General features: G+C 61.7%; 59 protein-coding genes and 1 pseudogene (2 of these 60 only partly in view). 25 read left to right on the forward strand and 35 right to left on the reverse strand.

What is annotated here, in order from left to right; all coding sequences use genetic code 11:
- On the reverse strand, positions 1-534 hold the 5' portion of the coding sequence (locus FA04_RS19270; RefSeq protein WP_234798718.1) for a glutathione S-transferase family protein. 138 nt of this gene lie to the left of the window's left edge; 534 of the gene's 672 nt are visible here — the first part of the coding sequence; the start codon lies at positions 532-534; its stop codon lies off the left edge, out of view.
- 84 nt (positions 535-618) lie between these two features.
- Here FA04_RS19270 and FA04_RS19275 point away from each other — a divergent pair, with 84 nt between their 5' ends.
- Entirely contained in the window at positions 619-1,074 is a 456-nt protein-coding gene (locus tag FA04_RS19275; RefSeq protein ID WP_234798719.1) for a MarR family winged helix-turn-helix transcriptional regulator, read from the forward strand.
- 281 nt (positions 1,075-1,355) lie between these two features.
- Here FA04_RS19275 and FA04_RS19280 read toward each other — a convergent pair whose 3' ends face one another.
- From FA04_RS19280 to tatA, 5 genes are all read right to left on the reverse strand, one after another.
- A complete protein-coding gene (locus FA04_RS19280; protein ID WP_051659676.1) occupies positions 1,356-1,943 on the reverse strand; it encodes a dual specificity protein phosphatase family protein in 588 nt (195 codons plus the stop codon).
- A 109-nt stretch (positions 1,944-2,052) separates the two neighbouring features.
- Positions 2,053-2,526, reverse strand: a complete 474-nt coding sequence (ybaK, locus tag FA04_RS19285; protein WP_034804568.1) for a Cys-tRNA(Pro) deacylase — start codon at positions 2,524-2,526, stop codon at positions 2,053-2,055.
- Between the two features lie 21 nt (positions 2,527-2,547).
- Positions 2,548-2,901, reverse strand: a complete 354-nt coding sequence (locus tag FA04_RS19290; RefSeq protein ID WP_034804565.1) for an ArsC family reductase — start codon at positions 2,899-2,901, stop codon at positions 2,548-2,550.
- A 121-nt stretch (positions 2,902-3,022) separates the two neighbouring features.
- Positions 3,023-3,658 (reverse strand): YitT family protein, encoded by a 636-nt coding sequence (locus FA04_RS19295; RefSeq protein ID WP_051659675.1) that lies wholly within the window; start codon positions 3,656-3,658, stop codon positions 3,023-3,025.
- A gap of 5 nt (positions 3,659-3,663) precedes the next feature.
- Entirely contained in the window at positions 3,664-4,833 is a 1,170-nt protein-coding gene (tatA, locus tag FA04_RS19300) for a tyrosine aminotransferase (RefSeq protein ID WP_034804559.1), read from the reverse strand.
- Positions 4,834-5,071: 238 nt separating this feature from the next.
- On the opposite strand from tatA, the gene FA04_RS19305 reads away from it, so the two are divergent.
- A complete protein-coding gene (locus FA04_RS19305; protein ID WP_034804555.1) occupies positions 5,072-5,548 on the forward strand; it encodes an Lrp/AsnC family transcriptional regulator in 477 nt (158 codons plus the stop codon).
- 28 nt (positions 5,549-5,576) lie between these two features.
- Here FA04_RS19305 and FA04_RS19310 read toward each other — a convergent pair whose 3' ends face one another.
- Positions 5,577-6,635, reverse strand: a complete 1,059-nt coding sequence (locus FA04_RS19310) for a M14 family metallopeptidase (RefSeq protein WP_034804552.1) — start codon at positions 6,633-6,635, stop codon at positions 5,577-5,579.
- Between the two features lie 171 nt (positions 6,636-6,806).
- On the opposite strand from FA04_RS19310, the gene FA04_RS19315 reads away from it, so the two are divergent.
- On the forward strand, positions 6,807-7,433 hold the full coding sequence (locus FA04_RS19315) for a glutathione S-transferase family protein (protein ID WP_034804548.1): 627 nt from the start codon (positions 6,807-6,809) through the stop codon (positions 7,431-7,433).
- A gap of 66 nt (positions 7,434-7,499) precedes the next feature.
- Here FA04_RS19315 and FA04_RS19320 read toward each other — a convergent pair whose 3' ends face one another.
- The 6 genes from FA04_RS19320 to FA04_RS19345 form a co-directional block, all read right to left on the reverse strand.
- A complete protein-coding gene (locus FA04_RS19320) occupies positions 7,500-8,072 on the reverse strand; it encodes a 2'-5' RNA ligase family protein (protein WP_034804545.1) in 573 nt (190 codons plus the stop codon).
- Between the two features lie 132 nt (positions 8,073-8,204).
- Positions 8,205-8,618, reverse strand: coding sequence for a GFA family protein (locus FA04_RS19325; protein ID WP_034804542.1), 414 nt, complete (start codon positions 8,616-8,618; stop codon positions 8,205-8,207).
- Between the two features lie 117 nt (positions 8,619-8,735).
- Positions 8,736-9,203, reverse strand: a complete 468-nt coding sequence (locus FA04_RS19330; protein ID WP_034804539.1) for an SRPBCC family protein — start codon at positions 9,201-9,203, stop codon at positions 8,736-8,738.
- A complete protein-coding gene (locus FA04_RS19335; RefSeq protein WP_034805182.1) occupies positions 9,200-9,529 on the reverse strand; it encodes an ArsR/SmtB family transcription factor in 330 nt (109 codons plus the stop codon). Before FA04_RS19335 ends, FA04_RS19330 begins: the two co-directional genes overlap by 4 nt.
- A 124-nt stretch (positions 9,530-9,653) precedes the next feature.
- The gene (locus tag FA04_RS19340) at positions 9,654-10,388 is read right to left on the reverse strand and encodes an SDR family oxidoreductase (RefSeq protein ID WP_034804536.1); all 735 of its coding nucleotides are present in this window, start codon (positions 10,386-10,388) and stop codon (positions 9,654-9,656) included.
- 265 nt (positions 10,389-10,653) lie between these two features.
- The gene (locus FA04_RS19345) at positions 10,654-11,412 is read right to left on the reverse strand and encodes an alpha/beta hydrolase (protein WP_034804533.1); all 759 of its coding nucleotides are present in this window, start codon (positions 11,410-11,412) and stop codon (positions 10,654-10,656) included.
- 148 nt (positions 11,413-11,560) lie between these two features.
- Here FA04_RS19345 and FA04_RS19350 point away from each other — a divergent pair, with 148 nt between their 5' ends.
- Positions 11,561-12,007, forward strand: a complete 447-nt coding sequence (locus FA04_RS19350) for a MarR family winged helix-turn-helix transcriptional regulator (protein WP_034804530.1) — start codon at positions 11,561-11,563, stop codon at positions 12,005-12,007.
- A 101-nt stretch (positions 12,008-12,108) separates the two neighbouring features.
- Here the strand turns inward: FA04_RS19350 and guaA are convergent, their stop codons facing one another.
- From guaA to FA04_RS19370, 4 genes are all read right to left on the reverse strand, one after another.
- A complete protein-coding gene (guaA, locus tag FA04_RS19355; RefSeq protein WP_034804526.1) occupies positions 12,109-13,671 on the reverse strand; it encodes a glutamine-hydrolyzing GMP synthase in 1,563 nt (520 codons plus the stop codon).
- Between the two features lie 207 nt (positions 13,672-13,878).
- Positions 13,879-14,517: a 5'-methylthioadenosine/S-adenosylhomocysteine nucleosidase gene (locus tag FA04_RS19360; RefSeq protein ID WP_034804523.1), complete on the reverse strand. Its 639-nt coding sequence runs from the start codon at positions 14,515-14,517 to the stop codon at positions 13,879-13,881.
- Complete coding sequence (locus tag FA04_RS19365) at positions 14,514-14,966, reverse strand: PaaI family thioesterase (protein ID WP_034805179.1); 453 nt, start codon at positions 14,964-14,966, stop codon at positions 14,514-14,516. Before FA04_RS19365 ends, FA04_RS19360 begins: the two co-directional genes overlap by 4 nt.
- 76 nt (positions 14,967-15,042) lie before the next feature.
- Positions 15,043-15,495, reverse strand: a complete 453-nt coding sequence (locus FA04_RS19370) for a TspO/MBR family protein (protein ID WP_034804520.1) — start codon at positions 15,493-15,495, stop codon at positions 15,043-15,045.
- 84 nt (positions 15,496-15,579) lie between these two features.
- On the opposite strand from FA04_RS19370, the gene FA04_RS19375 reads away from it, so the two are divergent.
- Positions 15,580-16,134, forward strand: coding sequence for a GNAT family N-acetyltransferase (locus tag FA04_RS19375; protein ID WP_034804517.1), 555 nt, complete (start codon positions 15,580-15,582; stop codon positions 16,132-16,134).
- 13 nt (positions 16,135-16,147) lie between these two features.
- Here the strand turns inward: FA04_RS19375 and FA04_RS19380 are convergent, their stop codons facing one another.
- From FA04_RS19380 to FA04_RS19425, 10 genes are all read right to left on the reverse strand, one after another.
- Positions 16,148-17,233 carry a DUF1513 domain-containing protein gene (locus FA04_RS19380; RefSeq protein WP_034805176.1) on the reverse strand — a complete coding sequence of 362 codons (1,086 nt, stop codon included), beginning with the start codon at positions 17,231-17,233 and terminating at the stop codon, positions 16,148-16,150.
- Between the two features lie 79 nt (positions 17,234-17,312).
- Positions 17,313-18,302 (reverse strand): magnesium transporter CorA family protein, encoded by a 990-nt coding sequence (locus tag FA04_RS19385; RefSeq protein WP_034805161.1) that lies wholly within the window; start codon positions 18,300-18,302, stop codon positions 17,313-17,315.
- Positions 18,303-18,543: 241 nt separating this feature from the next.
- On the reverse strand, positions 18,544-19,659 hold the full coding sequence (locus FA04_RS19390; protein ID WP_034804513.1) for an imelysin family protein: 1,116 nt from the start codon (positions 19,657-19,659) through the stop codon (positions 18,544-18,546).
- Positions 19,659-21,188 carry a di-heme oxidoreductase family protein gene (locus FA04_RS19395; RefSeq protein ID WP_034804510.1) on the reverse strand — a complete coding sequence of 510 codons (1,530 nt, stop codon included), beginning with the start codon at positions 21,186-21,188 and terminating at the stop codon, positions 19,659-19,661. The genes FA04_RS19390 and FA04_RS19395 overlap by 1 nt, the downstream gene beginning before the upstream one ends.
- 49 nt (positions 21,189-21,237) lie before the next feature.
- A complete protein-coding gene (locus tag FA04_RS19400; RefSeq protein WP_029742958.1) occupies positions 21,238-22,518 on the reverse strand; it encodes an imelysin family protein in 1,281 nt (426 codons plus the stop codon).
- A gap of 189 nt (positions 22,519-22,707) precedes the next feature.
- Positions 22,708-23,994: an RsmB/NOP family class I SAM-dependent RNA methyltransferase gene (locus FA04_RS19405; RefSeq protein ID WP_034804507.1), complete on the reverse strand. Its 1,287-nt coding sequence runs from the start codon at positions 23,992-23,994 to the stop codon at positions 22,708-22,710.
- A gap of 136 nt (positions 23,995-24,130) precedes the next feature.
- Positions 24,131-24,505, reverse strand: coding sequence for a septal ring lytic transglycosylase RlpA family protein (locus tag FA04_RS19410; protein ID WP_034805152.1), 375 nt, complete (start codon positions 24,503-24,505; stop codon positions 24,131-24,133).
- Between the two features lie 460 nt (positions 24,506-24,965).
- Entirely contained in the window at positions 24,966-25,841 is an 876-nt protein-coding gene (locus FA04_RS19415; RefSeq protein WP_034804505.1) for an SDR family oxidoreductase, read from the reverse strand.
- Complete coding sequence (queG, locus tag FA04_RS19420; protein WP_051659674.1) at positions 25,829-27,031, reverse strand: tRNA epoxyqueuosine(34) reductase QueG; 1,203 nt, start codon at positions 27,029-27,031, stop codon at positions 25,829-25,831. Before queG ends, FA04_RS19415 begins: the two co-directional genes overlap by 13 nt.
- Positions 27,012-27,704, reverse strand: coding sequence for a glutathione S-transferase family protein (locus tag FA04_RS19425; protein ID WP_034804500.1), 693 nt, complete (start codon positions 27,702-27,704; stop codon positions 27,012-27,014). The genes queG and FA04_RS19425 overlap by 20 nt, the downstream gene beginning before the upstream one ends.
- A 161-nt stretch (positions 27,705-27,865) precedes the next feature.
- Between FA04_RS19425 and FA04_RS19430 the strand changes: the two genes are divergently transcribed.
- Complete coding sequence (locus FA04_RS19430) at positions 27,866-28,672, forward strand: undecaprenyl-diphosphate phosphatase (RefSeq protein WP_034804497.1); 807 nt, start codon at positions 27,866-27,868, stop codon at positions 28,670-28,672.
- Positions 28,673-28,837: 165 nt separating this feature from the next.
- Here FA04_RS19430 and FA04_RS35250 read toward each other — a convergent pair whose 3' ends face one another.
- The 7 genes from FA04_RS35250 to dnaN all read right to left on the reverse strand — a co-directional run bounded on the left by FA04_RS35250 (position 28,838) and on the right by dnaN (position 34,003).
- Positions 28,838-28,999, reverse strand: coding sequence for a hypothetical protein (locus FA04_RS35250; protein ID WP_034804494.1), 162 nt, complete (start codon positions 28,997-28,999; stop codon positions 28,838-28,840).
- 240 nt (positions 29,000-29,239) lie between these two features.
- The gene (locus tag FA04_RS19435) at positions 29,240-30,220 is read right to left on the reverse strand and encodes a complex I NDUFA9 subunit family protein (protein WP_034804481.1); all 981 of its coding nucleotides are present in this window, start codon (positions 30,218-30,220) and stop codon (positions 29,240-29,242) included.
- 120 nt (positions 30,221-30,340) lie between these two features.
- A complete protein-coding gene (locus FA04_RS19440; RefSeq protein ID WP_034804478.1) occupies positions 30,341-30,628 on the reverse strand; it encodes a DUF1330 domain-containing protein in 288 nt (95 codons plus the stop codon).
- A gap of 115 nt (positions 30,629-30,743) precedes the next feature.
- Positions 30,744-31,448 (reverse strand): orotidine-5'-phosphate decarboxylase, encoded by a 705-nt coding sequence (gene pyrF / locus FA04_RS19445; RefSeq protein ID WP_034804475.1) that lies wholly within the window; start codon positions 31,446-31,448, stop codon positions 30,744-30,746.
- 3 nt (positions 31,449-31,451) lie between these two features.
- Positions 31,452-32,039 (reverse strand): histidine phosphatase family protein, encoded by a 588-nt coding sequence (locus tag FA04_RS19450; RefSeq protein ID WP_034804471.1) that lies wholly within the window; start codon positions 32,037-32,039, stop codon positions 31,452-31,454.
- A gap of 4 nt (positions 32,040-32,043) precedes the next feature.
- Entirely contained in the window at positions 32,044-32,646 is a 603-nt protein-coding gene (gene pmtA / locus FA04_RS19455; protein ID WP_082572892.1) for a phospholipid N-methyltransferase PmtA, read from the reverse strand.
- A 238-nt stretch (positions 32,647-32,884) separates the two neighbouring features.
- The gene (gene dnaN / locus FA04_RS19460; RefSeq protein ID WP_034804468.1) at positions 32,885-34,003 is read right to left on the reverse strand and encodes a DNA polymerase III subunit beta; all 1,119 of its coding nucleotides are present in this window, start codon (positions 34,001-34,003) and stop codon (positions 32,885-32,887) included.
- A 252-nt stretch (positions 34,004-34,255) separates the two neighbouring features.
- Between dnaN and rsmI the strand changes: the two genes are divergently transcribed.
- The 10 genes and pseudogenes from rsmI (at position 34,256) to FA04_RS19510 (ending at position 44,006) form a co-directional block, all read left to right on the forward strand.
- Positions 34,256-35,185, forward strand: a complete 930-nt coding sequence (gene rsmI / locus FA04_RS19465) for a 16S rRNA (cytidine(1402)-2'-O)-methyltransferase (RefSeq protein ID WP_034804465.1) — start codon at positions 34,256-34,258, stop codon at positions 35,183-35,185.
- Positions 35,175-35,543 carry a YraN family protein gene (locus FA04_RS19470; protein ID WP_034804462.1) on the forward strand — a complete coding sequence of 123 codons (369 nt, stop codon included), beginning with the start codon at positions 35,175-35,177 and terminating at the stop codon, positions 35,541-35,543. Before rsmI ends, FA04_RS19470 begins: the two co-directional genes overlap by 11 nt.
- A gap of 160 nt (positions 35,544-35,703) precedes the next feature.
- Positions 35,704-37,002 (forward strand): extracellular solute-binding protein, encoded by a 1,299-nt coding sequence (locus FA04_RS19475; RefSeq protein ID WP_029742937.1) that lies wholly within the window; start codon positions 35,704-35,706, stop codon positions 37,000-37,002.
- 5 nt (positions 37,003-37,007) lie between these two features.
- On the forward strand, positions 37,008-38,012 hold the full coding sequence (locus FA04_RS19480; RefSeq protein ID WP_234798720.1) for an ABC transporter permease subunit: 1,005 nt from the start codon (positions 37,008-37,010) through the stop codon (positions 38,010-38,012).
- Between the two features lie 10 nt (positions 38,013-38,022).
- The gene (ugpE, locus tag FA04_RS19485) at positions 38,023-38,865 is read left to right on the forward strand and encodes a sn-glycerol-3-phosphate ABC transporter permease UgpE (protein ID WP_034804459.1); all 843 of its coding nucleotides are present in this window, start codon (positions 38,023-38,025) and stop codon (positions 38,863-38,865) included.
- A gap of 66 nt (positions 38,866-38,931) precedes the next feature.
- Entirely contained in the window at positions 38,932-40,044 is a 1,113-nt protein-coding gene (locus FA04_RS19490; RefSeq protein ID WP_034804456.1) for a sn-glycerol-3-phosphate import ATP-binding protein UgpC, read from the forward strand.
- Positions 40,041-41,030 carry an exonuclease/endonuclease/phosphatase family protein gene (locus FA04_RS19495; protein ID WP_034804453.1) on the forward strand — a complete coding sequence of 330 codons (990 nt, stop codon included), beginning with the start codon at positions 40,041-40,043 and terminating at the stop codon, positions 41,028-41,030. Before FA04_RS19490 ends, FA04_RS19495 begins: the two co-directional genes overlap by 4 nt.
- A 147-nt stretch (positions 41,031-41,177) precedes the next feature.
- Entirely contained in the window at positions 41,178-42,125 is a 948-nt protein-coding gene (gene gshB / locus FA04_RS19500; RefSeq protein ID WP_034804450.1) for a glutathione synthase, read from the forward strand.
- 215 nt (positions 42,126-42,340) lie between these two features.
- A pseudogene (locus FA04_RS19505) lies at positions 42,341-42,571 on the forward strand (magnesium chelatase domain-containing protein); the annotation flags it as partial.
- Between the two features lie 802 nt (positions 42,572-43,373).
- A complete protein-coding gene (locus tag FA04_RS19510; protein ID WP_034804446.1) occupies positions 43,374-44,006 on the forward strand; it encodes a hypothetical protein in 633 nt (210 codons plus the stop codon).
- On the opposite strand, the gene FA04_RS19515 is transcribed toward FA04_RS19510, so the two are convergent.
- Positions 43,987-45,200 (reverse strand): IS3 family transposase gene (locus FA04_RS19515; RefSeq protein ID WP_156553014.1). Its coding sequence is split into 2 segments (ribosomal slippage): positions 43,987-44,864 and positions 44,864-45,200, totalling 1,215 coding nucleotides; the frame shifts between segments, so codons are not numbered across the junction. The two genes, FA04_RS19510 and FA04_RS19515, sit on opposite strands and share 20 nt — an antisense overlap.
- An 88-nt stretch (positions 45,201-45,288) precedes the next feature.
- Between FA04_RS19515 and FA04_RS19525 the strand changes: the two genes are divergently transcribed.
- The 9 genes from FA04_RS19525 to istB (FA04_RS19560) all read left to right on the forward strand — a co-directional run.
- On the forward strand, positions 45,289-46,698 hold the full coding sequence (locus tag FA04_RS19525) for a hypothetical protein (RefSeq protein WP_034805380.1): 1,410 nt from the start codon (positions 45,289-45,291) through the stop codon (positions 46,696-46,698).
- A gap of 134 nt (positions 46,699-46,832) precedes the next feature.
- Entirely contained in the window at positions 46,833-47,234 is a 402-nt protein-coding gene (locus tag FA04_RS35255) for a hypothetical protein (RefSeq protein ID WP_156553016.1), read from the forward strand.
- A 9-nt stretch (positions 47,235-47,243) separates the two neighbouring features.
- Entirely contained in the window at positions 47,244-48,542 is a 1,299-nt protein-coding gene (gene istA, locus FA04_RS19530) for an IS21 family transposase (protein ID WP_034804431.1), read from the forward strand.
- Entirely contained in the window at positions 48,539-49,330 is a 792-nt protein-coding gene (istB, locus tag FA04_RS19535; protein WP_089046329.1) for an IS21-like element helper ATPase IstB, read from the forward strand. The genes istA (FA04_RS19530) and istB (FA04_RS19535) overlap by 4 nt, the downstream gene beginning before the upstream one ends.
- Before the next feature lie 48 nt (positions 49,331-49,378).
- Positions 49,379-50,272 (forward strand): hypothetical protein, encoded by an 894-nt coding sequence (locus FA04_RS19540; protein ID WP_156553018.1) that lies wholly within the window; start codon positions 49,379-49,381, stop codon positions 50,270-50,272.
- A 56-nt stretch (positions 50,273-50,328) separates the two neighbouring features.
- Positions 50,329-51,861, forward strand: coding sequence for an IS21 family transposase (gene istA / locus FA04_RS19545; RefSeq protein WP_034804397.1), 1,533 nt, complete (start codon positions 50,329-50,331; stop codon positions 51,859-51,861).
- Positions 51,851-52,645 carry an IS21-like element helper ATPase IstB gene (istB, locus tag FA04_RS19550; protein ID WP_034804394.1) on the forward strand — a complete coding sequence of 265 codons (795 nt, stop codon included), beginning with the start codon at positions 51,851-51,853 and terminating at the stop codon, positions 52,643-52,645. The genes istA (FA04_RS19545) and istB (FA04_RS19550) overlap by 11 nt, the downstream gene beginning before the upstream one ends.
- Positions 52,646-53,200: 555 nt before the next feature.
- Complete coding sequence (gene istA / locus FA04_RS19555; protein WP_034803536.1) at positions 53,201-54,715, forward strand: IS21 family transposase; 1,515 nt, start codon at positions 53,201-53,203, stop codon at positions 54,713-54,715.
- A protein-coding gene (gene istB, locus FA04_RS19560) for an IS21-like element helper ATPase IstB (protein ID WP_064816995.1) crosses the window boundary here: on the forward strand, positions 54,712-55,301 show its 5' portion. It continues 307 nt past the right edge of the window; only the first 590 of its 897 coding nucleotides appear in the window; its start codon is at positions 54,712-54,714; its stop codon lies beyond the right edge, outside the window. Before istA (FA04_RS19555) ends, istB (FA04_RS19560) begins: the two co-directional genes overlap by 4 nt.

The following is a 55,301-nucleotide window of genomic DNA, read 5'->3' on the forward strand; positions in this document are numbered from 1 at the left end:
GAGTCCGTCGAAAATGCCGTGATCTGCAAGCGTGTCGAAGAGATCGAAGTAACGGAAGATCGGTGCGAAGACCGCATCGACGAGCGAAAATTGTGTACCGGCAAAGTAGGGACCTTCGCCAAGTGCCGCTTCCATGGTCACAAGTTTGCCGGCCACCGCCTGGCGTTTCTGTTCGTAGGTTTCCCGGTCCTGAGCAGTCTCGAAGCCCCAGAGATCCGAAAGGATCGACGAGCCGAATTCCATCCAGCCGCGATGACGGGCGCGCTCCAGCGCATCTTCGGGGTGAAGCTTCGGGCCGGCTTGGCTTTCCTCGACATATTCGGCGATGACGGAGCTTTCAAACAGTACCTTTTCGCCGCTCTGCTGCGGCACCTGCAACAGCGGCACCTTGCCGAGCGGCGAGATTTTCAGGAACCAGTAGGGCTTGGCCTTGAGGTCGATATAGGTCCGCTCGAAGCGAACGCCTTTTTCGTCGAGCGCGATCGAGGCACGCTGCACATAGGGGCAGAGATGGTGGCTGACGAGGGTAAGCATGGCAATCTCCCGGTTGAGGTAAAGTAGATGCATATGCATGTATGTGGGCTTGCTTCGACTTTCAAGATGGATGTAATTGCATCTATGAGCAAAGAGACGAAAATCGACGAGAAGGGCCCTGGCCCCGAAACGACCGCGGCCTGGATCGGCCTGATGCGCGCACGGGAATGCGTGCTTGCTCGGATCGAGGCCGATTTCAAGGGGGCCAGCCTGCCACCGCTTGGCTGGTACGACGTGTTGTGGGAACTGGTTCAGGCCGAAGACGGCCGGCTGCGGCCCTTCGAGATCGAGGCGCGCACCTTGCTCGCGCAGTATAACTTGTCGCGCCTGATCGATCGCCTGGTCAAAGAGGGGTTGGTCCGTCGCGAAGCCTTCGACGCCGACGGTCGCGGCCAATGGGTTGTCGTCACCGAGGCCGGAAGGGCGCTGCGCGTGCGCATGTGGCAGACTTATGGGCCTTCGATAGAGGCCCATGTCGGCGCCCGGCTGACAGAAGCGGAGGCGCGGCAGCTCGCGGGGCTGCTGGCGAAGCTCAGGTAGAGCACGTCAGTTCTCAAACAGGGTACCGGCGAACGATCGGGTAGCGCCTTCCAGGCAAGTTACCCCTCACCTTAGCGCTCTTCCTGCAGGGGGGAGAGGGGGCGTGCTGGCGTGCTGTTCGTAGCGCCGCCGACCGGAGCCGTCACAGGAGAGGGAGGTCGTCGTTGCTGAGACGAACGGGACCATGCGTCTCCTTCGCCCCGCTCGCGGGGAGAAGGTGGCCGGCAGGCCGGATGAGGGACCCCGACGGAACGAGCGTCAATCTAGGACGCCGTCGTCGCCTAGCTGCTCAGCCCGAACGACTTCTCCAGCGCTTCCCAGGTCTCGTCCATGGCGAAGGTGCCGGAGAGATAGGGAATGGCCACGTGTCCATAGAGCGGCGAAAGCTGCCACTCGGCCGTTTCCTCGTCGACCCCTGCGATCTGCTGCAGGTAGATCGTCGAGACGAGGCCGGTGCGGTCGGCGCCGGCCTTGCAGTGGATCAGAAGCGGCTTTGGCGCGTCCCTGAGGATCGCCATCAGCGCGTCGGTTTCCTTGCGGTCGATCTCGGCCGAAGCGGACATGGGGAAGTTGATGAGCCGGATACCGTTGCGCTCGGCGGCGGCAACCTCATCGCGATACCAGCGCTCGTCCGGCTTTTCGCCGCGCAGGTTGAGAATGGTGCGGATGCCGTAGGCCTTGGAATAGGCGGCGATCGCCTCCGGCGTCGGCTGTGCCGAACGGTAGACCTCACCGGCCACGAGCGTATGGAAATTGCCGGTCCACTGAAGACCGACGAGGTAGATGACCAGGGCCGCGACGAGCGCAGCCGTGCCGACGGCGAGGCGCTTCAAAAGACGCTTCGCGCTGGGAAATCTTGCAAATGCCATGTGAGAGACCCGACGCCGTTCGAAGGCGGGCGTGCATGCAAAAATTGCACATTTCGTCCCCGCATCAGCGGCTCGTATAAGGCATCTGTGATATTTTGATGGCAGCGCCTCAGGCGATGAGCGGTGCGGCGATCGCCTTTAGCGTGGCCTGGGCGTCGCGGGGTGCAAGCCGCACCTGCAGACCGCGCTGTCCGCCATTGATGTAGACCTGCACTTCGGCAAGTGCGGCCTCCTCGATTGCCGTCGGCACGTGTTTTTTCTGGCCGAACGGGCTGATGCCGCCGACATGGTAACCGGTCAGCCGCTCGGCATCCGCCGGCTTCATCATCGCCGCCGACTTGCCGCCGAAGGCGGCGGCGAGCTTCTTCATGCTGACCTCACGATCCGAGGGAACGACGCAGCAGACCGGCTTGCCGTCGACTTCAGCCATCAGCGTCTTCAGCACCCGGCTCGGATCCTCGCCGAGCGCCTCGGCCGCCTGCAGGCCGACGCGCTCCGCATTGGGATCATAGTCATAGGCATGCACGCTGAAGGTGACACCGGCCTTCGAAAGCATCTGCGTGGCGCGCGTGGTCTTCGACATCGTCGTCGCTCCAAATGGGGGTCAGGCTTTGGCGAGTACGGCCTCGTAGAGGTCCGGCTTGAAGCCGATCAGCAGATTGCCGTCCGCTTCGAGCACCGGACGCTTGATCATCGAGGGCTGGGCGAGCATCAGCGCAATCGCCTTCTGTTCGTCGAGGCCCTGCCTGTCGGCCTCGTCGAGCTTGCGGAAAGTCGTGCCGGCGCGGTTCAGCACCGTTTCCCATCCGGCCTCCTTGCACCAGCGCTCGAGATGCGGGCGGTCGATGGCCTCGGCCTTATAGTCGTGGAAGCGATAGGCGATGCCCCGGCCGTCGAGCCAGGTGCGGGCCTTCTTCATCGTGTCGCAGTTCTTGATGCCGTAAATCGTAACCGTCATTCCCATGCTCCAGCCGCAGCGAGCAATTCCGAACGGCCGCGCCGCTGGGAATCGCGCAATTTCAAAGCGTGGCAGGAGTGATAGCCGCCCGATGCGCGGGAGGGAAGACCGAGACCTTGCGTCAGGTCACGCCGGCGTAGCGTCCCGGCTTGTGATTGATCGCCAGCGTCATGTTGACGACAGCGGCCCCGATCACCGAGAGCACCAGGTTCGATGGCGGCAACACGAAGAAGGCGGCAGCCAGAATGGTGAGATCGACCGCCAGCTGGAAATAGCCGGCACGGACGCCGAACCTTTCCTGGAGATAGATCGCGACGATGTTGATGCCGCCAAGCCCGGTGCGATGGCGAAAGAGGATCAACAGGCCCATGCCCATCAGCCCGCCGCCGACAACCGCCGCATAGATCGGGTCAAGCCGGGCGATCTCCACCCAGCCGGCCGTCAGCCGAGAAAACAGCGAGACGAGGCTGACGGCGATGAAGGTGCGCAGTGCAAACATCCAGCCGAGCCGTTTGACCGCCAGGACGTAGAAGGGCAGGTTGACGAGCGAAAAGACCAGCCAGAACTCGGCGCCGGTCGCATATTGCAGAAGCAGTGCCAGGCCCGACGTGCTGCCCGTGAGCAGCATCGCCTTGCTGTAGATGATGATGCCGAGCGACATGATCAGCGTGCCCGTCAGGATCGCCAGCGCATCCTCGTAGAGGCGATGGCGTTCAGTCGGGGTTTCTGTCGCGTCGATGCTGTGCTCGGCCATCATGGTCCTCAGAGGTTCTTGAAGTTGGCGATGACGCCGTCGACTTCCGCCGTCTTCAGGCCGGCAATGTTGATGCGGCCGGAACCGGGCATGTAGATGCCGTGCTCGTTCCGAAGCCGCATGACGTCGGCCTCGGCAAGCGGAAGCAGCGAGAACATGCCTTCCTGGCTGGCGACGGCGCCGAGCGCCTGCCAGCGATCGCGCAAGCCTTCGGCGAGCGCGCGGCGGATGTTGGTGATGCGCAGCCGCATGGTTTCGAGTTCTGCTTGCCAGTCACGCTTGAGCTCGGCGTCGGAAAGGATCATCCGCACGATTGCAGCACCGTGATCCGGCGGCATCGAGTAGCTGGTGCGGGCAAGGCCGGCGAGGTTGGAGCGGACCGTATCGGCCGAAGACGAGGAGGCCGTCACCGCGAAGATCGCGCCGGCGCGCTCGCGATAGAGCCCGAAGGACTTGGAGCAGGAAACGGCAACCAGCGCTTCCGGAACGACGCCGATCAGGTGGCGGAGACCGGCGACATCCTCGTCGAGACCGCGGCCGAAGCCCTGGTAGGCAAGGTCGACGAGCGGCAGCAGGCCGCGCTCGGCGATGACGGCGGCAAGCTCCATCCACTGCGCTTGCGTGATGACGCCGCCCGTCGGGTTGTGGCAGCTCGCATGCAGCAGCACGGCGTCGCCGGCGGCAGCGCTCTGGAGCGCCGTTATCATGGTGTCGAAGAGCACGGTTTGCGTCGGCACGTCGAAGAACGGGTAACCGGCGGGCTCAAGGCCAGCGGTCTTGAAGATGCTGGCATGGTTTGGCCAGCTCGGCAGCCCGATCCAGATGCGCTTGCCGCCCATCTGGTGGATAAGGTCGGCCGCGAGCCGGAGAGCGCCGGAACCGCCCGGCGTCTGCACGCCGGCGATATGGCTGCGATCGATGGTATCGCCACCGACCAGCGTCCAGAGATGATCGATAAAGACGAGATCGCCCTCGGGGCCGACATAGGACTTGCTGTCCTGCGTTTCGAGCAGGCGCTTCTCCGCTGCCTTGACGGCGCGAAAGATCGGGGTGTGGCCGGTTTCGTCGCGGTAGACGCCGACGCCGAGATCGACCTTTCCGGGGCGCTCGTCCTTGCGGTAAAGCCCGATCAGGGCCAGCAACGGATCATCGGGTTGGCGGGTCAGAGCGTCGAACATGCCGGAAATTCCCCCTTGAGTGGCAGCGATGCGTTATCGGTCGAGAAAGCCTGCCGGCCGCCGTTCCTCCGGCTGCCCTGCGGCTTTCTTCTTAAGTCAGCGCAAGCGCAAAATCGATGCGATATTTGCCACAGAGACAATATCGACAGCGTGCTATTTGCGCAAAATTCTGCAATTCATTTGCTGATTTGCGTGCTGCGGCATATTTCCTGAAGCCGAAATCGAAGCGTTGGGGGCGATGATGGTCGAGAAGATGGCGGTGGAACTGGATCAGATCGACCGGCGGATCATCCGCCTTCTGGTGGAGGATGCATCGCTCAGCAACAACGCGCTGGCGGCGAGAGTCGGGCTCTCGCCGGCGCCGTTGTCGCGCCGCCTTGCCCGGCTCTATGCGGCCGGCGTCATCCGCCAGACGGTGGTCGTCGATCCGAAGGCAGCCGGCATCGGCTTCCAGGCCTTCGTCGAGGTGACGCTGGAGCGCACCGCAAGCAAGGTCGGCCAGCGCTTCATCGAGCTGGTGTCGCGCATGCCGGAGGTGGTGGAATGCCACACGGTCGCCGGCGATTTCGATTTTCTTCTGAAGATCGCGGTGCGCGACGTCGCGGATTACAAACGCCTGCTCTGGAGCGAATTCGAGCAGATCGCCGAGATCAAGACGTTGCGCTCGACCATTCTGCTCGACAGCCCAAAGATGACGGCCGCCACGGGGGCGTGACGGCCGCTTGAACATTCAATCCCAAGTCCTAGGCTTCGAGCGACCCGGGTTTGCGCCCGGCGCTCGACGGCGCAGCGCAGGCGATCTTCATCAAGTCCGAGCGCCGGCGTGCAAGGCGGGTCGAGACGCGGGTGACAATCAGCCCGTCCTGCGGCGCGCGCACCTCGAGGGCGCCGTCCGCCTGGCCGGGGCGCGTAAGGATCGTTGCGAGCAGATCGCCCGCCTTCACGCTCTCGCCGATATCCCGGTGGAACAGGATGGCGCCGGCCTCAGGGGCCCGGATCATCTCGATGTTGTCGAGCGGTGCGATGATGCCAGCGAAGGGTGCAATTGTTTCTTCGTCACCGGTAATGACGCCGCGGGCGACGAGGAAGCGGAAGACCCCTACGGCATCCTTGCGAGCAAGCTCCGGATAGACGTCGCGCGTGCCGCGAAGCTCGACCGTCACCGAGAGGCGTCCCGGCAGGCGTGTCTTCTTCTGCCCGGTTTCGTATTTCCAGGCATAGGCGACAGCCTCCTCGAAGGCGGAGCTTTCGCCGTCCGAAAGGAAGACCGCCTCCATATCGAGCGCCGAGGCGAGGTCGCCCGCTTCCGGCCAGAAGGCGTCGTCGATATAGGCGTATTGCAGCGCCTCGTCGTCGCAATGAAGATCGAGCATCAGGTCGGCGCCGAGCGCCATATGCAGCAGCTGCCGTTTCAGCCGATCCGTCGCCGAGTAGCGGTCGAGATCGTCGATCAGCCGGTCACGGTCGCCAAGCGTGATCAGCGGAAAATCACGGTTGAAGTTCGTGCGTGAGCCGAGGTCGAAGCGGCCCTGCAACTCGCCGAAATGCGACTGCGCGGTGCCGATCGGATTTGCCTGGGGCACGACGGTGATGTCGCCGAGGATGGCGCCGTCTTTCTCCGCCTGCTGCAGCCGCTGCAGCAGGAAATGGGCAAGTGCGGTGCCCGGCAGTTCGTTGGCGTGCAGCGCCGCCTGGATGTAGGTCTTCGGTGCAGCGGCCGTTCTGCCCTTGAAACGGAAAACCGGCAGGCGCCATTCGATACCGGGCGTATCGCCGGCGATGATGATTTCGGAAACGTCCATGGGCTCCTCCCGTATCGTTCGTTGGTCGCGCTTATCGGCATTCCCAAGGCGCTCCGCAAGTCGCTAAGAACTAGGGTGCGGTTTCGGGTTGCGCCGACGTCGCTCTGGCTTTGACATGATCGGCAGGCCTATTGTTCCGTGAAGCATCCAGCACAGGTGGGAGACAGCAAGATGATCCTGATCGGCCAATATGACTCCCCCTTCGTGCGACGCGTGGGCATCGCGCTCAGCCTTTACGACATCCCGTTCGAACACCGTCCCTGGTCGTCCTTCGGCAATGCCGACGAGCTTCGGGCCTACAATCCGCTGACGCGCGTGCCGACGCTGGTGCTGGACGATGGGACGGTGCTTACCGACAGCCATATCATTCTCGATTATCTCGACAGTCTCGTTTCCGACGACCGGGTCCTGTTCCCGCGAACGGAACCGGCGCGCCACCGGGTGCTGAGAATCGCGACGCTTGCCACGGGCCTCGGCGACAAGGCCGTCAGCCTGTTCTACGAGAAGCGGTTGCACGGGGCGGTCTCGGCACTCTGGGTCGACCGCTGCCGCCGCCAGATCGAAGAGACGCTTCAAGTGCTCGAAACGAGCCGCGCGCAAAGCACGGGCGCCTATTGGTTCGGCGAGCGCATCGGCCATGTGGATATCGCCGTTGCGGCCGTGTTGCGCTTCCTCAAGGAGGTGCATCCCGATCTGGTCGCGATGGGGCGCTATCCGCGTCTGCAGGCGCATGCGGACATGCTTGAAGCGCTTCCGGTGTTCCAGACGATCAGCCAGCCCTTCATTCCGCCCGCGTAAGGGGGGCTCCCCGTCGGAGCCGGGCTGGCACATCACCAAGGTGTACGGCTACCTTCCGCCTGGACTTCAGCGCGACGGCAATAGCGGCCAGCGGGCGAGGATCTTCGTAGAGCCCGCCCCCTGGCGGGCATGGATCAGAACGAGTTCGCGCGCCACCCAGGAGACCGGTTCGGAAACGCGGAGATCCGGCGCGACCCGATCGTTCCGGTAGAGCGTCATATGGGGGATTGCCATGAGCGGGCGTTTGAGCGCCTCGATCTGCCGGACCAGCGCGCTGAAGCCCGGCGCGGCGTCGCGCGTCGTCAGGGCGCGCGGCCGGTCGCGGCCATTGCCGTTGCTGACCAACCTGTCGAGGCGGATCTCGACCGCTGGCACGTCGACGCGGTCACCCTGCCGCAGCGCATCCGCAACCGCGAAGTCGGGCAAGCCGCGGCCCTGCCAACGCTTGTCGACAGAGACGTGCAGGCGATCGGGCCGATAGATGAAGCCATCCGCCATCTGGTCGGCGAAATCCCTTTCGGCAATCGCCAGTGCCTTCGTGGCAGCCGGCTCGTCCGGAAGCAGCGCGAAGTAGAGGATGTCGATTGCCGGCGCTGGCTGGGGACAGCCGAGATCGAATGCGAATTGGTTCGACGACATGGTACCCTCCGCCGCCCGGGTCGCGCGCCACGACATGTGGTCTCGACCGGAGATGGGGATGCCGGCTGACAATGCCAAGGACATCCGGCGGGGAATGGAAGACTTCACCCGTTGGCTGACGCTGTTGTTTCGCTACTCCGTCGGCATCCGGCCAAATTTCTGCAAATTCGGATCGAGGCGGTCCCAGGCAAGGCCGCGCACGGCGTAGGTCACCGCTTGCGGTCTGTAACGGCTGGGATCGTCGAGGCTTGCAGCGCGAACGCTGAAGAACTCCGGCATGGCTGAGAAGGTCATGTAGACCGGAGAGCCGCAGCTGGGGCAGAAGCCGCGCGTCTTCACATGGCCGCTGTCGGCGACCATGTCCCAATGCGAGGCCTGACCTTCGAGCTTCACGCCCTCGCGGCGGAACGTCATATGCGATCCGTGCCCGGTCCCGCTTTCGTGCTGGCAATCACGGCACTGGCAGTCGTTGGAGAAGACCGGTTCTCCTGAGATCTCGTAGCGGATCGCGCCGCAGGCGCATCCGCCGATATAGGACTTGCTCATACATTCGCTCCAGTCTCGGGCACGGCAAAGCCTTTCGCGTGGCTGCGAGGGCGACGCCGACCAATCACTTTGCCTGTTTCGGGGGGGCCGGATCGCTATGGCGACCCGGCCTGGGCTTCAATGCTGTTCGTCGGTAATGGTGCCGAGCCGCGACAGGACCTTCGGCCAGCCATTGCTCATGTTGGCATAGGCGCTGTCGTTCTTCGGCGTGACGAAGCCGGAATGAACGAGCCGGAGGCGGGTGCCGTTGTCGACCTTCGTCAGCGTCCAGGTGACGACCGTATCGAGACGCGAGCCATAGCCGCTGTTGCCTTCGTCGCCACCTTTCCAGGAGTAGACGAAACGCTCATGCGGGCGCACCTCCAGCACCTGGCAACGGATGGTCCCGTCCCATGCGCCGGCGGGCGTCGTCCGGAAGGTGAAATGGGTGCCTTCCACCGGTTGGAAACCGGTCGGCGGCATGATCCATCGGCCCATCAATTCGCCGTTGGTCAGTGTCCTCCAGATCGTCTCGGGCGTATGCGGAAAGACCTCGTCGACGACGATATCCTGGGTCTCGAGTTTCAAGGCTGCTGCGTCGGTCATGGATCGATCTCCTTGAGAAGGGTGCGCAGATTGGCGAAGCGGTCACGCCAGAAGGTGCCGTAGTGGCTCATCCAGTCGACGAGCGGCGCCAGGCCCTCGGGCTCGGCGCGGTAATAGACGTTGCGGCCCTCCGGACGCTCGGCGACGAGACCCGCCTGTTTCAGCGACTTGAGGTGCTGCGAAACCGCGCCCTGCGTCACGCCGCTGCCGCGCGTCAGTTCAACGACGGTGATCTCGTCGGCATTGGCGATGCGCTCGAACACGGCGCGCCTGGTCGGATCGGCAAGGGCGCGCATGACGGCGGTGATGGGAGCGGTTTCGATCATCATGGATAAATAAATAGCGGATACTAATTGATTAGTCAACGCTATTGATTTGAATGCTGCTGCAGAACGAAAAGGCACGCTCGAGGCGTGCCTTCAGTCGCTTTGATCCCCGGAGCACATTGCCTCAATGCGGGCTCGCCGTCGGGCGCACGATGATCTCGCTGACGTCGACATCGTCGGGCTGTCCGATGGCGTAGGCGATCGACGACGCGATGGCGTCAGGACTGATGCAGACGGCCCGCCATTCCTTCATGGTTTCTCGTGCGGTCAAATCGCTGATCGTATAGGCGAGTTCGGAGGTCGTCGTTCCGGGCGAGATGACGGTAACGCGGATGCGGTCGGTCTCCTGCCTCAGGCCGTCCGAGATCGCCCGGACGGCGAACTTGGTGGCGCAATAGACGGCGGCCGTCGGCGACACGGAATGGCCGCCGATCGAGGAGATGTTGATGATCTGCCCGTCCCCTTGCGCGCTCATGATCGGCAGGGCCGCGGCGATACCGTAGAGCACACCCTTGATGTTCACGTCGACCATGCGGTCCCACTCGTCGACCTTGAGCGCTGCCAGCGGCGACAGCGGCATCACGCCGGCATTGTTGACGATGACATCGAGGCGGCCGAATTCGGCCTGGGCAAAGCGGGCGAAGGCGGCGACGTCGCCGCGGTCGGTAACGTCGAGCACGCGAAAGCGGACCTCGCCGCCGGCGCCGGCGATTTCGCCGGCGATGCGTTCCAGCCGGTCGGACCGGCGTGCGCCAATCACGACCTTGGCTCCGGCAGCCGCCAGCAGCTTCGCAGCGGCTTCGCCGATGCCGCTGCTTGCGCCGGTCACGGCCACGACTTTTCCGTGAACATTTTCCATGGATATGCCCTTTCGAAAGGTGCGTTTCTGTTTGAGTCCGGCTCGGGCGTTGGGCCTGAGCGCCGGTGAGACAGAAGATAGAAAGGGCGACCCGTTCGATCGAGGTGCCGATCGAGCATGGGGCGGTCAGAAATTCTAACCAAAGATCTGGCGGCAACAGGGCCGGCAATGGCGTCCACCAGGATCTTCCGGATTGTCTTCGGGACAAGCAAAAGGGCGACGCGTCGCGCTTCGCCCTTTTGCCTTCGTTGCCGGTTGATATCGCTTATTCGCTCGCCTGCGCTGCCTGCTCGATCAGCTTGGCGACCGCTTCCGGCTTCGAGACGTAGATGGCGTGGCTGCCGGATGTTTCGACCACGGTGGAGCCCGCGCGTTTTGCCATCTGGCGCTGGGCGGCCGGCGGGATCATGTGGTCGTCGGTCGCGACCAGATAGAAGCTCGGCTTCTCCTTCCAGGCCGGAGCGGTGACGGCGCCGGCTGCCGCTTCGACGCCCCACGGGACCTGGGAGTCGGCCATGAAGGCGGCAATCTCAGGATCGACATCGGCCGCGAAGGCGGCGGCGAACTTTTCCTTGTCGAGCGAGAGGAAACCATCGACCGGCGGCAGGATCGGCGGAACGGGCGCGCCGGCCGGCGGGTTGGCGATGAGCGAGGAAACGGACTCGCCCTTATCCGGCGCGAAGGCGGCGATGTAGACGACAGACTTCACCTTCTCATCGGTGCCGGCTTCCGAAACGACCACGCCGCCATAGGAGTGGCCGACGAGCACGATCGGGCCGTCCTGAGCGGCGATCGCACGCTTGGTGGCCGCGACGTCGCCGGCAAGCGTCAGGGTCGGGTTCTGTACGATGGTGACGTTGTAGCCGTCCTTCTTCAGGATGTTGTAGACGCCCTGCCAGCCGGAGCCGTCGGCAAAGGCGCCGTGAACGAGCACGACATTCTTGGTGGCGGGGGCGGCCTGGGCCGGCGTCAGCGCGCTTGCGGAGAGGGCGAAAGCGGCGGCGGTGATGAGGGACTTGAGCATTTCGGGTCTCCTTCGTTGAGTTGTTTTGCGCGATATTCATTATCGCGATAACAATCATATACGGCGACTCCGATTTCTTGTAAAGATATTAATTATCGCGATATCTATTTTCGCGGCAGAAGCCGCAAAGCGCCACAAGGAGGTTGGAATGCCTGACGAACCGACAACGCTGCCGCTCGACAGCCAGCTCTGTTTTTCGATCTACTCGGCGTCGATCGCCATCAACCGCGTCTACAAGCCGATGCTCGATGCGCTCGGTGTGACCTACACGCAGTATCTCGTCCTGAGCACGCTTTGGGAGAGGGATGGGTTGACGATCTCGGCGATTGCCGATCGGCTGGGTCTGGAATCGAGCACGATCACGCCGGCTGTGAAGCGGCTCGAAGCTGCCGGCTTCCTGGGGCGGCATCGCAGCGTCACCGACGAGCGGCAGGTCGAGGTCCACCTCACCGCGAAAGGGCGCGGCCTCCACGTGAAGACCGGCTGCCTGACCGATGCGCTTCTGGAAAACTCCGGCTTCACGGTGCCGGAAATGATCGATTTGAACGAGCGGGTGCGGAAACTCCGCGATGGCATGCGCGACGCGGTGAAGTAGCGCTGCACCCGGGCCGCGACTGTGCCGGGAAGCAAAAAGGGCGCGCCGAAGCACGCCCTTTAACATTTTTTATCACCGACGCAGCAGATGCGTCCGCGCGTTTATTCCCACTCGATCGTGCCCGGCGGCTTCGAGGTGACGTCGTAGACGACGCGGTTGATGCCGCGGACCTCGTTGATGATACGCGTCGCCGCGCGGCCGAGGAATTCCATGTCGTAGTGGTAGAAGTCCGCCGTCATGCCGTCGACCGAGGTGACGGCGCGAAGTGCACAGACGAACTCGTAGGTGCGGCCATCGCCCATGACGCCGACGGTCTGCACCGGCAGAAGCACAGCGAAAGCCTGCCAGATGGCGTCATAGAGGCCGGCCTTGCGGATTTCGTCGAGATAGATCGCATCCGCTTCGCGCAGGATCTCGAGCTTCTCGCGGGTGATGCCGCCCGGGCAACGGATGGCAAGGCCCGGACCCGGGAAGGGGTGGCGGCCGATGAAGCTGTCGGGCAAGCCGAGTTCGCGGCCGAGCACGCGCACTTCGTCCTTGAAGAGTTCGCGCAGCGGCTCGACGAGCTGCATGTTCATGCGCTCCGGCAGGCCGCCGACATTGTGGTGCGACTTGATGGTCACCGACGGGCCGCCGGTAAACGAGACGCTTTCGATCACGTCGGGATAGAGCGTCCCTTGGGCGAGGAAGTCCGCACCGCCGAGCTTCTTTGCCTCTTCCTCGAACACCTCGATGAACAGGCGGCCGATGATCTTGCGCTTGGTTTCCGGATCGCTCTGGCCTTCCAACTCGCCGATGAACCGGTCGGAAGCGTCGACGTGCAGGAGGTGGAGGTTGTAGTGCTCCTCGAACATCGCAACGACGTTCTTCGCCTCGTCCTTGCGCATCAGGCCGTGGTCGACGAGGATGCAGGTGAGCTGGTCGCCAACGGCTTCATGGATCAGCAGTGCCGCAACCGAGCTGTCGACGCCGCCCGAGAGCGCGCAGATCACCTTCTTGTCACCGACTTGACGGCGGATCGCCTCGACCGCCTTGGCACGATAGGCCGACATCGACCAGTCGCCCTTGATGCCGGCGATCTTGTGCACGAAGTTGGAAATCAGCTTGGCGCCATCGGGCGTGTGCACGACTTCCGGATGGAACTGCACGGCGTAGTACTTGCGCTTCTCGTCGGCGATGAAGGCGAAGGGGGCGTTGGCGGAGGTCGCGACGACCTCGAAGCCTTCGGGGATCGCGGTGACGCGGTCGCCATGCGACATCCAGACCTGGTGGCGCGAGCCGAGGGACCAGAGACCGTCGAACAGCGCGCATTCCTTTTCGACTTCCAGGAAGGCGCGGCCGAATTCACGGTGATGGCCGCTCTCGACCTTGCCGCCGAGCTGGGCGCAGATGGTTTGCTGGCCATAGCAGATGCCGAACACCGGCAGGCCGGAATCGAAGATCACCGAGGGCGCACGCGGCGAGCCGATATCGAGCGTCGAGGCCGGGCTGCCGGAAAGGATGACGGCCTTCGGCTTCAGCCGCTGAAAACCTTCTTCGGCCGACTGGAACGGCACGATTTCGCAATAGACACCGGATTCGCGCACGCGCCGGGCGATGAGCTGCGTCACCTGGCTTCCGAAGTCGACGATGAGAACGGTGTCGGGATGGGCTGTCTGGGTCATTGGGTGCCTTCAAACAAGCTTGATCATGGCGAGCCTTTAATGAAAGCCCGCCATCGACGCAACGATTCAATTGCACCCGGACAATTCCGGGGTTTTGGAGCGGGATGAGGAAAAGTGCGTGCGGTTTTCCGCCCGCATCCCGCTCTGACTTGTGAGCATCGATCACGTTTATGGCTTTGGGTCGACCAGACCCGAAGCCATCGGGGTCTAGAGCGGGATCACGCCGCTCGAAACCGCATTCTCCAACCGGTCGATCACGCTTGCAAGCTTCTCGTCGATGACGTGAAGATACTCCGTCCAGTCGTTGACGTGCTTCAGTTCGGCCTTGCCGTCGGAAATGCCGCGAAGCGCAATCAAAGGAATGCCGAAGGACTGGCAGGCGCGCAGCACCGCGAAGGTCTCCATCTCGACCATGTCGGCGTCGATCGTCTCATAGGCAGCGCCCGAGACGATGTTGGCGCCGGTCGAAAGCCGCGCTTCCGGAACGCCGGGGATGCGTAGCGGCAGCGGCACCACGGCCGGAAGGTCGAGAAACGGCGTTGCGCCCTTCTCGAAGCCGAGCGGCGAGGCATCCATGTCGCGGTAGCCGACGGAAACCGCCTGGTAAACTTCGGTCTGTTCGAGCGTGGCGGCACCCGCCGAGCCGAGCGAAACGACGAGATCGGGCAGGGCCCGCTCGGCGGTGAGTTCGGCAAGCGTGCGCGTCAACACGACGGCCGCCTCGACCGGCCCGACGCCGGTCATCAGCGGCTTGATCCGGCCTTTCAGGTGCGGACCGTACTCGGCATCCACGGCCATGACGTAGAGCACCTTGTGTCCGGCAACGTCCTTGACGGCAAAACTCATCCTTCGATCCCTTCGCGTCCGCGCACAACCATCATCGTTCCGGTCATCGAGGCGATCAGCTTTGCCGGTCCGTCGGAGCGGATCGCATAGCCGCGACCGTCGGAAACGATGATCGTCGATCCGGGCTTTGTCACCTCGCCGCGGAAGAGGAAGCGTTCGCCGCGCCCGGGCGAAAGCAGGTTGACCTTGAACTCGATCGTCAGGATCGAGGCATCCGGGTCGATCACCGAATAGGCCGCATAGGTGCCGGCTGAATCGAGCGCCGCGGAGATCACGCCGGCATGCAGGAAGCCGTGCTGCTGCGTCAGCTTGTCGTCGAAGGGCAGCTCGATTTCGACCGTGCCTTGCTCGACAAGTGTCAGTTCGGCTCCGATCGTGCGCATTGCCGCCTGCCGCGCGAAGCTCTCGCGAATGCGCTTCCGGAAATCGGGGGGATCACGGTCGTCCATCAGTCCATGGGCCTTTGTGTCGGGCGGCATCATTATGACCGCGGGACAGTGGCACGGTCGTGAAGGTCGGACAAGTTCAATTCATGAGCAAAATCGCGCTGTTGAGCGCCGTCGCAAACGCAACCCAGGCGAGATAGGGAAGGAACAGCAGGGCTGAAATGCGATCCCGTTGCCAACTTGCGACGACGAAGCCGGCAACCGCGATCACGAGCGCGATGATCACGATCAGCGCCGACGCTATATCCTGCATGCCAAAGAACAGTGGCGACCAGAGGAAGTTGAGGATCATCTGCGCCAGCCACAGGCGCATGGCGGCGCTGCGCCGATGATCGAGAAACATGCGGGCGCCGACAACGCCGATCATCACGTAGAGGATCGACCAGACCGGCGCGAAGATCCAGTCCGGTGGATTGAAGGCTGGCTTTGCCAGCGACCGGTACCATTCGCCGGGGATGTTGTTGGTGCCGATGAGAAGGCCGAGGCCGAGAACGGCGGCGATGAAGACTACGTATAAGATGGTTCTGTTCATGATCTCGCCAGATAGAACAGACTTTCCGTCTTTCCAGCGGGGCCGCCGTTTTGAAGCCATCATGCACCACCTATATGAGCTGCCATGAAGACCTTCCGACGTATCGACATCCGGCCGGCCGGCCCGGATGACATCATGATGATCGCCTCCGTTATCGTCGAAACCTGGCGATCGACCTTCCGCGGGCTGATTTCCGATGCCTTTCTCGACGCCATGAGCATCGAGGAACAGGCGTTGCGCCACGCAAGACGCATGCGCATCGCCGACGTCTTCCATCTGGTTGCGGTTGACGTGAGCACGAACAAGGTGATCGGCTTTGCCAATTACGGCAAGGCGCGCTCGATGCCGCCGCGGTTCGACCGCGAGCTCTATGCGCTTTACATCCTGAAAGAGTTCCAGGGCGCGGGCATCGGCTCGGCACTGGTGCGCAGCGTCGCCGGTCACTGCCGGGAGCTTGGCGGCAAGTCGCTCTTTGCCTGGGTGCTTTCCAGCAACCCGAATCGGGGCTTCTACGAGCATCTCGGCGCCATTGCCGTTGGCCAGGGCCAGGTGAGCCTCGGCGGCGAAAACCACGACCAGACCGCCTATCGTTGGAACGATCTGGCAAAACTCTCCGGCGACGGCCGTTTTTCGGCCTGAGATCGTCTTAGGCCTAAGCCAACCGCACGATGTGCTGGTCCCAGGCCACTCGGCTCTTGTTAGCCTTGAAGTGGCCGTCATAGGAGGAAACGGCAAAGCCGTGGTCGGCACTGGCGACCCCCGCCGCATCGGCGACGCGCTCTTCCTTCAGCACGGTACCGGTTCGTGCATCGAGCATCACCGCCACGCCGCCCTTCGGCGAAGTCAGTCCGATCAGCCCCTCGTTCCGGTTGACGGCGATGGCGCCGACATAGTTCGCCAGCGCTTCCGTCGTGCGCTCGGGCAGAGACAGGAACTTCAGGTCTTCGCCCTGGGAAAACGAGCCGACGAGCGGCGGCAGGTCGCTGCGCGCACCCTCATACTGGCAGGCAAACCAGATCTCGCCCTTCGGACCGATATCGACATGCCGGGTCGACAGGCGGCTCAGATCATCCGGCAGACCGTGCTTCTGTACGAGCGCGCCGGTTCGCGTATCGACCAGCGTCAGGCTCGGCTCCATATGGTCGAGATTGAGCTTGGTGCGGCCAAAATCCGGATGGGTCTCGATGCCGCCATTTGCAATCGCCAGCAGTTTCCCGTCGGCGCTCAGCGTCATGTCGTGTGGGCCGATGCCGTAGGTCGGGAATTCGCCGATGCGGGTGAAGTGGTCGCTGCCGTCATAGATGCCGACCATGCCGCGATTGGCGGCAAAGTCGTTCTCGGTGGCGTAGAGCAGCTTGCCGTCTGCCGAGAAGCAGCCATGGCCGTAGAAATGCCGGCCGTCGGCAGCGGTGATCACGATCGGCTCGGCCGTGCCGTCGGTTGCAAGGATCATCGCATAGGTGCCCGGCCTGCGGGCAAAGGCGACGATGCGGCGGCTGACGGGCGAATAGGCCATGCCGTGTGCACGGGCCGGCAGCGCCGTGCGGTCGATGATCTCGCCCGCTTCCGTCAGCGTCGCGACGCCATAGCTGCCGTCCGGCGCCATGAAGGCCGAGGCAAAGACGGCGTCGGCCCTGGTCAGGGCGAAGGCTCGCTCAGGCGCGAGGCTCGCCACCCAGGCCGCGCCCGCCATCCTCAGGAAACTGCGCCGGTCGATCAGGCCCGTGGCGGCTGTCATGCCATCCTCGCTCGTCATGGAAATTTGCAAGCCCTGGGCGGAGTGCCCGCTCAGGGCTGCGATGCAGCAGGTTGCGCGCTCAGAGCCAGCCGCGCCGCTTGAAGTAAAAATAGGGCACGATCGCCGAGATCACCATCAGCATCAGTGCCGCAGGGTAGCCGAATTCCCATTGCAGTTCCGGCATCACCCCGAAGTTCATGCCGTAGATCGAGGCGACCAGCGTCGGCGGCAGGAAGACGACGGCGGCAACCGAGAAGATCTTGATGATTTGGTTCTGCTCGAGGTTGATGAGGCCAAGCGTCGCGTCGAGCAGGAAATTGATCTTGTTCGACAGGAACAGCGCGTGATCACCAAGCGACGTCGCGTCCCGCTGGATCAGCTTGATCCGCTGCCGGCTTTCCTTGCCTGCCTTGCGCGGCCCCATGCCTTCGAGCGCCACATGATAGGCGACGAGCCGGCCGATGCTGACCAGGCTTTCGCGGATGACCGTCAAAAGGTCGCCCTTCTGGCCGATCTGCTCGATCAGCGACTGCAGGTCGCGCGTCTTCTTGGTGGCGCTGGCATTGGTCTTGCGGAACACATCCCGCGAAATTCCGTCGACCTCGCTGCCGGCGCGCTCCAGCGCATCCGCCGTACGGTCGATGATCGCCTCAAGCAGCCCGAGCATCACCAGTTCGCCGCTTTCGCAGATCTGGCCGTTGGCCTTCTGGATGCGGTTGGAAAAATTCTGGAACGGCTTCGGGTCCGCGTGGCGCACGGTAACCAGCGTCGCGCCCTTGAGAATGAAGGTCACCGGCACCTTGACCGGATAATCGCTGTCGAGCTTGGCGGCGGCCGTCATCGTCATGAATTCGGCGCCGGCCTCCTGGTAGAGGCGGTCGGAAAGCTCGATCTCCTGCATCTCGTCGCGGGTCGGGATCTCGATGCCGAGCTGGCCTTCGACGAGCCGCGTTTCCTCGGCCGATGGATTGTAGAGGTCGTACCAGATTGCCGGCGTCGGCAGGGCGATGCCGTCGATCATGTCGACAAGCACGAGGTGGCTGTTCTGGCTTTTGTAGATGCGCAGCATATTGGGCTCCATAGGGCGAGTCATCCGACCGCCTGAAGCCCTGATCAATCAGGACCGGACGGCCGTGAGCGTGAAGGCTCGACTTCGACTGTCGGGGTTCATTGGGAGTTGGTCCTTGTGGTGAAACGTGCCCGCGAGAGCGGACACGGGAAGCGCTTTGCGCCCAAAAACCTTGATTGTCAACACTCGGCGCTCAACCGGGATGCGGGCGGAAACCGCGCACATGTTTCCTCATCCCGCTCTAGTCGCCGTCGGCGAAGGAGAAGCCGGCGCCAAGCCCGATCGCGCCGCCGAAATCCTTGTTCAGCCGATCGAGAAGGTCGTTGGTATTGAGCGACAGGAAGGCGAGCTTGGCCCGTTTGTCCTTGTCCTCGAGCGCCTGATCGATCGGTCCGTCGATGTTGCCGGCCATGCCGATCACCGACTTGAAGACGAAGTCGGCTGAACCCGCGACCGAGCGGCTGTCTTCCGGCAAAAGGCTCTGCATGTCGGCAACGTCGAACAGTGTCTTCAGGCCTCGCACGTTGGCGGCGATCGACGGCATGGTGTTGCCGGAGCGCCAGTAGATCGCGAGCTTCGGATGTCCCTTGTCGTCCTTGCTCTCGTAGAACGGCTTCAGCCGCTGGTCCTTCACCGTCTCGACGCCATGGACGAGAATGCCGAGCAGTTCTGTTGCCGCTTCGCGGTTGTCGCGGAACTCGGGATTGTCAGGGCCCGGATGTTTCCAGGCCGCCTGAATGCCATCGGGCTTCTGCCATGCGGCCAGGAACTCGTTGGCGATCGTGTCGAGGTTCTTGGTGATCGCCAGGCCGTAGCGGCAGCGGAAATCGCCATCCTTGTTCAGAAGTGACTCGGCGCCCGTGCCATAGAGCACGTATTCGAGCGCGCCGAGCCCTTGTGCGGCGACGCTCTTGCCCTTGAGTTTGGCCTCGTCCGTTGCGCTTTCATCGTGCTTCGAAACGATCGCCTGCACCTGCTTCAGGCCCGTGCTCTTGCGGTCGGGGTAGAACAGGAACCGCTCGAAGCGGTTCTGCTCAAGTGCCGGACCAAGCCTCACCACCTCGATCGCCGACCAGGCGCCAACCATCTCGGAAAAGGCAACGCGAGCGCCATCGACCGTCGCCTGCGACGGCGCCGCGCAGAGCTTGGCCGTGGCCTGCGTGGCGGCAGCGGTCTTTTCCGTGAGGTTGCGATAGCCGGGGATGATGAAGTCGTCGACGGCTTTGGCCATGACCGCCGGCACGGCCGCCTCGTTGACGACGCGCGGCGAGAGCGCGCTTCCTTCCTGGGCCACCGCCGGGAAAACGGCCGTCAAGGTCAGGGCAAAAGCGAGAGTAAGCGTATGCGTGCGGGGCATCAGAGTGACTCCAGGAAGGCAAGGAGATCGCGGCGATCGCTTGCGGCAAGGGCGGCAAAGGCGTCACGGGCCTTCTGCCCTTCGCCGCCGTGCCAGAGGATCGCTTCGGTGAAATTGCGGGCGCGTCCGTCGTGGAGCAGGAAAGTGTGCCCACTGACGGTCTTCGTCAAGCCGATGCCCCAAAGCGGCGGCGTGCGCCACTCGCGGCCGGTGGCCACACCCACCTGCTGTCCGTCGGCAAGACCCTCGCCCATGTCGTGCAGCAGGAAATCGGAATAGGGCCAGATCAGCTGGAACGACTGCGCCTTGTTGGCCGCGTCCCGGCGGGTGACGAATTTCGGTGTGTGGCAACTGGTGCAGCCGAGTTCGTAGAAGACCTTCTTGCCACGCAGTGTCTCCTCAAAGCTCGCCTTGCGCCGCGCCGGCACGGCCAGGTTCTCCGAATAGAAGGTCACGAGGTTGAGCACCGGGTCGGGCGCTTCTGTGGGGCCAAGGCGTGCCTGCTCGCCGGTCGGCATGGTCAGGCATTGTGCCTGGGCCGCGGTGCAGTCGCCATGCGGGCGGTCGGCGTCGGGTGAAGAGATGCCGATGTCGGTGGCGAAGGCATCGGCGCTCTGTTGCCGCACGGTGGCGTTCTGCGCCTTCCAGCCGAAGCGCCCGAGCATGAGCTTGCCGGTCCTGGCGTCGCGCGTCAGCGCCGGCCGTCCGCTGATGCCGTCGCCATCCCTATCGTCGGGGTCGGCAAGGGCGAGGATATCCGCCTCGTGGATCGCCTCGATCAGGCCGAGGCCGATCATCGGCTGCGCCACACGCGGCGAGAGCGTGGTTTCCGGATCGAGCGGGCCATAGGCGAGATCGGCCACCGAATAGCCTGGTCGGCGCAGAGAGGCCGTTTCGCCGTCGGGGAAAGTGAAGGGCTCCTCGGTGTAGCTGATCTTCAGATGGCCTTCGGCGGCAAGGCCGGGCACGGCGCTATCCTGAAGCTGGGCGCCATAAACAGCGTCGCCGAAGTTCACCACCTCGTGCGCCGCAATCATCCGGCGCTCCTCGTCGTCGCGGGGCGGCCGCGCCAGGCGGAAGAACATCGAGGTTGTATCGACGGCACCTTCCGGCGGCCGGCCGCGTCCGTCCTTCAGGTGACAGCTCTGGCAGGCTCGGGCGTTGTAGAGTGGGCCGAGCCCGTCGGAGGCCTGTGTGGAGGAGGGGGAGGAAACCCAAAGCTTGCGAAAGAGCGCGTTGCCGAGCTTGAAGCCCTCTTCCTCCTGGAAGGTGAGATTGGCCGAGAATTGCGAAAAACTGTCGGCATTGACGGGCGCGATCGAGGTCGCGGCACCGCCGGACATTGCTTCGAAGGTTTCTGCCTTGGAGAAATCGGTCGCAGGCCGCGTCACCGCCTGGACGCGCTGGCGGTCCTTGTCGTTGAGGTCGGAGCGTTCGGTCAAAAGGCCGTCGCCGGCGAAGGCGGGCAGGGCCGTGAAAAGCGCTTGAACGAGAACAAGCGCGCAAAGGCGGAAAGCGCCAGATTTCATCTCAGGAGGATCGGGCCGCGTCTTTGTCGATGCGGCCCGCCTTTTCAGCTTATTGGAAGACGGCGTTAGGATTATCCAGGCTGTCGGAACCTTCAAGCTCGACAGTGCCGAGATCCAGCGACGCAATGACGCGCTGTACGGTCTTTGCTTGGGCGATCAGGCCGTCGATCGCCGCCTGAACGGTGGCGTTGCCCTCGGCATTGCCTTCGCCGATCATCTGGTCGTAGGCCTCGGTCGTTTCCGCGCGCTTGGCCATCGCCTGCATCTTCTCGACCGTGGTCGAAAGGTTGCCGGCCATTTCCTTGTCGAGCGCTGCATCCTTGGCGGCGACGAGTTCGGACAGCGACGGGCCGGTCATCTTCGTGCCGTCGACGCGGGTATATTCGCCGGTATAGGCCGACTGGATGCCGATCGCATCGTGCAGGTGCGAGTTGTGCGTGTTGTCGGAGAAGCAGTCATGCTCTTCTTCCGGATCGTGCAGTAGCAGGCCGAGCTTCATGCGCTCGCCCGCCAGTTCGCCATAGGAGAGCGAGCCCATGCCGGTGAGGATGGCGACGAGACCAGCCTTCGGATCGGCCTCGACCGCCTTGGTGGCGGCACCATCCGGCGTCCAGTTGGCAACCATCTCCTTGAGGTCGGAAACGAGCAGCTCGGTCGCAGCCTTCAGGTAGGCGGCGCGGCGGTCGCAATTTCCGCCGGTGCAGGCCTTGGTGTCGTAGTCGGTGTAGGGGCGGTTGCCGGCGCCGGCCTTGGTCCCGTTCAGGTCCTGGCCCCAGAGCAGGAACTCGATCGCGTGGTAGCCGGTCGCGACGTTCGCTTCGATGCCGCCGGCTTCCTGCAGCGTGCCCGCCAGGAATTCCGGCGTGATGTTGGAGGCGTCGACGTCCTTGCCGTCGATCTTGATCGTCTTGTTGGCGATGACATTGGCGGTGAACAGCGCGTTCTCGTCGCTCTCGGTGCCATAGCTCGGGTCGACATAGTCGATCAGGCCCTCGTCGAGCGGCCAGGCGTTTACCTTGCCTTCCCACTCGTCAACGATCGCATTGCCGAAGCGGTAGACTTCGGTTTCCTGGTAGGGGTTGCGGGCCTTCTTCCAGGCGTCGCGCGCGGCCTTCAGCGTTTCTTCGCTCGGCGTCGCGATCAGCGCGTCAACGGCCTTGTCGAGCGCTTCTGCGGTCGTCAGCGCGTCTTCGAACTTGGCGTGGGCGACGGCGGTGTAGTGCTTCACCACGGCGGCGGCATCGGTTGCGGCATGGGCCGGCTGCAGGGCCATCGCCGAGGTCGCCGTCATCAGCGCCAGCGCGGCGCCCCGGAAAAATTTCTTGGTCATGACCCTCTCCTGTTGCGTCCCCCGGCGCCGTCGAACGAGCCGCAAAACATGGCGTCGTTCAGCCGTCGAGCCATCAGAAAAGGCCCCGCCGAGCTCGCTTCTCATGAACCAAAAGCAAACTTGTGTCAAAGTGTATAGTTTAGAACGCTTTCAATCTGATGCGCGTCTTTTGCCGATCGTCAAACGGCGTTAACCCTTGCGTTGCATCAGGCAGAAGAAGAAGCCGTCCGTGCCGGTGGAAGCGGGTGTCAGCGTCACCGTCTTCATGTCCGCCGACCAGGGCTGCGGCTTGTCGGTGCCGAACAGCGTCGCCCAGATATCGGCGGCCGACAGGATCTCGAATTCCGGATTGTCTTCGCAGAAGCCGTAGACCTGCGCCTCGTTTTCCTCAGGCAGTACCGAGCAGGTGACGTAGATCAGATGGCCGCCGGGACGGACGAACTGGGCAGCGCTTGCCAGCGCTTCTTCCTGCTGGGAGATGCGCTCTTCGAGGTTCTTCTGGTTCAGCCGCCACTTGGTGTCCGGGCGACGGCGCCAGGTACCGGTGCCGGTGCAGGGCGCATCGACCAGCACGCGGTCGAAACGGCCGGCAAGCGGCGCGAGGCTGTCGGTGGATTCATGCACCTGGACATTGCGGGTGCCGGCGCGCTTCAGCCGCTCGATGATCGGGGCTAGCCGCTTGCGGTCGGTGTCGTAGGCGTGCACCTGGCCCTTGTTGTTCATCGCCGCCGACATGGCGAGCGTCTTGCCGCCGCCGCCGGCGCAATAGTCGAGCACCTGTTCGCCTTCCTGCGGATAGGCGAGATCGGCGACGATCTGCGAGCCCTCGTCCTGAACCTCGAACCAGCCCTTCTGGAAGGAAAGCTCGGCCGTGACGTTCGGCAGGCGCGAGGCGCCTTCGCCGGCGGGAATGCGGATACCATTACGGGCGATCGTTGCGGCCTCGGCACCGCTACGCTCCAGTGCCTTCAGGACCTTGGCGCGCGACGCCTTCAGCGTGTTTGCGCGCAGGTCCAGCGTCGGCCGGCCGGCGAGCGCCTTGGCTTCTTCCAGCCAGTCGTCGGAAAAGTTCTCTTCAAAGGAGGCCTGGACCCATTCGGGGATGTCGCCCTGCACATGGGCCGGGGCGTCCTCGATCCGGCGCGACCTGAAGGCTTGAAGCTGTTCGGCCGGTGCCTCCGGCGCGAACTTGTCGCCATCGAGCTCGGCGGCCAGCGCCTCGGGCGAAAAGCCCCACTGGCGGTACATCACCGCGTGGCCGAGGGCCGAGGCGCTGTCGCTATCCATCAGGTAGGCGTGGGAGAGCTTCATGCGAAGGGCGTCGTAGACGATGTTGCCGATCGCCGAGCGATCGCCGGATCCGGCGAAACGGTGGCCAAGGCCCCAATCCTTGAGCGCGTCGGCGACCGGGCGCTTCCGCTTTTCGATATCCTCAAGAACCTCAATGGCTCCAGCGAGCCTGCCGCCCAAACGCATCTTCGATCAACTCCTTTTTCGCCGTGGTAACGGCGATGGCATCGAAGAGCAAGACGGCGGAGAAGATTAACCGCCGGGAACGGCCTTTAGCGAAGTAGATCCACCCGCCCGCAGGCCGGGTAGCAGTATTTCAAGATCAGGAATTGACGACGCGATAGCAGACGCTGGCAGTGCCGGAGCGGACCATGCCGATCTGCGATGCTGCAGCCTTGGAAAGATCCATGACGCGACCGCGGATAAACGGGCCACGATCGTTGATGCGAACGATAACGCTCTTGCCGTTGCGCTTGTTGGTGACCTGCACCTTGGTGCCGAATTTCAGGCTGCGATGGGCGGCCGTCAGGTGAGCGGCATTCATGCGCTCGCCGGAGGCGGTCTTGGAGCTCAGCGCATACCAGGATGCGCCGCCGCAGCCGGCGCCGGCTGCATGGCTATCGGAAACGGAGACGAGACCGATAGTGGCCGTGAATAGCGCTGCAGCGGCAGCAGTCGTGATCTTCGCTGGCGTCAAACTGGCGATCCCCTCGGTCAAAACACTTGGTTAAAAACTTCTGAGAACCGCTAATTGGGGCGAAAAATGGCAAAAACGTGCTTCAACCATTTACGCTCTATTAGGATTTATTAAAAAATGACGAAATTTCAAAAACGAAGATTGTTTGAAATAGTTTAAACGCAGACAGGAGTTCTTTGGAATCAGGGGTTGAGCGTTCGCCAGCCTCCGCACGCGAGCCGAACCCGCCCGTAATCGAAAAATTTCATTAAAAATTTCGAATTGGACCAATTTTCCGGAATCCGGATGGTCGAAAATTCGTTACTAGCGCGCAGGTTGTATGAAATTAACCAAGTATCGAACGATTATCCAAAGAATGTCACAATTGCGGTGGCCCAGCCCTGGCCATTACTGACGGACTGACTATCGACGTTCTATAAGCATTACGGGTTATGCTATCTGGCGGGTGCCGTATTGCATTTCACTGTCCGCGCCACGCGCCCGACTGCCAAAGCTGTGCAAGCGAGACGCGATAATCCGGAAAGGCAAATTCAAAACCGGTTGCACGCATGCGGGCATTCGAAACCCGCTTGTTTTCTCCATAGAAAGTGCGGGCCATCGGTGACAGTTCGGCTTGCTCGAAGGGCGTTTCCGGCGGCGGCTCGACGCCCATCAGCCGGGCGGCTTCCGCGACCACGTCCTGCGGCGGCGCCGGCTCGTTGTCGGTGATGTTGAAGACGCCGCTGGTGCCATTGTTGGCGAGGAACAGCGCTGCGGCGCCGATATCCTCGACGCGGATTCGATTGAACACCTGGCCGGGCTTGACCAGCCGCCGTGCCGTGCCGTTTTCGAGATTGCAGAAGGCGTTGCGTCCGGGGCCGTAGATGCCGGAGAGCCTGAGCACCGCGACCGGAATATCCTGCTTCTTGCCGAAGGCGATCCAGGCGTCCTCCGCTTCCACGCGCTCGACAGAGCGGGCCGAGACCGGCTTGCGCAGCATGTCCTCGGTGACCCATTCGCCGCCATGGTCGCCATAGACGCCGACCGTTGAGAGATAACCGATCCATTCGAGGTTCGGTGCGATCTGCGTGAGGTCCGGGCTCGTGGTGCGGAACATGGGATCGCCATCGCGACCGGGCGCGATCGACTGGATCAGATGAGTTGCCTTGCCGAGGGCGGCGGCTAGGTCGTCGGAGATCGTCTCGCCGTCGAAGAGCACCGGGCGGAGGCCGGCCCTTTCGAGTTTTGCCGCCTTCTCCTCGCTCCGGGTGGTGCCGATAGCGCTTGTGGCCGTTGGGGCCATCGCTTTTGCGATTGCCGTACCGGAGTAACCGGCGCCAAGGATCAGGACATGCATCGGCTCACTCCCGCGATCTGCCATTCGTTGAGGACGTCTTCGTCCGTCTCTGGCTCGCATTGTTCGGCAAATTCCGCAAGCGCCGCAGGCGCGACCAATCGTGACAGCGCCCACACCGCCATCGCCCGCACCACGGCTGAGGTGTCGTTGACGCGGGCCTTGACTGCGGGCACCAGCGCCTGGCTGCCTGAATTGCCGGCGGCGATCAGCACGTTCCGCACGAACCGGTCGCGACCGATGCGCTTGACCGGTGAGCCTGAGAACAGGCTGCGAAAGCTCGGATCATCGAGGTCAAGCAGGGTTTCGAGCGACGGCGCCTTCAGATCGTCGCGTGCTCTGAGCTTCATTTCCGAGGCTGCCTGCGCGAACTTGTTCCAGGGGCAGGCGGCAAGACAGTCGTCGCAGCCATAGATGCGGTTGCCGATCAGCGGCCGGAATTCGGGATCGATCGGCCCCTTGTGCTCGATCGTGAGGTAAGAGATGCAACGTCGCGCGTCGATCCGGTAGGGCGCCGGGAAAGCGTCTGTCGGACAGGCATCGAGGCAGGCGCGGCAGGAGCCGCAATGGTCGCGCTCGGCTTCGTCGAAGGCGAGGTCCGCCGTCGTGAACAGGCTGCCGAGAAAAAGCCAGGAGCCGAATTCGCGGCTGACCAGATTGGTGTGCTTGCCCTGCCAGCCGAGGCCGGACTGCTCCGCCAGCGGCTTTTCCATCACCGGGGCGGTATCGACGAAGACCTTGACGTCCTCGCCAGCGCGCGCGGCAAAGCGGGTCGCGACTTCCTTGAGCTTGCCCTTGATGATGTCGTGGTAGTCGCGGTTCTGGGCATAGACCGAGATCGCACCGCGATCGGTCCGCTCAAGAATGCCACGCGGATCGTGTTCCGGGCCGTAGTTCATCGCGAACATGACGACGGAGCGCACCTCGCTCCAGAGCGTGCGCGGATCGGAACGGCGCTCGGCTGTCTCTTCGAGCCAGTCCATCGTGCCGTGAAAGCTCTCGTCGAGAAAGTCTCGAAGCCGGGCCGGTGCTTGCGGAATGGCATCCGGCCGGGTGATGCGACAGAGATCGAAGCCCTTGTCTGCCGCCTCTGCCTTCAGGAACGCCGTCAGCTTCAGCCGGCGCCGTTCCTCACTGTCTGCCTTGGCATCGATGCCGGGCACGGTATTCGCCTCAGAAGTCGAGATCCGCATAGTGCGGAACGGGGGTGACGCCGCGCACGCGCTCGGCAAGCAGCGGCCGGAAGGAGGGGCGGGACTTCAGCCGCTGGTACCACTCCTTGGCGCTCGGGGCGTCCGACCAGTCGATTTCGCCGAGATAATCGAGCACGGACACCGTCGCGGCGGCGGCAAGATCGGCATAGGAAATCCGGTCGCCGGCAAGCCAGGTGCGCGTGCCCGCGAGCCAGGAGAGATACTTCATATGCTGGCGGATGTTGGCGCGCGAGGTCCGCAGGACCTTGCTGTCGGGTGCGCCGCCGCCCTGGTCCGGCGTCATCTGCAGCTTGAAGATCCGCTCGCGCACCAGCGGCCGCGTCACATCGGCTTCCATCTTCTGCAGGAACCATTCGACCAGCCGGCGGATTTCCGCGCGCTGGAACGGATCCTCGGCCAGAAGGCGGCGATCCCGCTTCATGATGCCGTTCGTCTCGTCGAGATATTCCGAGATGATCGTCGCCCCACAGAGCGCCCTCATACTGTCGTCAACATAGACCGGTAGCGTTCCGGCCGGGTTCAAAGCCAGGAAGTCGCGCCGGTTCTCCCAGGGCTGCTCGTCCGTCAATTCCGTCTGGTAGCCGTATTCCGAAAGGATCAGGCGAACGAAGCGTGAAGCGGCGGACATGGGGTGGTGATACAGTGTCGGCATCGATGATCTGGCTTCTCAGGGCTTTGGCTTGGGGGCGTCAGCGTGGCGGCGCAAGCGTCTGGCCACGGCTCATGTGTTAGAGCTATAGAAATTTGTGGTGGCAAACACAAGCGAATCAGCCTTTTCCTCCCACTCCAAAACTTGTCAGGAAATTCTCATATATGGCGGATCAATCGATCATCAGTGCGCTTGTCCTCGGTCTGATCGAGGGCCTGACGGAGTTCATCCCCGTCTCATCGACGGCGCACGTCCTTCTCGCCGGCCACTTCCTCGGCTTCAAGTCGCCGGGCAACACCTTCGCCGTCCTCATCCAGCTCGGCGCCATTCTGGCGATCCTGCTCGTCTATTTCCAGAAGCTTCTGTCGATCGCGCTGGCGTTGCCGACAAGCATCAAGGCGCGCCGCTTCGTCGTGTCAGTGCTGCTCGCCTTCCTGCCGGCGGCGGTCATCGGTGCCATTGCCCATGATTTCATCAAGACGGTGCTGTTCGAGACGCCTGTCCTGATCTGCGTCGTACTGATCGTCGGCGGCGTCATCCTTTATGCGATAGACCATCTGCCGCTGAAGCCGCGCTATACCGACGTGATGGACTACCCGCCGTCGCTGGCGCTGAAGATCGGCCTGTTCCAGTGCCTGGCTATGATCCCCGGAACGTCCCGTTCCGGCGCGACGATCGCCGGCGCCCTGCTGATGGGCACCGACAAGCGTTCGGCCGCCGAATTCTCGTTCTTCCTGGCGATGCCGACCATGGTCGGCGCCTTTACGCTGGACCTCTACAAGAACCGCGATGCGCTCTCCTTTGACGATTTTACCCTGATTGCAGTCGGTTTCATTGCGGCCTTCGTCGCCGGCATCTTCGTCGTGCGCTCATTGCTCGACTTCGTCTCGCGGCGCGGTTTCACGCCTTTCGCCATCTGGCGCATCATCGTCGGGATCGCCGGCCTGATCGGTCTGTGGCTGCTTGGCTGAGCAGAACCGACGATCTCAGAATGACAAAAGGCGCGTCCCGGACGCGCCTTTTTCTTTGACCTGTTGTCAGGCCCTAAAAACAAAGCCGCGTGCGTCTCATGGTGAAACGCACGCGGCTACTGGCCCCCGCCAATAACTTTTGATGCCTCGTCGAGGCGCCGGCCCTTAGTGGCCGGAAAGGTCGATCGATGCCGTGGTGCACGGATCGACGCCATAGGCCGGTGCGCAATCCTTGCCGCTGCTGGCGACCGTGTTCGGCGCCATGAACGAGCCAGCCAGAATGATCAGTGCCGCACACGCAAAAAAGATTGCGATCGACTTGCCCATGGACGCTATGCCTTTCGAGATTGATGCCGCCGCCCGCCGTCATGCCTTGGGATCGGGGGCGCGAGGCGGTGTTTAGTTGGTGGATATGACATGATCAATATCAGGACATGTTGAATTTGCGGTAAATGCCAATCGCTTTTCCGACTGCGGCAGAACTGCAACGCTGTTACCGCAATACAACAGAAAACGGCCGCCGGTGGTTCCGGCGGCCGTTCAAAAAAATCGTTGGGCTGCTGCCGATCAGGCGGCGCGGCCGCTACGGGTGTACTGGCCCTGCGGGCGGTAGCGCACCAGATAGGTCGGCAGGATCGATTCCAGCATCGTCGGGTCGATGCCGATGCCGGAAAGTGTGCGGCCTTCCGATACGGCCTTTGTGGAGACGACATTGTCGGATTTCAGCAACACCACCTGGTCGGCGGTAAGCGGCGGCGTGACGAAGGGGATCAGCGACGAAACGCTGCCGATCAGAGACGCGACGCCGAAGGGCAGCGAGACGAGCGTGCGCTTGCGGTCGATCGTGTTGAGCATGATCTCGAGACAGTCGCGGAAGCTCAAGACGTCAGGGCCGCCGAGTTCGTAGATCTTGCCCTTGGCGATCGTGCCGTCGACGGCGCGGGCCACGGCTTCGGCGACGTCGGTCACGTAGACGGGCTGGAATTTCGTCTCGCCGCCGCCGATCAGCGGCAGGACCGGCGAGAAGCGGGCCATGTTGGCGAACTTGTTGAAGAAGCCGTCCTCTGGACCGAAGACGACCGATGGACGCAGGATGATCGCGTCAGGCTTGGTCTCAAGGATAGCGGCCTCGGCGCGGCCCTTGCTGCGGGCGTAGTTCGATGCAGAGGAGGCGTCGGCGCCGATGGCGGAGATATGGGTCAGCGTCGCGCCGACGCCGCGGGCCGCTTCAGCCACGGCACGGGCGCCGAAATCCTGGACCGCATCGAAGGTGTTGCGGCCGCTCTCGAACAGCACGCCGACGCAGTTGATGACGTGATCGGAGCCTTCAACGGCGCGGTCGACCGATTTACGGTAGCGCAGGTTCGCCTGAACGAAGGAGATCTGGCCGACATTGCCGAGCGGCTGGAGATGACCGGCAAGGTCCGGCCGGCGAACGGCGACGCGGATGCGATAGCCGCGTTTGGCGAGCGCGCGCACCACATGACGGCCGACGAACCCGGATCCGCCGAAAATCGTCACCAGCGGCGGAAGGTTGGACAAGGTCATGGGATGTGCACTCCTGATCGGATCGGAAAGAATTGATTGCTACATAGCCCAACAGCCGCGAGAGGTGAAGGCCAATCGACGCCTGCGTGCAGAGCCTGCTGAAGGTTGGGGGCGGTGGGATCAGACGCCTTCGACGACCACCATCTCGGCGTCGGCGACTTCCTGGCGGATCGCGGCGGCAATCTGGTACTCGGGAGAGTTATAACAGTCGATCGCCGCCTGCAGCGATGGAAATTCGATGACGACGTTGCGGGCGCGAACGCCACCCTCCAACCGATGATGCAGCCCGCCGCGTGCCAGAAAATTGGCGCCGTATTTCTCGAAGGCGGGCTTTGCGGCCGCTACATAGTCCTTGTAGCGCTCGGGGTCGCGGACATCGACCCGTGCGATCCAGTATCCCTTGGCCATATTGAGCTCCTCGTCTTGCAGCACGAAAGGCTGACGGGAGTGTTACTTCCGGCAAATTTGGGCCAAGGTCAAGCGGATCGACCGGGCGCGTTGGTCCGACGGGTGTCGCCCGGCATCAGCGCGCGAGCGCACCGTTCATTTCGGCAAGGATGGCGCGGGCAGCCGCAAGCGGCTCGGCGGCTGCGACGATTGGGCGCGCGACGACGAGATGGCTGGATCCGGCCTTGAGCGCCTCGGAGGGCGTCATCACCCGCTTCTGGTCGCCCTTGTCCGCGCCGGCCGGGCGAATGCCCGGGGTGACGAGTGCCATGTCCGGCCCGATGATCTTGCGCACTGCCGCCGATTCTTCCGCTGAGCAGACGATGCCGCCCATGCCGGCGGCGCGCGCCTGTTCGGCCCGGCGCAGCACCAGCGTGTGCGGATCGTATTCATAGCCGGCATCGATCACGTCCTGCTCGTCCATCGAGGTGAGCACGGTGACGCCGAGCAGGCAGAGGTCGGAGCCTTTCGCAGCCTCGACAGCCGCCTTCATCGCCTTCGGATAGGCGTGCAGGGTCAGCATCGACATGCCCATCTTGGCGATGTTCTCGACGCCCTTGGCCACCGTGTTGTCGATGTCGAGCAGCTTCATGTCGAGGAAGACGTTCTTGCCGCTTTTGGCCAGGTCGCGCGCGAATTCCAGGCCGCCGGCAAAGACCAACTGGTAGCCGATCTTGTAGAAGGAGACATCGTTGCCGAGCGTCGACACGATCTTCTCGGCATCCGCAATCGTCGGAAGGTCGAGGCCTACGATCAGTCTGTCGCGCGCGGTTTCGGTCATCGTCTAAATCCCCTGCCAGTGTTCCATCGGGGTCCAGTCGCATGCAACAGTCCGATCCGCAAGGCGGAAAGCGAAGACATTGCCGCCGCCACCACCCTTCTGGTCGGCTGCGCGCGAGATTGGCGCGCCGGTAAGGCGGCATTTCAGAAGTGTGCCGACGCCGCCATGGCCGACGAAGGCAATCGGGATTTTCGGATCGTGATCGCCGAGGATCCGAAAGACCGCGTTCGAGATGCGGCTCTGGGCATCGATCGCGCGCTCCCAGCCCTCGAAGCTTTCGGTGGGATTGGCGAAGAACCAGTCGGCCGCCTTCTCGAATTCCGGCGGCGGCAGGAAGCCGGTGGCCGAGCGATCGTTCTCGCCCATGTCGTGGTGGACCTCGATCGTCACGCCGGCCGCATCGGCCAAAAGTTGTGCCGTCTCGATCGCCTTGGTTTCGTCGCTCGAAACGATCCGTCCGAGCGAACGCACCCAGGGCAATCGGGCGGTGATGACCGCGCGTTCGCGGCCAACAGTGGAAAGTCCCCATTGCGGGACGGGCACGTCCGGATCGATCTGGACCTGCGGATGGGTGACGTAGACGCCGAACATCCCGTCAGTGCGCCCGGCGATAGACCCAGAGCTGCGCCGGCGGAATGTTGCGCACGACGAAGTCGAGATGCTGGATGCTGTAGCGGTCCGGCATGGCAACGACGGGCGACAAAGGCCCATAGGAAATCTGCACGACCGGCCGGCCGACCGGAACGCGCGACAGCAGATCGTCGATCAGTTCGACGCGGCGATGCATCGGGAAGTTCAGAAGCGGCACGGCAGAGACGACGCTGTCGAAGGTCTGGCCGTTGAGTTCGCCGAGCGTGTGTTCCAGATCGAAGGCGTCGCCGTTGATGAAGTTGACGCCGTTGAAGTTGGTCTTGAGCTGATTGTAGAAATCGGTCGAATACTCGATCGACACGAGATTGGACGGCTCAAGGCCACGTTCCAGGATCGCCTTGGTGATGACGCCGGTGCCGGGGCCGAGCTCAAGAACCGGAAGGCCTGAGGCCGGATTGATGACGCTCGCCATTCGGCGCGCTGTGACGGAGGAGGTCGGCAGGATCGCGCCGACGGCCTTGGCATTGCTCATCCATCCCTTGAAAAAGCGAATCTCTTCGTCGAACTTCCGTCCGAGCCGTTCCTTCACCTTCACGCGCAAATTCATTGAACCCCTCAAAACCGCTGTCCTCTCCTCGCACAGGCCGTCCGCTCAAAATTCCTCGCCCGGTGATTCGGGCCGGCCGCGGCGGCGGTGATCATAATGTGTCCCCATCTGCGGCAAAAACAAGTCTGTCTGCGCCTGAAAGCGTTCGCTTATCAACAGTCCGCAGATGCCGCGGCCAACAAAAAACCCGTCACGCGCGGGCGTGACGGGTTGGCATTTCGCGCCGCGTCAGGCCCGGCTACACGCGCATCGGCATGAGCACATAGAGCGCATCTTCAGCGGCCAGATCACGGACGAGCGTCGGCGAGCCCGGGTCTGCCAGCATGAAGATCGCATCGGTGCCGGTCAGCTGCGAAGTAATGTCGAGCAGGTACTTGGCGTTGAAGCCGATTTCGAGCGGATCGTGGTCGTAGCCGACGGGCAGTTCTTCCGTAGCACTGCCGGAATCGGGATTGTTGACCGTCAGCGTCATCTGGCCTTCGTTCAGCGCCAACTTGACGGCGCGGCCGCGCTCCGACGAGATCGTCGATACGCGATCGACCGCCTGGGCGAAGGACTGGCAATCGACGCGCAGTTCCTTGTCGTTGTTGGCTGGGATGACGCGCTGGTAGTCGGGGAAAGTGCCGTCGATCAGCTTCGAGGTCATGACGATCGAGCCGATCGTCAAGCGGATCTTGGCGTCCGAGACTTCGACGGTGACGACGAGTTCCGGGTTGTCGAGCAGCTTCTGCAATTCGCTGACGGTCTTGCGCGGGATGATGATGCCCGGCATGCCTTCGGAGCCGGATGGCGCCTCGACGTCGGCGCGCGCCAGGCGATGGCCGTCGGTTGCGACGGCGCGCAGTTTCAGCTCACCCTTGCTTTCGACCGTGTGTACGAAGATGCCGTTGAGATAGTAGCGGGTTTCCTCGGTCGAGATCGCAAACTGGGTGCGATCGATCAACATCTTGAGGTCGGTCGCCTTGAGGCGGAACGAATGCGAGAAGCTGCCGGCGGTCAGATCCGGGAAGTCGGATTGCGGCAGGCACTGCAGCGAGAACTTGGAACGGCCCGAGGCGACGGTCATCGCCGTGCCCTCGGCGTTGGTGGCGAGCAGCACTTCCGAACCGTCGGGCAGCTTGCGCACGATGTCGTAGAGCAGGTGCGCTGGCACGGTGGTCGCGCCCGCCTGCTCCACCTGGGCCGGGGTCGCCTCGGTGATTTCGAGGTCGAGGTCGGTCGCCTTCATTTCGAGGCTGGCGCCGTCGGAACGCAGGAGCACGTTCGAGAGGATCGGGATCGTGTTTCGCCGCTCCACCACGCGGTGCACGTGGTTCAGCGATTTCAGGAGGTTGGATCGCTCGAGAGTAATGCGCATGGGATGCCGCTTTCAACCATTGCCCGGCGGGCGAAACGTCCGCCTGAGCGTCAACTGCGAGTGCCCCGGCCGACCGACCGGATAGATGTGGACCGGCAAAATGGCAGAAAGAGCGCCCGGAAAGCAAGGGGTTTGAGGGCTTCTGTCCCCAGATGCGGCACGTAGGCCCGTCGTCTTGCCCTTGCTCTGCGATGGTGGCTCACTCATAAAGACCGGACAGACACATCGGTAAGCACGATCAGGACGTTACAGGTGGAAAAGCAAAAGACAGCGGAACCGGCGGGCGGACAGAGGGAGCGCAGCTACCGGCTGCACAATGTGAGCGTTCCGGCCCGCCCCCTTGATGCCGCGCTCTATCTGGTGGCAACCCCGATCGGGAATCTCGGCGATATCACGCTGCGCGCGCTGGAAACATTGGCCGGCGCCGATGTGCTTGCCTGTGAGGACACGCGGGTCACCCGTGTTCTGCTTGATCGATACGGCATCACCAATCGGCCCTACGCCTACCACGAGCACAATGCCGACGAGGCCGGTCCGCGGCTGCTGGCAGCGCTCGCCGAAGGGCGTTCGGTGGCACTCGTCTCTGATGCCGGCACGCCACTGGTCTCTGACCCCGGCTACCGCCTGGGGCAGCTTGCGATCGAGGCCGGACATCGCGTCGTGCCGATTCCCGGCGCCTCGGCGCCGCTTGCAGCCCTCGTCGGGTCCGGCCTGCCGAACGATGCTTTCCTCTTTGCCGGTTTCCTGCCGACCAAGGACAAGGCCAAACGCGATCGCCTCAGGGAACTCGCCGCCGTGCCGGCAACGATCCTGTTCTTCGAATCGCCGCACCGGATCGCTGCGACGGTTGCGGCGGCGGCCGACGTTTTGGGGGAAGGCAGGCGGGCGTCCGTCTGCCGCGAATTGACCAAGACCTTCGAGGAATTTCGCCGCGGCACGCTCGGCGAGCTTGCTGCTCATTATGAACAGGCGGGGCCGGTCAAGGGCGAGATCGTGCTCGTCATCGGCCCTCCCGATGCCGCGCCCGAACCGGAAGCGGCCGACGTCGACGCGCTGCTGCAAAGCCTGGTCGCCGACATGCCGACCGGCAAGGCGGCAACCGAAGCCGCCCGCCAGACGGGCCTGCCGCGCAAGGAACTCTATGACCGGCTGCTGCAGTTGAAGGAACGCAATGGCGACTGAGGCGGGTGATCGGCGGAAGCTGAAGGCACTCAGGCGGGGATACCTAGCCGAGTATCGCGCCGCACTCTGTCTCTTGCTCAAGGGCTACCGCATCGTCGCGATGCGCCATCGCACCAAGCTTGGCGAAATTGACATCATTGCCCGGCGCGGCGATCTCATCGCCTGCGTCGAGGTCAAGGCCCGTCGCTCGGCCGAAGACGACGTCTTCGCCGTGACGGCGACAGCGCAGAGGCGTATCCGTGCCGCGAGCGATCTTTGGCTGGCGAAACAGCCTGATTTCAACAGGCTTTCCGTGCGCTACGACATCGTCACCGTGACCCCTTGGGGCTGGCCGCGGCACCTGCCGGATGCGTTCTGAATCGGCGCATAATGAAGGGAAATGATTGCGTTGTTCCGCGGGTGCCCCTCATTGGAACATATTCTCGAATTTGTAATCGTTCCGACATAAAAGCGTTACGGGCCTGTCATTGAAGGTCACTAGTCCACTGCCATCCGCAACCCGGTGGAGAGGATTAGTCATGTTCAAGAAGTTTACGCTCGCAGCCCTTACCCTTGCATTTTCCGCGACCTCGTCGCTTGCCGCGACCAACATTACCTGGTGGCACGGCATGGCCGGCCGCAACGGCGAAGTCATCAATGAAGTTTCCAAGAAGTTCAATGAAGCCCAGAGCGCCTGCGCGCTGACCCCGGTTTCCAAGGGCACCTACGAGGAAGCGCTCGCTTCCGGTATCGCCGCTTTCCGCTCGGGTGAACAGCCGAACATCCTGCAGGTCTTCGACGCCGGTGCCGCCACGATCATCAACGCCAAGGGCGCGGTCATCCCGGCCGAAGACCTGATCATCAAGGCTGGTCACAACTTCGACCGCAACGCCTTCATCGATGGCGTGCGCTACTTCTACGCCGACAGCGAAGGCAAGTTCGTCGGCATGCCGTTCAATTCCTCCGCGCCGATCATGTACATCAACGACGAGGCCCTGAAGAAGGCCGGCGTCGAAGCGCCGAAGACCTGGGAAGAGTTCGAGGCCGTCGCCCCGAAGCTGAAGGAAGCCGGTTACATCCCGCTCGTCCAGTCGCAGCTCACCTGGCAGTTCACGGAGAACTTCTTCTCCCGCAACAACATCCAGTTCGCCACCAACAACAACGGCTACGACGCCGTCGTCGACACTGAGCTGAAGGTCACCGACCCGAACCTCGTCATGATGTTCGACAAGCTGAAGGCCTGGAAGGATGAAGGCTACTTCGCCTTCTACGGCGCCGGCTGGAACGACAACCAGAAGGTCTTCGAAGAAGGCAAGGCTGCGTTCTGGATCGGTTCGTCGGGTTCGTTCGGCGGCCTGCAGAAGACGGCGCAGATGCCGTTCTCGGCAACCTTCCTGCCCTATTGGGGCTCGATCAAGGGCGCCGGCACCAACTCCTTCATCGGCGGCGCGGCACTCTTTGCCATGTCCGGCAAGACGGATGAAGAAAACAAGTGCGTTGCCGACTTCTTCCAGTTCCTGACCTCGCCTGAGATCCAGTACTTCTACCACAAGGCCACCGGCTATGTGGCCATCACCAAGGCAGCCTACGAGCTTGCCCAGAAGGATGGCTACTACAAGGAGAAGCCGGTTGCCGAAGTCGGCATCAAGCAGCTGATGCTGCCGGCCGGCGACTGGTCGAAGGGCTACCGCCTCGGCTTCTACCCGCAGATCCGCGAAATCATGGAACGCGAATACGGCCGCATCTTCTCGGGCGAAACGACCGTCAAGGACGCGTTCGACACCATCGAGAAGGAAGGCAACGAGCTGCTCGCCCGTTTCGCCAAGACGGCCGGCTGATCTCGATGTCGACCGCGACAGATCTCCTCCCCGCAGCGCGGGGAGGGACCGGAACAAAGACCGGGGGGCGTCGCTTCGGCGCCTTCCGGATTTTCGGTGGCCAGTCGAATAGCGGAGGCGAAAGCGCTGCAAAGCGCGTGCAGTTCTCCTCGCCGTTCCTGCCATACCTCTTCCTCGCGCCGCAGCTCGCGATCATCTTCATCTTCTTCTACTGGCCGTCGGTTCAGGCGCTCCAGTCGTCGTTCTATCTTGAAGACCCCTTCGGTTTCGGCTCGACCTTCGTCGGGATGACCAATTATACCGACGTGCTGAAATCAGGCGAATATCTCGGCATTGTCCGTTTCACCGCCGTTTTCACGGCGTTGGTCACCTTCTTTGCGCTGTCGATCGGGCTGCTGCTCGCCGTCAAGGCCGATGGCGTCATCCGCGGCAACGCCGCCTATAAGACGCTGCTGATCTGGGTCTATGCCATTGCCCCGCCGGTCGCAGGCCTCATCGGCATGATGTTCTTCGACCAGCATATCGGCCCGATCGTCGAGCTTGCGCGCTGGTTCGGCTGGGACATCAAGGTTGGTCTGAACTACTTCGACACCGCCTTTTCCATGGTGGTCGTCTCGGTCTGGAAACAGATCCCCTACAATTTCATCTTCTTCCTCTCAGGGCTCCAGGGCATTCCGGTCTCGGTGCGGGAAGCTGCGGCGATCGACTGCCGCTCGGGCTTCCGCCGTTTCTGGACGGTGATCCTGCCGCTGCTCGCGCCGACCGCCTTCTTCCTTCTGATCATCAACGTCACCTATGCGCTGTTCGACACTTTCGGCGTCATCGACGTGATGGTGAAGGACAAGGCTGCCAACAACCCGATCACCCTTGTCTACAAGGTCTACATGGACGGTTTCCGCGGCAACGATCTCGGCGGCTCCTCGGCCCAGTCAGTGATCCTGATGCTGATCGTCTTCGTGCTCACCATCTTCCAGTTCCGCTTCATCGAGCGGCGCGTGCATTACAACTGAGGTGGGGCCGATGTATCGCACCAAGATTTTCGACCACATCATCCTGCTCTTCGGCGTCTTCATCATGGTGGCGCCCGTCGTCGTCGCCTTCATGACCTCGACGCACGAGGCGGCCGACATTCACCGCAACGGTCTCAGCCTCAGCTGGGGCGGCCATTTCGTCGAGACCTACCAGACGGTACTGACGCGCGAGGGCGGCTTCACCGGCAAGATCACCGGCTTCAACATGATGCTGAACTCGATGATCCTCGGCCTGGGTTTCGCCGTCGGCAAGATCGTGCTGTCGATGCTGGCGGCCTATGCGCTCGTCTATTTCCGCTTTCCGCTCGCGACCTTCTTCTTCTGGGTGATCTTCACCACCCTGCTTCTGCCACTCGAAGTGCGCATCCTTCCTTCCTATGAAGTGATGAACACGCTGAAGCTGACCAACACCTATACCGGCCTGATCGTGCCGCTTCTCGCCTCGGCGACGGGCACCTTCTACTTCCGGCAGTTCTTCAAGTCGGTGCCGGACGAGTTGCTGGAGGCCGCGCGCATCGACGGCGCCGGCCCCTTCAAGTTCTTCATCGACGTACTGGTGCCGCTCTCGCGCACGATGATGGCGGCGATCTTCATCATCATGTTCGTCTACGGTTGGAACCAGTATCTCTGGCCCACCCTGATGACCACCGACGAAGGCTTCTTCACCCTGGTGCGCGGCATCAAGCAGATCCTGCTCGTCTGGGTCGGCTCGAACATCCCCGACTATAACGAGGCCTTTGCGCTGGCGATTCTCGCCATGCTGCCGCCGGTCATGATCGTCGTGATCTTCCAGCGCTGGTTCATCAAGGGCCTGACGGAAAGCGACAAGTAAACGGGGTCGTGGCGGGACAAAAGTCCCGCCCGCTCCTGAAACGACATCAATCTTACGGAGGCAGCCATGGCGGCCATTACCATCGCCGAGGTCTCGAAGATCTATCACGGCAATGTCGAGGCGGTGAAATCCGTCTCGATCGATATCGAGGACGGCGAATTCATCGTGCTGGTCGGCCCGTCCGGCTGCGGCAAGTCCACGCTTCTGCGCATGGTCGCGGGGCTGGAGACGATTTCGAAGGGCACGGTGACGATCGGCTCACGCGTGATCAACGAGGTCGATCCGGCCGAGCGCGACATCGCCATGGTCTTCCAGAACTACGCGCTCTATCCGCACATGACCGTCTACGAAAACCTCGCTTACGGCCTGAAGAACCGCAAGACGCCGAAGGCCGAGATCGACGCCCGCGTCGCAGAAGCCGCTCGCATGCTGGAGATCGAGCCCTATCTTACCCGCAAGCCCCGTGCGCTCTCGGGCGGCCAGCGCCAGCGCGTCGCCATGGGCCGCGCCATCGTGCGCAAGCCGGCGGCCTTCCTCTTCGACGAGCCGCTCTCCAATCTCGACGCCAAGCTGCGCGTCTCCATGCGCGGCGAGATCAAACGCCTGCAGAAGCGCCTCGGCACGACCTCGCTCTACGTCACCCACGACCAGCTCGAGGCGATGACCCTTGCAGACCGTCTGGTGGTGCTGAATGGCGGTCGCATCGAACAGATCGGCCGTCCGCTCGACGTCTATCACCGCCCGGCCTCAACCTTCGTCGCCAGCTTCATCGGCTCGCCGGCGATGAACCTGATCAAGGGTGTGATCGAAGGCGGCAACCTGCAGATCGGTCTCTACAGGATCGCGCTTGGCGACCGTGCGCCGGTCGAAGGCCCGGTCACGGTTGGGCTTCGCGCCGAAGATCTCAAGCTCGCCGGCGTCGGCGAGGACGCCATGCTGTTCCAGGTCGACTATGTCGAGGAACTGGGCGCGCAGCGGCTCGTGCACGGCACCATCGAGAGCCAGGCGCTCACCATCGCGCTGTCTCCGGAGACGCCACTTTCGGGTGATCTTGCAGTGACGATCGCCGTCGACCGTCTGCACTTCTTCTCGACCGAGACCGGCAAGCGGCTGGAGCGCGGCACGTCGTTTGCCAATGAAGCGCCGGTTGCAGCGCCACGCCTGGAGACCGCATCGTGATCTCCAAGACCGTCGAGCAGCTTGCCGTTCCTTCGCTTGAAACGCGCGCCAGCTTTGCCGAGATCGTGCGCACCATTGCCGCCCATGACGCAGCCATGGCCGCACGGCCGGAGATGAACAGCGTGGAGGTCGGCGGCACACCGGCCTCCGATACGCCGCTCGCCTTCCCGTTCACCGTTGCTGCCTGGAACCTGGAGCGCTGCCTGTTTCCGGCCGAAAGCGCCGCCCATCTCGCCGCGACGAACGCGCCGGTCGTCCTTCTTTCAGAAATGGACAACGGCATGGCCCGCACCGGCCAGCGTCACCCGACCGCCGAAGTCGCCGAAACACTCGGCATGCACTATGCGTATGGCATCGAGTTCATCGAGATGGGTCTCGGCTCCGATACGGAGCGTGAGTTCTGTGAGGACGAATTCAACGCCAAGGGGTTCCATGGCAATGCGCTGATGGCTGCGGTGCCGTTCTCCCGGCCCTTCATGTTGCGCCTATGGGGCGGACGCCTCTGGTTCACCGATGGCGAGCAGCCGCGCCTTGGCGAGCGCTGTGCGATCGGCGCCGTCATCGAGACGGAAGCCGGACCCTTCGTCGCCGTCTCCACCCATCTCGAGAGTGCGACGACTGCCGTCTACCGAGAGCGCCAGGTCAAGGAATTGATCGATGCACTCGACGAGACTTTCCCCGGCCTGCCGGTGATGATCGGTGGCGATCTCAATACCGGCAACCATGCCGGCGGCGATTTCGAGGCCGAAGGGCTGTTTGCCATGAGCGCCATCAGAGGCTTTACCCGCCATGGTGGGCCGCTCGACGTGATGACCACGCGGCCGAGCCTGATCACCCGCTGGCCAGAGCGGGCGATGAAGCTCGACTGGTTCCTGTCGCGCGGGCTGAAGATCGGCGAGACCACGATCATTCCTTCGCTTGACGAAACCGGCCGGCCGCTTTCGGATCACGATCTCATCACCTGCGTGATCGAAGGCTTCGAATAGGCTCGCCTCTCCTTGCCTAAGGCCCGCCCGCATTCTACATGTCGAGGGCTTTGCCAGTGCGGCAGAGGGCAGCGGTTTTCCCGTCCTCATTCGCTCCGGCGGTTTGAAATCGATCACGCTAAGCGTGATCCATGAGGGAATGGGTAGATGGCGAAAATCGTCAATGTCGGGGTCCAGATGGACCATGTGTCGGGCATCAACATTGCGGGTGACTCCACCTTCGCCATGAGCCTCGAGGCACAGTCGCGCGGCTATCGCCTCTTCCACTATACGCCGGAAAAGCTGTCGCTGCGCGACGGCAAGGTCTATGCGAGCGTGCAGCCGATGACGCTGCGCGACGTCAAGGGCGACCACTTCACGCTTGGCGAAGCCGAGCGCGTGGATCTTTCGACCATGGACGTCATCCTGCTGCGCCAGGACCCGCCCTTCGACATGGCCTACATTACCTCGACGCACCTTTTGGAACGCCTGCATCCGAAGACGCTGGTCGTCAATGATCCCGCCTGGGTGCGCAATTCGCCGGAGAAGATCTTCGTCACCGAATTCGCCGACCTGATGCCGAAGACGCTGATCACCCGCGACCCCGCTGAGATCTCCAGCTTCCGCCAGGAAATGGGCGACATCATCCTGAAGCCGCTCTACGGCAACGGCGGCGCCGGCGTGTTCCACTCGACCCGCGACGACCGCAACATGTCCTCTCTGCTCGAAATGTTCGGCCAGATGTTCCGCGAGCCCTTCATCGCCCAGGAATACCTGCCGGCGGTGCGCAAGGGCGACAAGCGCATCCTGCTCGTCGACGGCGAGCCGGTCGGCGCCATCAACCGCGTTCCGGCAGACCACGACGCCCGCTCCAACATGCATGCTGGCGGCCGGCCTGAGCCGACCGAACTGACGGCGCGTGAGAAGGAAATCTGCGCCCGCATCGCGCCTGCGCTGAAGGAGCGCGGCTTCCTCTTCGTCGGCATCGACGTTATCGGCGACTACATGACCGAGATCAACGTGACGTCGCCGACCGGCATCCGCGAAGTGAAGAAGTTCGGCGGCGCCGATGTCGCGAGCCTGCTCTGGGATGCGATCGAGCGCAAGCGCGCCTGATCAAGATCTCGGCCTAGGATCCATCTCGGGTCGATGGCGCTTGCCGCGGGCCTACGCCCGCGGCCGTTTGCCGAAGCGTCCCGGATACACACCCGCGCCTCCTCAAATGTTCCGTTATTGTTCTTGTTTTTGTGCGCGATCCGTGCAAGGCTTCTGCCTGCAACCCTGGGCGGTTGTGGCGCCCGATAACTGGGCTGCCTGGGCGAGGGGCAAGCATGGTCGCGCGCGTCAGCACGGTCGCATTTCAGGGTATCGAGGGCCTGCCTGTCGATGTGCAGGTGATGGTCGCGCCGGGCAAGGTCGGCATGCAGATCGTCGGCCTGCCGGACAAGGCCGTCGCCGAAAGCCGCGAGCGGGTGCAGGCCGCCCTTCATGCTTCAGGTCTGGCGCTGCCGGCCAAGCGCGTGACCGTCAATCTTGCGCCCGCTGACCTTCCCAAGGAAGGAATCTCTCTGTCACATTCGTTGTCTTATCCTTTTGTCTGAGACCCTGGTTTCAAGGGAAAAACGGTCCTTCTGACAAAAGGATATTGATCTCCTTTCAAGAGCAAACCGTTCACCTGCTATGAGTTGTAGCTCGAGTTCTCCTTGGGCCGCTGTAGCGTCAGCTATGGAACATCAACGCGCTACGATCTCTCGCCCGGCCTTGCGTATGCGAGGGCATCAGCGATTTCATTCAAGCGCTTAACCAAATCGCGCAGATGTTCACGGTCCCGGGCTCGTTTCACGACCGGTTGCTCAGTGGCAGCGAAAAATCCTTGTGGCCCAAACGATCGGCTAGAGGCCGAGAGACGTTGCTCGCATACCGAGATAGACACGCAACGCCTTACCACCCCTTGGCCGCCGCGGGCTCATCGGCAATGGCCGTGCTTCCATCAAAAGGTACGAACGAAGTTTTGGGCCTGCAGATCATATTCAAAACGTGAATAAGTTCACGGCGATGCAAAATTTCTCTTTCTATATGGCGATACTGATAATATAACCCGCAATCGCGAATCAATAACATGGCGCAAGGCGACGAATTTGGCGTCTTTAATTAAAGGAGTGATAGACACATAGGCTAAGTTTTTCGTGGAGTCAATAATTTATATTGAAGACTTTGATTTTGTATTCGGTAGTTCGGAGTCTTTATTTTGTCCCCAGATCGGGGGGGAGGGGCTCAGGAATTCAAGACCTCGCGTCCCGATGTGAAGAATGGTCGCTCGGCGTTTGTCGGCACAAATGAAGAATTCAATAGGAAAGGAATGTAGTGGAAATCGATGAGCCTCGAACCGCTCCGGAGGAATTCAAGTTCACAATCGCGGGTCACAGGCACGCGTACTATCTCACCACCCTCCGACCATATTTTGGGGATGCGTTCTGCTGCCATTTTCGCGATGCCTGGTCTAAGGCCGCGGGATTGATACGCGGAACCACGGCGATGAAGTATTTCCAATCTGCTCGCACTGCATTCCAATTGATTGCCTACAATGGAACCACCAAGCCCCGTTCCCCGGAGGGCTACGTACTCAAATCGCTTCGAGACAAACCTGGTTCGCAACTGGATGAGGAAAAGTGGCACGCTGTAACGGTAAACCTTAGCCGAGCAATCCTCACTCTTGGCGACAACAGCTTTATAGAGTCCGAGAACCCCACCAGCCGTAACAAGATGCTTGAAGCCGTGAATGCGGGGTTCAAATGGCTTCACCAGGGCGGAATGATTCCTGACGTGCCACTGGAAGGGCGTCTTGAGGGAAGAAACCATGACTCCTCGAAATGCTTGGCAACCTTGGCCTTCGAGAATGCCCGCTTCAGTATCGAGGGCCTCAGCGCAAGTGACGCTTATCAGGCTGGAGTGCCCCCCATTTCGCCGGACAAGTCAGCTATTGAGACAATGCTTTGATGAATTCCCTTGGGGATGCCATTTTCAGCGCTGAATGCGGATGGATTTCGTTGTAATCCTCGATCCATCCATCGATGTTCCGGAGCGCTGTGTCGGCGTCGGGAATGGGTGAGATGCGTATGTAGTCGCGTTTCAGGGTTTTGACGAAAGCCTCCGACATACCGTTTGATTGAGGGCTGGCGACCGGCGTGAAGCAAGGGACCAGATTGAGGGCCTGAGCAAACAGCCTGGTTTCCTTTGCTGTGTAGGCGCTGCCGTTATCGGACAGATGTTCGATGGCATGTGGGGCACGCGTGCCACCGAAGCGTTTCTCGACTGCTTCCAACATCATATCGCGGACGTCAGAACCGGAGATCCCGGCATTGGCGACGGCCGCCCACGAGATGATCTCTCGATCAAACGCGTCGATGATGAAAGCAAGGCGGACCACCTCGCCATTCCAGCAGGTGAACTCCAGGCCATCGGAGCACCAACGAAGGTTCGACCGCATCACCATGACCTTGCCGTCGTGGACGCGGCCCTTGCGCACGGCGGTGTGCTTCTCAAGGATCATGGCGTGGTTGGCCATGATGCGGTGGACCCGCTTGCGGTTGACGACCGGCTGATCGGCGGCCCGCCGCTGCCTGTTGAGAAGGGCAGCGATCCGCCGATAGCCATAAGTTGGCCTGGCATCCACCAGCTTGCGAATGGCAGGCAGCAGCTCGGCATCGTCCGCTTTGAGGTAGGGTCCGCGAGGCTTGGACTTGCCCTTCAGACGTTCGGAGAGATTAGAACGCGACACGTGTAAGGCCTCCGCCACCGCCTTCATCGGGAACCGCCCTTCGGCAACAATATCGGCCGCGATATCGGTTTTTTTGACTGGGCTTTGGAAAGGGCTTCGCGAAGAATCTCGTTCTCCAGCGTCTTGCGTCCGAGAATGCGCTCAAGCTCGCGCACTCGATCATCCAGCTTCCTCACCTCAGAATTGCCGATTACCGGCTCGTCGGAGTCCACTGCCACCGCACCTCCCTCGCTCAAGAGCCGACGCCAGCGATAGAGAAGGTTTGGCGCAACTCCATGCCGCCGAGCCGCAGAGGAAACCGTCTCCCCTGGGGCATAGCTCTCCTCGATGATCTGCAGTTTGCGTTCCGTTGTCCAGCGCCGCCGCCGGACGTCACCGATCATCAGGTCAACCTGTCGAAACTCGTTAGACATAAGCCTATCCTCAAGCCTGTGCTTGAGCCTTCCTGCTTATGCTGAGTGTCCGGTCGAAAGTGGGGGCAGTTCACAGGCGTTTCTAACTATGAACGTCGATATGTTGGAGGAGGTCAGGAAGTGTCTGTGGGCGGACCTCAAGGATAATTACGAAAAGTTCAAACTGGGAAAGGCGCTAATGTCGGACCCTACCGTTCCTGAAATTTCCGACGTCGAAGAAGCCTTGATATCCGTTACCCGCGAACGGTTGCGAAAAGGGGTGGGATGTGCGGTGCTGGGCCTGACGCGCCAGCAAGGTTGGGTTCTAGCTTTAAAAATCCTGAGACACAGGGCGTCCAATGGTGCGCCCCTAAACGAGAATCTCTTTTGTTTTGCGCGGTCCATGGTCAGCCACGCCGACGCGCAACCCTACTTTGAGGCAACAACGAAATCACTGAACGCGGCGTTTCACATCATTCTTATCGACGTTGGTGCGAACAGTCAGCCGGTCGAGGACATACCCTTTGATTGCTTCAAGGGAAAGACGAAGAAGGGAAAAATAACAATTCGGAGCCTGCGACTTGTTAAGAACCGGGGCGCGACCCAAAACAGCAGAAATATTCAAGGCAAGATCGCGTCCACGATAGAAGAGACCGAACTCGTTCTGCCGACGAAAGATCATCCTGACCGACCGTCCGGAATCAGAGTTATAGACATCTACAAGGAACTCACGGCTTCTATGAGAAGCGAATCCGGTCCTACGCGCGACAGGCTCTGGGTTTGGCGGGTGGCTTGGGAAACAAAAGTTAAGACCAGTCTTGCCTCGGTCGGTATGGAGCGTTGGCAGGATTTCCTGGCGAGAAACGCCGATAATCCGTTGATTGGCATGCTTGCCCTGACACGACAGATTCTTCGTACAAGTGTTGCAAATACCCGCGGCGAGCGTGGTGAGATTGACTGGGTCATCCAACAGGCAATGATGGGTCATTCGACTGCTGGAACAACGTTCGAATATCTAAGCGAGAAGGCGGTGCGAGCGTATCTGAACGCTCGAATCAGGGACTTTCTGAATGCTTGGGAGGCAGTTGGCGTTATTGATATCGAGCATGCCGCAAGAGTGCTGGATATAGCCCCTGAGGAGCTATCCAAACGGGCGCTATTCGGGCTCGAAAACGGGTTGGAGTTCGCCACGGGGCGGCCCGAAGATGAAACTTCCATGCAGGAGGACGCCGATAAAAAAGAACCAAACTTGGTGTCTGGTGCTAAGACGTTTTCGATCAGCGACAAGGCGATGAGATGTCTCGAACTTGCGCGCAGAGCTCTCCGCGACCAATTCGAGTGGATGCTCCACACAAATCCGAAACGACTGTTGCGCATGTGGGTGCCATGGCTAGCCATATGCGAGGGGTATTGCCGCGTCCTACAGAGAAGTGGCCATCGAGTCAGGTTCAAAAACGTTTGCAGCGAAATCGATGTTAAGCTCCAATCGGGTCAGATGAGGTTGCCGCTCATATGGTAACCAGACCAAAGCCCCGGACCGAGCCACAACGGTCGCTTCATGACGAGATGATTGGAAAGCTTTTCAAACCGGTTTGGCTTGAGAGCGGCTCTCTCTTGGAGAACTGTTGGACTGTCAGACTTCATGGCGAGGTAATGTCGTTTGATTTCGACAAAGCGATTACGCCATGGCCCAATGCAAAGTCACTTCTCCATGCCGATTTCGAAGCAGACTTGATAACCGCGAAACTGCTAATTTATTACTCCCTAAAACCAAAACCCTTGGGCTGGAACGCGGCGGTCCTGTCATTACAACAGACGCTTCGAGCGTACGTCTATCTGGTTCGTTGGCGAGCAGAAAATGGATTGACGTCTAACAGCTTACTCACCCCGGAATGGTTTGACGTATTCGATCGCGGTCTTAAAAAAGACGGACGGGACGGCCTGCTACCGTTCGCTTCAAGAGCGGTCAGCGTGTTCGAAGCCTATGACTGTCAGGCGACATGTAAAACTGGTCCGGTAGCGACACCTAAAACTGGTCCCCCTTTCAGACCTTAGGAGGGACTAATGGACGTTGAGACAGGTACGAAGATCTCCGCGAGATTGGCGCGGAGAGAAGCGATGCTCGAACCGGACGAGGTGACTGCGATGCTGCGGCTCAAGAAGCTGGGGTGGGGCACGCGGCGGATCGCGGCGGAGCTGGGATGCTCGCGCACGACGGTACAGCGATACATCGAGACGGGTGGCTGGCGCGGGTATCGGCGAGCCCGCCGGGAAACGCAGCTCTCGAAGCATGAAGCGTGGGTCCGTGAGCGGTTCTTTCGCCATGGCGGCAATGCTGATGTCGTGCGGCAGGATCTGGCTCGAGAACTCGGCATTGAGGTCAGTCTGCGCACGGTTGAGCGAGCGGTCGCGGGGTATCGGCAGCAGTTGGCGGCATCGGCTTTAGCGACGATGCGCTTCGAGACACCGCCAGGCCATCAGATACAGATCGATTTTGGCGAGAAGCGAATGGAGATCGGAGGCGAGAAAGTCCGCGTCTACATCTTCGTGGCAACGCTTGGCTATTCGCGTCGCACATACGCGACGGCGTTTCTCCACGACCGTCAGTCTGCCTGGTTCGATGGGATGGAGGCAGCCTTCAGGCATTTTGGCGGTGTCACAAGCGAGGTCCTTCTCGATAATGCTGCGGCATTGGTAACACGGCACGACGCGGTGACCCGCGAGGTCGTGTTCAACGATCGGCTGCATGCCTTCTCCCGCTATTGGGACTTCCGTCCTCGCGCATGTGCACCATACCGGGCTCGTACCAAAGGCAAGGACGAGCGAGGCGTCGGGTATGTGAAGCACAACGCACTTGCCGGACACAGCTTTGACAGCATGGAAGGCCTTCACCTGCACCTTGCGTGGTGGATGCGCACGGTTGCCGATCTTCGATGCCATGGCACGACAGGCGAACCACCACTTGAGCGCTTTGTCCGCGACGAAGCTATGACGCTACACCCACTAAATGGCAGGCCGCCATTTCGTCAGATCCGAGAACTGCTGCGCAAGGTCCACGCCGATTGCGCCGTTGAGGTCGACACCAACGCCTACTCAGTCCCGTGGCGGCTCATCGGCGAGATTGTCGAGGTGACGATCAGCGGTGGCCAGGTCCGCGTATTCCATGCTGGTCAGCTTGTCGCGAGCCACGCCGAGTCACACGGGCGTCATCGTCGCCTGACGGATCCCGCCCATTTTGTCGGCGTCAGCGGCTTCGGCATGCCTGTCAAGCAAGCCGCGCAGGCCGATCCGCCCGCTCCCAAGCTGCCCGAACTTCTTCGCCCACTGTCGGAATATGAGCGGTTGATCGGAGGGCAATGGTGATGGCAGTTGATCACGACACGCTGATCGGCTGGCTGAGCCGGCTGAAGCTCACCGCCATCCGCGACCAGCTCGACAACCTTCTTGACGAAGCCTCGCGCGCGGATCTCACCATTCGCGAGACGCTCGCATTCCTGTGCGAACGCGAGATTGCAAGGAAGGACGAGAGACGCATCATCATGGCGATGAAGATCGCGCATTTCCCGCATGCACGAGATCTCGAGGGATTTGATTTCGAGGCGCAGCCCAGTGTCGATCCGCAACAGATACGAGAACTCGCCACCGCCCGTTGGGTGGCAAATGGTGATGCCTTGCTGCTGCTCGGTCCACCTGGCGTTGGGAAGTCCCATCTCGCGATTGCGCTTGGAAGAGAGGTCATCCGTCAAAACTACACGGTGTTGTTCACAACGGCGCAGGCATTGGTCGCAACGCTCGTGAGAGCACATGGCGAAGGACGCCTGGAAGAACGACTTGGGTTTCTCGCCAAGCCCAAGCTGCTCATCATCGACGAGCTTGGCTATCTTCCACTCGAGCCCAATGCAGCCCACTTATTTTTCCAGCTCGTATCGAGGCGCTACGAGCGGGGTGCAATGCTCGTCACCTCCAACCGCAGTGTCGGAGAATGGGGAACAGTGTTCGGCGACCCCGTCGTGGCAACTGCTATCCTTGATCGGTTGCTGCATCACAGCCACGTCATCACAATCCGTGGCGACAGCTACAGGCTACGAGAAAAGCGCCGTAGCGGGCTTCTACAGAAGTCCACGACGGCAGCCGGTATGGAGAGTAACTAAACACCCTTGGCGGACCAGATTTGCGTGTCGCCTAAGGACCAGTTCACGATGACGCTTGATAATGACAGCGGAGAACTTGAATTCAAGCTTAACGCTCGGCACGCGATAGCAGCTCCCCCGTTCGCTCGCCTGCTAGGGCTCGATGACTATCGCACGTTTCCGAAACAGTCCAAGCAAGTTATCGATCGATTGCTGGGTGAGAGGAAGCTTCATGTCTCCAGAGTTCCGGTTCGCCAAGGCCGCACATTCAAGAACCTAGTCGCAGAAGGGCAATCGTGGCCTCTTGGGGAAGATGAAAATTCCGAGCAGGAGAACGAAGCGTCGGAAATTGGTGGCAAACTAACCAGAGAGGCCGCTCGTCAATATTACAAAGTCTGGTTGGACTTATGGAGGCTTCGCGACAAGCTTCCGCATGACGCAATCGGATATCGCGCGTTCAACAACAAGAGGGCTCTCGCACATTTCATATCTAAAGCGGGGTTCCCTCTGCCGAGGCCGACAGAGGATGCTCCTGCCCGTCAAACGAGTTGCCTCATAAATTCAGCCCTGACGCTCGCTCTTGATCCGGTGTCGGAAGAATTTATCAATGTCGTGGAGGGCCTCGCGGAGCCAAATGCTGCCTTGGATCAAAAGGTCGTAAGGAAATTGAACCTTCGGCTTGTCGAGCTCGGCTTTCCGAAATTGAAGCCTGTCTACTACGAACATAAGGCGGGTGACCACGAAGGCACTTTGGCCATCCACGACTTCGTATTCAAAGTTCTTCCCGCCTCTGCTAGGATAATAATGGCGGCCTACTCGGCCCGACGGGACGAGGAAATCAAGAAAACCAAAACTGATTGCATCGAAGTCGATAGCCACGGTGATCACTGGCTCCATTGTTTAATCTGTTGGTTTCCGCGCGGAACTGAGCCGGTTAGGCGCATAATTTCCATTGAGAATTGAGCCATGTGAACCTTCCCCTCAACGCGGTGAGCGACGGGGGCAACGGAGTGATCCACATGGGACTTTTAAACATCATCCGTCGGATGGCACTGCGCGAGAAGCTGTCGGTTCGCGAGATCAGCCGACGAACCGGATTGTCGCGCAACACGATCGCGAAGTACTTGAGCGCTGGCACGATCGAACCGAAGTTCGCGATACCAGAGCGACCAAGCAAGCTCGATCCTTTTGCCGATAAACTGGCCGGCTGGCTGAAGACCGAGGCCGGGAAGTCGCGCAAGCAGCGTCGAACGTTGAAGCAGGTTCACGCCGATCTGGTGGCTCTTGGCTTTGCCGGTTCTTATGGCCGGGTGGCCGCTTTCGCCCGTGATTGGCGGGCTGATCGGCAGCGTGAGCAGCAGACGACGGGCCGCGGCATATTCGTTCCGCTGTCTTTCCGCCCAGGTGAGGCATTCCAGTTCGATTGGAGCGAGGACTATGCCGTCATAGGCGGAGAGCGCGTGAAGCTTCAGGTCGCGCACATCAAGCTGTCGCACAGTCGGGCTTTTCTGGTCAGAGCCTACCTGCTGCAAACGCACGAGATGCTCTTTGACGCCCATTGGCACGGCTTCCGTGTGTTCGGCGGCGTACCTTGTCGCGGCATCTACGATAACATGAAGACAGCAGTCGATCGCGTCGGCCGCGGCAAGGAGCGACAGGTCAATATCCGCTTCCTCGCGATGACGAACCACTACGTCTTTGCGCCTGAGTTTTGCAATCCCGCCGCAGGATGGGAGAAGGGCCAGGTCGAGAAGAATGTTCAGGATGCCCGACCGCGGCTGTGGCAGCAGATGCCGGACTTTCCGGATTTGCTGGCGTTGAATACCTGGTTGGAACAGCATTGCCAGGACCTGTGGCGGGAGACGCCGCATGGCACCTTGTCCGGTACGATCGCGGATGTTTGGGCTGATGAGCGGGCAGCATTGATGGCATTGCCTACCGCTTTTGACGGCTTCGTCGAGCAGAGCAAGCGCGTCTCGCCGACATGCCTGATCACCTTCGAGCGTAATCGTTACAGCGTGCCTGCGTCTTTTGCGAACCGGCCCGTCAGCCTGCGGATTTATCCCGAGCGACTGGTCGTTGCAGCCGAGGGCAATATCCTCTGCGAACATCCGCGGATCATAGAACGCAGTCACGACAAGCCACCACGAACGATTTACGACTGGCGGCATTACCTTGCCGTCATCCAGCGCAAGCCCGGTGCCCTGCGCAATGGCGCACCCTTCCTGGAATTGCCACTGGCCTTTCGGCAACTGCAGGACCAGATGCTTCGCCGCCCCGGTGGTGATCGTGAGATGGCCGATATCCTTGCCCTTGTCCTTCATCACGATGAGCAGGTCGTCGTCAGGGCTGTGGAACTGGCCTTGGATGCGGGCGTGGCGACCAAGACGCATGTGCTGAACCTGCTGCATCGACTGATCGACGGCAAGACGACCGACGGTCCCGATATCGATACGCCACAGGCGCTGACCTTGCTGCGCGAGCCTAAGGCCAACGTCGAACGCTATGACGGTCTGCGTGTCCGGATCGTGGGAGGTCGTCATGCGTCATGATCCTGCCAGCGCCGCCGTCGTCATCATGCTGCGTAGCCTGAAGATGTATGGCATGGCCCAGGCGGTCACGGACCTGATCGAGCAAGGAGCGCCAGCGTTCGATGCGGCCGTACCCATCCTGTCCCAGTTGCTGAAAGCCGAGATGGCCGAGCGCGAGGTTCGCTCCATCGCCTACCACATGAAGGCTGCCCGCTTCCCGGCCTACAAGGACCTCTCCGGCTTCAACTTCGCCGCCAGCGAGATCAACGAAGCGACCGTGCGCCAACTGCACCGATGCGAGTTCATGGACGGCGCGCAGAATATCGTGCTCGTCGGCGGGCCGGGCACAGGAAAAACACATGTCGCGACAGCTCTCGGCATTCAGGCGATCGAGCATCATCGCCGCAAGGTCCGCTTCTTCTCGACCATCGAATTGGTCAACGCGCTCGAGCAGGAAAAGGCCAAGGGCAAGGCAGGCCAGATCGCAGAGACGCTGGTTCGCCTCGATCTGCTGATCCTCGATGAGCTTGGATACCTTCCGTTCAGTGCTTCAGGCGGAGCGCTGCTCTTCCACCTGCTGAGCAAGCTTTATGAGCGCACCAGCGTCATCATCACCACCAACCTCAGCTTCAGCGAATGGGCCACCGTCTTCGGCGACGCCAAGATGACAACCGCTTTGCTCGACCGCCTGACCCACCGTTGCCATATCCTGGAAACAGGAAACGACAGCTTCCGCTTCAAGGCCAGCTCGGCCGCTGCGGCACAAAAGAGAGGAGAAAAAGCCAGCCCATTGACCAAACTCTGATCAGAAAACCATACTTAGAGGTGGCTCACTTCTCGGTGGAAAAACCGGCTCAGTTCCGCGTGGAAACCAACAGCCATCCGAATTCCAAGTGAAGATCGGAAACGATCCAGATTCTCATTCACCTATTCCTTGTCGTGCCTACCCATCGCAGCAGATGGGAGGAACCACGCTTTCGGACTCGCGTGCGGTCGATCCCAATTCCGTCCGCGTGTTCCAATTGACGCAGGTCCTATTTGGAGAGAAACGGATGGTTGGGCAGGTATCGGACCGCAAACGCCCGCCTCATTTCCATGGCTAGCGGGTCGTAAAGTAGTTGGAGCGACCGTTTAAATTCCGTTGGAGAAAGCCATCCGTCCTGTAGACGCCATCGACTGCGCGGCGGCAATCAAGGTGAGATTCAGCGTCAATCAGGATGAGACTCGGCGGCGGGGGTGTGACGAAGGGAGGGCGTAGCCCGACCGGAGTTACACTCCCGCCGCGGCGCAATTTTTAGGCGTCTCATGATCGCGGTCGGCCCGCTACGGTGGCGGTTTTCTGGAATGGAGAACCACCTTTGTGCCGGGTCGCCATGTAACCGATCATCAGATGAGATTATTCATGAAGTATCGACAAACGCATTCTGTTGAGGTCGCCGCCGCGAAGGCGTCGATCAGCCGGGCGACGGCATTCCGCATCGAGAAAGAGCAGCGCCTTCCGTCGCAGAACAAGCCGCCGCGCGGTCGGCGTCGCCCCGATCCGCTTGAGCATATCTTTGATGCGGAGGTTGTTCCGCTTCTCAAGGCCGCTCCCGGCATTCGTGCGGTCGCCGTTTACGACGAGATGCTGCGACGTCATCCGGAACTGCCCGAAGGCATTCGCCGCACACTTGAGCGGCGCATTCGGTCCTGGCGGGCCGTTCACGGTGAGGCACAGGAGGTGATCTTTCGCCAGACGCACGAACCCGGCCGGTTGGGGCTGTCGGATTTTACCGACATGGGCAGCCTCAGCGTGACGATCGCCGGCCAGCCGCTCGACCATCTGCTTTATCACTTCCGGCTGGTTTGGTCGGGCTTCGAACACGCCCATGTCATCCTTGGCGGCGAAAGCTTCGTCGCCTTGGCGGAGGGCCTGCAGAACGCCCTGTGGTCGGTCGGCGGTTCGCCGCTCTATCACCGCAGCGACAGCCTGTCGGCCGCCTTCCGCAACCTCGATGCCGATGCCAAGGTCGATCTCACCAACCGCTATGAGGACCTGTGCGCTCATTACCGGATGACGCCAACCCGTAACAACAAGGGCATCGCCCACGAGAACGGTTCGATCGAAAGTTCCCACGGCCATCTCAAGAGCGCCGTCCGCGATGCACTCCTGATGCGCGGCACCCGAGACTTCAACGATCTCCGCTCCTACCGCGCCTTCATCGACGAGATCGTCAGCCGCCGCAATGCCGCGCATGGCAAGCGCATCGATGCCGAGCGCCCGCATCTGCAGGCACTTCCCGCTCGCCGCACCACCGACTTCGAGGAGGTGGTCGTCACCGTGTCGCGCACCGGCGGCTTCGCCTTGCGCAAAGTCTTCTACACCGTCCCCTCCCGTTTGATCGGCCATCGGCTGCGTGTGCGTTTGTTTGACGATCGTCTCGACGTCTTCATCGGCGGCACGCATCTGCTGACGTTGCCGCGAGGTCGCGCCCATGCGAGCGGCAAGCACGATCAGGTCGTCAACTATCACCACGTCATTCATTCCCTGCGCAAAAAGCCGATGGCGCTTCTCAACCTGGTCTATCGCGACAAGCTCTTCCCTCGGCCGGAATACCGAAGGGCTTTCGACACTCTCATCGAGCAACTGCCTGACCGGCAGGCTTGCAAGGTCACCGTCGAACTGCTGGCCCTGGCTCATGATCGTGGTTGCGAGCGTGAACTGGCCGAGGAGCTTGCCAGAACGCTCGACGCCCGCAAACTGCCCGACCTGATGGCCTTGAGAGCCATCTTCGGCCCGGACCCGGATCAGTTGCCGACCGTTCATGTGCAGCTCGCATCGCTCAATAGCTATGAAGCCCTGATGGGGCCTGCTTATGCGGGAGAGGCCGCATGAAAAATGTCCACAACACCATCGACGAAGCCCGCCTCGGCATCATGCTCAATGACCTGAGGCTGCCGACAATCAAAACGCTGTGGCCGCAATTTGCCGAACAGGCCGATCGTGAAGGGTGGCCCGCGGCTCGCTTCCTCTCCGCTATCGCCGAACACGAGCTGGCTGAACGGGCGCATCGCAGGATCGAACGTCACCTCGCCGAGGCGCATCTGCCGCCCGGAAAGACCCTCGAGAGCTTCGCTTTCGACGCTGTGCCCATGGTCTCCAAGGCGCAGGTCATGGCCATTGCCGCCGGCGATAGCTGGCTCGCCAAAGGTGCCAATATCCTGTTGTTCGGCCCGCCCGGAGGCGGAAAGAGCCATCTCGCCGCAGCCATTGGCCTCGCACTGATCGAGAACGGTTGGCGAGTGCTGTTCACGCGCACGACCGACCTCGTTCAGAAGCTGCAGGTCGCACGGCGTGAGCTCCAGCTCGAATCCGCCATCGCAAAGCTCGACAAGTTCGATCTGCTCATCCTCGACGATCTGGCCTACGTCACCAAGGACCAGGCCGAAACCAGCGTGCTCTTCGAACTCATCTCCGCAAG

It is taken from the genome of Ensifer adhaerens (assembly GCF_000697965.2).
GTDB classification, from domain to species: domain Bacteria; phylum Pseudomonadota; class Alphaproteobacteria; order Rhizobiales; family Rhizobiaceae; genus Ensifer; species Ensifer adhaerens.

Excerpts from the sequence above, each read along its gene's own strand:
- FA04_RS19525 (WP_034805380.1), top strand. The coding sequence starts at position 45,289 with ATGAACGTCGATATGTTGGAGGAGGTCAGGAAGTGTCTGTGGGCGGAC.
- FA04_RS19395 (WP_034804510.1), bottom strand. The coding sequence starts at position 21,188 with ATGAAATCTGGCGCTTTCCGCCTTTGCGCGCTTGTTCTCGTTCAAGCG.
- FA04_RS19540 (WP_156553018.1), top strand. The coding sequence starts at position 49,379 with ATGACGCTTGATAATGACAGCGGAGAACTTGAATTCAAGCTTAACGCT.
- FA04_RS19435 (WP_034804481.1), bottom strand. The coding sequence starts at position 30,220 with ATGACCTTGTCCAACCTTCCGCCGCTGGTGACGATTTTCGGCGGATCC.
- FA04_RS19360 (WP_034804523.1), bottom strand. The coding sequence starts at position 14,517 with ATGAGTTTTGCCGTCAAGGACGTTGCCGGACACAAGGTGCTCTACGTC.
- FA04_RS19370 (WP_034804520.1), bottom strand. The coding sequence starts at position 15,495 with ATGAACAGAACCATCTTATACGTAGTCTTCATCGCCGCCGTTCTCGGC.
- pyrF (WP_034804475.1), bottom strand. The coding sequence starts at position 31,448 with ATGACCGAAACCGCGCGCGACAGACTGATCGTAGGCCTCGACCTTCCG.
- ugpE (WP_034804459.1), top strand. The coding sequence starts at position 38,023 with ATGTATCGCACCAAGATTTTCGACCACATCATCCTGCTCTTCGGCGTC.
- guaA (WP_034804526.1), bottom strand. The coding sequence starts at position 13,671 with ATGACCCAGACAGCCCATCCCGACACCGTTCTCATCGTCGACTTCGGA.
- FA04_RS19315 (WP_034804548.1), top strand. The coding sequence starts at position 6,807 with ATGATCCTGATCGGCCAATATGACTCCCCCTTCGTGCGACGCGTGGGC.
- FA04_RS19325 (WP_034804542.1), bottom strand. The coding sequence starts at position 8,618 with ATGAGCAAGTCCTATATCGGCGGATGCGCCTGCGGCGCGATCCGCTAC.
- pmtA (WP_082572892.1), bottom strand. The coding sequence starts at position 32,646 with ATGAATTTGCGCGTGAAGGTGAAGGAACGGCTCGGACGGAAGTTCGAC.
- istA (WP_034804397.1), top strand. The coding sequence starts at position 50,329 with ATGGGACTTTTAAACATCATCCGTCGGATGGCACTGCGCGAGAAGCTG.
- FA04_RS19440 (WP_034804478.1), bottom strand. The coding sequence starts at position 30,628 with ATGGCCAAGGGATACTGGATCGCACGGGTCGATGTCCGCGACCCCGAG.
- FA04_RS19335 (WP_034805182.1), bottom strand. The coding sequence starts at position 9,529 with ATGATCGAAACCGCTCCCATCACCGCCGTCATGCGCGCCCTTGCCGAT.
- FA04_RS19305 (WP_034804555.1), top strand. The coding sequence starts at position 5,072 with ATGATGGTCGAGAAGATGGCGGTGGAACTGGATCAGATCGACCGGCGG.
- istB (WP_034804394.1), top strand. The coding sequence starts at position 51,851 with ATGCGTCATGATCCTGCCAGCGCCGCCGTCGTCATCATGCTGCGTAGC.
- FA04_RS19350 (WP_034804530.1), top strand. The coding sequence starts at position 11,561 with ATGCCTGACGAACCGACAACGCTGCCGCTCGACAGCCAGCTCTGTTTT.
- FA04_RS19400 (WP_029742958.1), bottom strand. The coding sequence starts at position 22,518 with ATGACCAAGAAATTTTTCCGGGGCGCCGCGCTGGCGCTGATGACGGCG.
- FA04_RS19380 (WP_034805176.1), bottom strand. The coding sequence starts at position 17,233 with ATGACAGCCGCCACGGGCCTGATCGACCGGCGCAGTTTCCTGAGGATG.
- FA04_RS19345 (WP_034804533.1), bottom strand. The coding sequence starts at position 11,412 with ATGCTCAAGTCCCTCATCACCGCCGCCGCTTTCGCCCTCTCCGCAAGC.
- FA04_RS19405 (WP_034804507.1), bottom strand. The coding sequence starts at position 23,994 with ATGCGTTTGGGCGGCAGGCTCGCTGGAGCCATTGAGGTTCTTGAGGAT.
- FA04_RS35250 (WP_034804494.1), bottom strand. The coding sequence starts at position 28,999 with ATGGGCAAGTCGATCGCAATCTTTTTTGCGTGTGCGGCACTGATCATT.
- FA04_RS19425 (WP_034804500.1), bottom strand. The coding sequence starts at position 27,704 with ATGCCGACACTGTATCACCACCCCATGTCCGCCGCTTCACGCTTCGTT.
- FA04_RS19450 (WP_034804471.1), bottom strand. The coding sequence starts at position 32,039 with ATGTTCGGCGTCTACGTCACCCATCCGCAGGTCCAGATCGATCCGGAC.
- FA04_RS19310 (WP_034804552.1), bottom strand. The coding sequence starts at position 6,635 with ATGGACGTTTCCGAAATCATCATCGCCGGCGATACGCCCGGTATCGAA.
- queG (WP_051659674.1), bottom strand. The coding sequence starts at position 27,031 with ATGCGGATCTCGACTTCTGAGGCGAATACCGTGCCCGGCATCGATGCC.
- dnaN (WP_034804468.1), bottom strand. The coding sequence starts at position 34,003 with ATGCGCATTACTCTCGAGCGATCCAACCTCCTGAAATCGCTGAACCAC.
- istA (WP_034804431.1), top strand. The coding sequence starts at position 47,244 with ATGGACGTTGAGACAGGTACGAAGATCTCCGCGAGATTGGCGCGGAGA.
- FA04_RS19390 (WP_034804513.1), bottom strand. The coding sequence starts at position 19,659 with ATGCCCCGCACGCATACGCTTACTCTCGCTTTTGCCCTGACCTTGACG.
- FA04_RS19430 (WP_034804497.1), top strand. The coding sequence starts at position 27,866 with ATGGCGGATCAATCGATCATCAGTGCGCTTGTCCTCGGTCTGATCGAG.
- FA04_RS19475 (WP_029742937.1), top strand. The coding sequence starts at position 35,704 with ATGTTCAAGAAGTTTACGCTCGCAGCCCTTACCCTTGCATTTTCCGCG.
- FA04_RS19490 (WP_034804456.1), top strand. The coding sequence starts at position 38,932 with ATGGCGGCCATTACCATCGCCGAGGTCTCGAAGATCTATCACGGCAAT.
- FA04_RS19375 (WP_034804517.1), top strand. The coding sequence starts at position 15,580 with ATGAAGACCTTCCGACGTATCGACATCCGGCCGGCCGGCCCGGATGAC.
- ybaK (WP_034804568.1), bottom strand. The coding sequence starts at position 2,526 with ATGTCGAAGACCACGCGCGCCACGCAGATGCTTTCGAAGGCCGGTGTC.
- FA04_RS19470 (WP_034804462.1), top strand. The coding sequence starts at position 35,175 with ATGGCGACTGAGGCGGGTGATCGGCGGAAGCTGAAGGCACTCAGGCGG.
- FA04_RS19385 (WP_034805161.1), bottom strand. The coding sequence starts at position 18,302 with ATGCTGCGCATCTACAAAAGCCAGAACAGCCACCTCGTGCTTGTCGAC.
- FA04_RS35255 (WP_156553016.1), top strand. The coding sequence starts at position 46,833 with ATGTCGTTTGATTTCGACAAAGCGATTACGCCATGGCCCAATGCAAAG.
- FA04_RS19480 (WP_234798720.1), top strand. The coding sequence starts at position 37,008 with ATGTCGACCGCGACAGATCTCCTCCCCGCAGCGCGGGGAGGGACCGGA.
- FA04_RS19280 (WP_051659676.1), bottom strand. The coding sequence starts at position 1,943 with ATGGCATTTGCAAGATTTCCCAGCGCGAAGCGTCTTTTGAAGCGCCTC.
- FA04_RS19340 (WP_034804536.1), bottom strand. The coding sequence starts at position 10,388 with ATGGAAAATGTTCACGGAAAAGTCGTGGCCGTGACCGGCGCAAGCAGC.
- FA04_RS19290 (WP_034804565.1), bottom strand. The coding sequence starts at position 2,901 with ATGACGGTTACGATTTACGGCATCAAGAACTGCGACACGATGAAGAAG.
- FA04_RS19415 (WP_034804505.1), bottom strand. The coding sequence starts at position 25,841 with ATGCATGTCCTGATCCTTGGCGCCGGTTACTCCGGTACGGCAATCGCA.
- FA04_RS19295 (WP_051659675.1), bottom strand. The coding sequence starts at position 3,658 with ATGATGGCCGAGCACAGCATCGACGCGACAGAAACCCCGACTGAACGC.
- FA04_RS19275 (WP_234798719.1), top strand. The coding sequence starts at position 619 with ATGAGCAAAGAGACGAAAATCGACGAGAAGGGCCCTGGCCCCGAAACG.
- FA04_RS19320 (WP_034804545.1), bottom strand. The coding sequence starts at position 8,072 with ATGTCGTCGAACCAATTCGCATTCGATCTCGGCTGTCCCCAGCCAGCG.
- FA04_RS19330 (WP_034804539.1), bottom strand. The coding sequence starts at position 9,203 with ATGACCGACGCAGCAGCCTTGAAACTCGAGACCCAGGATATCGTCGTC.
- FA04_RS19365 (WP_034805179.1), bottom strand. The coding sequence starts at position 14,966 with ATGGACGACCGTGATCCCCCCGATTTCCGGAAGCGCATTCGCGAGAGC.
- gshB (WP_034804450.1), top strand. The coding sequence starts at position 41,178 with ATGGCGAAAATCGTCAATGTCGGGGTCCAGATGGACCATGTGTCGGGC.
- tatA (WP_034804559.1), bottom strand. The coding sequence starts at position 4,833 with ATGTTCGACGCTCTGACCCGCCAACCCGATGATCCGTTGCTGGCCCTG.